Genomic DNA, 57,671 nt, shown 5'->3' with positions numbered 1-57,671 from the left:
ACGCAGGGCGTGGTCGAACTCGACGACCGGCGTGAACGACTCCCGTACGACGTCGAGGTCGACGCCGTGCGCGTCGGCGTACTCGCGGGCCGCCTGCTGGATCCCGGTGACGACGGTGTCGAGGGTCTGCTGGTCGGCGGCACGGGAGTCGAGCCAGCCGCGCACCAGGGAGGGGATGGCGTTGACGCCGTTGGGCTCGACGGCGATCTTGCCGAAGGTGGCGACGGCGCCCGCGAGCCGGGCCTCGCGACGGGCGGCGAGGACGGTCTCGGCGTACGACAGCATGGGGTCCCGCCGGTCGGCGAGCCGGGTGGTGCCGGCGTGGTTGGCCTCGCCGCGGAAGTCGAACCGCCACCGCCCGTGCGGCCAGATGGCACTGGCGATGCCCACCCGGTCGCCGGACAGGTCGAGGGCGCGGCCCTGTTCGACGTGCAGCTCGACGAAGGCACCGATACGGGCGAGCCGCTCGGGGTCGGGCCCGATGGCGTCGGGGTCGTACCCGGCGGCCGCCATGGCCTGCGGCAGCGTGATCCCGTCGCCGTCGGTCAGCCGGTGCGCCTGCTCGGCGGTGAGCTGCCCGGCGGCGAGCCGGGAGCCGACGCAGGCGAGCCCGAAGCGGGCGCCCTCCTCGTCGCCGAAGTTGACGATGCCGAGGGGCTTGCTGAAACGCGCGTCGCGGCCGCGCAGTTCGTCGAGCGCGGCGAACGACGACACGACCCCGAGGGGCCCGTCGAAGGCCCCGCCGTCGGGCACGGAGTCCAGGTGCGACCCCGTGACGACGGCGTCCCCCTGGGCGGGATCCCCGAGCCAGGCCCACTGGTTGCCGTTGCGGTCGACCTCGTAAGCGAGTCCGCGTGCCTCGGCCTGCGCCCGGAACCAGTCCCGGCACTCGCCGTCGGCACCGGTCCAGGCGAAGCGGCGGTAGCCGCCGGAGGCGGAGCTGCGGCCGATCGGCAGCAGCTCGCGCCACATCGCGTGGAAGGAAGCGCCACCCGGGCCCGGCCCCGGCAAGGACGGGCCACCCGGTGGCGAAGCCTCAACCCCCACCGGACGGTTGCCGTGCCCGCCGTCGTACTGGGTCACGCTTCCCCACCCTCACGCATCGGCACCCGCACGCCCCGCTCCGACGCCACCGACTCCGCGATGTCGTAGCCCGCGTCCACGTGCCGGATGACGCCCATCCCGGGGTCGTTGGTCAGCACCCGCCGGATCTTCTCCCCGGCCAGCGCCGTGCCGTCGGCCACCGTCACCTGACCGGCGTGGATGGACCGCCCCATGCCGACGCCGCCGCCGTGGTGGATGGACACCCAGGAGGCGCCCGAGGCCACGTTCACCATGGCGTTCAGCAGCGGCCAGTCGGCGATCGCGTCGGAGCCGTCGAGCATGGCCTCGGTCTCCCGGTAGGGGGAGGCCACGGAGCCGCAGTCGAGGTGGTCGCGCCCGATGACGATCGGCGCGGCCAGCTCGCCGCTCGCGACCATGTCGTTGAAGCGCTCACCGGCCTTGTCGCGCTCGCCGTATCCGAGCCAGCAGATCCGGGCGGGCAGCCCCTGGAAGTGCACCCTCTCCCCGGCCAGGCGGATCCAGCGGGCGAGGGACTCGTTCTCGGGGAACAGGTCGAGGATGGCCCGGTCCGTCCTGGCGATGTCGGCGGGGTCGCCGGACAGGGCCGCCCAGCGGAAGGGGCCCTTGCCCTCGCAGAACAGGGGGCGGATGTAGGCGGGGACGAAGCCCGGGAAGGCGAACGCCCGGTCGTATCCGGCGAGTTGTGCCTCACCGCGGATGGAGTTGCCGTAGTCGAACACCTCGGCGCCGGCGTCCATGAAGCCCACCATCGCCTCGACATGCCGGGCCATCGACTCACGGGCCCGCGTGGTGAAGCCCGCCGGGTCCTTCGCCGCGTACGACGCCATCTCGTCGAAGTCGACGCCGAGCGGCAGGTACGACAGCGGGTCGTGCGCCGACGTCTGGTCGGTGACGATGTCGATCGGAGCGCCCATGGCCAGCAGCTGCGGCACCAGCTCCGCCGCGTTGCCCAGCACGCCGATGGACAGCGGGCGGCGCGCGTCCCGCGCCTCGACGGCCAGCTGGAGGGCGTGGTCGAGGGAGTCGGCCCGCACGTCCAGGTAGCGGTGCTCGATACGGCGGTCGATGGCCCGAGGGTCGCAGTCGACGCAGATCGCCACGCCGTCGTTCATGGTCACGGCGAGCGGCTGGGCGCCGCCCATCCCGCCGAGCCCGGCCGTCAGGGTGATCGTCCCGGCCAGCGAACCGCCGAACTTCTTCGCGGCGACGGCGGCGAAGGTCTCGTAGGTGCCCTGGAGGATGCCCTGGGTGCCGATGTAGATCCAGGAACCGGCGGTCATCTGCCCGTACATGGTCAGGCCGAGGGCCTCCAGGCGGCGGAACTCCTCCCAGTTGGCCCAGTCGCCGACCAGGTTGGAGTTGGCGATGAGCACCCGCGGCGCCCACTCGTGGGTCTGCATCACGCCGACCGGGCGGCCGGACTGGACGAGCATCGTCTCGTCCTGCTTCAGCCCCTTCAGCGTGCGCACCATCGCGTCGAAGGACCGCCAGTCCCGCGCCGCCTTGCCCGTGCCGCCGTAGACGACGAGCTTGTCGGGGTGCTCGGCGACCTCGGGGTCGAGGTTGTTCTGCAGCATCCGCAGGGCAGCCTCCTGCTGCCAGCCCAGGGCGCTCGGTTCCGTTCCGCGCGGCGCTCGGACGGGGCGGGGTCCTGACATGGTCTGCCTCCTGGTGACTGCTCTCGCGGAGCTCCCGGCGGGATGTTGCTGCGGTGTTGCTGCGTGTTGCTACGGCTATTCACATCCTGGCGAGATGAATAGAGCTAGTCAATAGCGAGGTGCCCCGACACGGCCCCGACGGGAGTGTTTGGCTGGATGTATGGACTCAGGCATCAATGTCGGGCATCGACAGGACGGGGGACGACGTGCACGACGTTCATGAAGGCCGGACGGGCGGAGACAAGCGGTCGGTGCGGCGCGACGAGGCGGTGCGGGCCGCCGTGGAGCAGGGGCTGCTGGGGCCGGACGCCCCCATCGCCGGCCTGCTCGACGTCACCGGCATCCGGGAGTCGGCGGCGGAGCTGCGCGCGGCGTTCGACGCGGTGGTGGCACCCGGCACGCCCGTGCTGCACGCCTTCGCGGTGAAGGCGACGCCGCTGGTCCCGGTGCTGCGGCTGCTGCGCGACGAGGGCATCGGCGCCGAGGTGGCGAGCCCGGGCGAGCTGGCGCTGGCCCGGGCGGCCGGGGTGGCGCCGGAGCGGACGGTGCTGGACTCGCCCGCGAAGACACCGGCGGAGCTGCGGGAGGCGCTGGCGCTGGGGATCGCCGTCAACGCGGACAACCCGCAGGAGCTGGCGCGCATCGACGCCCTCATGCTCCCCCACAGCCCGAAAGGCGTGGGAGGTACCCCCATGGCACCGAGTCGCTCCCCCCTCGGGCTCCGGGTGAATCCGCAGGTCGGCGGCGGCTCCATCGAGGCGCTGTCCACCGCCACGGAGACCTCGAAGTTCGGGGTGGCGCTGCGGGACGAGGGGGCGCGTGAGTGGGTGGTACGGGCGTACGCCGAGCGCCCCTGGCTGACGCGGCTGCACGCGCACACCGGGTCGCAAGGCATCCCGCTGTCGCGCATGGCCGAGGGTGTGGCGGCGACGTACGCGCTGGCGGAGGAGATCAACCGGCGGATCGGGCGGCCGCAGGTCGACACGATCGACATCGGCGGCGGGCTGCCGGTGAACTTCGCGTCGGAGGCGACGACACCGACGTACGCGCAGTACGCGCGGATGCTGAAGGAGGCGGTGCCGGGGCTGTTCGACGGGCGGTACGGGCTGGTGACCGAGTTCGGGCGGTCGCTGCTGGCCAAGCACGGGACGGTGGTGGCGCGGGTGGAGTACGCCAAGAGCGCGGGCGGGCGGCCGGTGGCGGTGACGCACGCGGGCGTGCAGGTGGCGACGCGGACGGTGTACGCGCCGGGGTCGTGGCCGCTGCGGATCGCCGCGTACGACGGCAAGGGGCGGCCGAAGGAGGGACCGGCGGTGGTGCAGGACGTGGCGGGACCGGCGTGCTTCGCGGGCGACCTGCTGGCCGAAGGGCGCGAACTGCCGCTGCTGGAGCAGGGGGACTACGCGGCGGCGCTGGACACGGGCGCGTACTACTTCGCCCACCACTACGCGTACAACTCCCTCGCCCGGCCCGGGATCTACGGCTTCGCCCCGGACGGTGCGGGCGGCGTGACCTTCGCGACCGTACGGACCGTCCAGACGCTCGACGAGATCGTGGCCGAGTCGGGCGGGGCGCACGCGGGCACGCTCACCACGCTCCCCGAGGGGTGATCAACTCCCGTGAAACGAGCGTCAGTTGACCCACCCTAGCCACTCGACGCATGTTCCACTGGAAAATGCCAGAAGGCTCACCTCTCGCACACACGTTGCGTAGTCTCTGGGTCACTCAGCCGAACCCAGGCAGGAGGGGAGTCCGGGGTGCCCGGAATCGACGAGTGCTTACTGGAGGCCATGCGGCTGCCCGGAGCCCGGGGAGCCGCACTGGTCGACTGGACGAGCGGACTGGCCCTGGGCACCGTCGGCGAGCCACCGGGCGGCGACCACGAGGCGGCGGCCGCCGAGGCCGCGGAACTGGCCCGGCTGGCCGCCGAGCAACGGGCGTTCGCACCGGGGGACGCCGAGGCGGAGGACGCCGATCCGCCGGTCGAGGACCTGATCCTCAGCAACCGGGACAGCTATCACGTCCTGCGGTTCGTGCGGACCTCGTTCGACAGCAGCGTCTTCCTGCACCTGTGGCTGGCCCGGGCGGACGGCAACCTCGCGCTGGCCCGGATCCGGCTGGGCGAGATGGCCGGACGGCTGGTACTGGGATGACCGTGGTCGGCACCACCCCGCCGCCCGGACTGCCGGTACGGGACAAGGCGGCCCGGCACCGGACCGGCGGCGTCTCCCCGATGCTGACCCGCCTCGCCGCCGAGCGCGCCACCGGCGTCCTGGTCCGCGCGACCGGCACCCTGTACCTCGCCGAGGGCCGGGTGGCACACGCCGAGAGCCCCCTCGCCCCCGGCCTCGGCGTGCTCCTCACGGCGCACGGCACCCTCGACGCCCGGGCCTGGCAGGACGCCGTCGACCGGGCCGGCGAGCCGGGCACCGCCGACCGCCTGCTCCTCGACGGCGGCCGACTCGCGCCGGGCGCACTGGAGTTGTGCCACCTCAGCGCGCTGTACGACGCCGCGTACTTCGCGCTCGCGCCCAGCAGCACCCCGGGCCGCTTCCGGTACGGCACCACGCACTGGCTCGGTTCCGTGCACCCGGTCCCGGTCGGCGCCGTCGAACACGAGACGCTCCGCCGACGGGCCCTGCTGCACCGCATCTGGCCGGACCCGGCGACCGACAGCGCACCCCTGGAACGCCTCGACACCGCCGCAGCCCCGGCGGTCGCGCCCCGGCAGAGCGCGGTGCTGGCCCGCGTGGACGGCCTGCGCACGGCGACCGACATCGCCCGCGCCCTGGGCAGACCGGCCTTCCACACCCTGGTGGCCATACGCCGCCTGGCGGCCGCGGGCCTGGTGGCACCCCGCACACCGCATCCGGGCACGGACGGCTCCTGGCCCGAGCACCCGGACCCGGGCCCCGGCGCCCCCGCGACTCCGGCCCGCCTCCCGCCCGTCGGCCCCCGCGCCGCCCAACACCCCGACATCGCGCTGCTGAAGAGGGTCAGGGATGCGCTGGAGGCCCTTTGACCGGCAGCAACCGCGACAGCCCGCACCGCAGCCCGCGCCGAGACAGCCGACGCCGCCGAAGCCCACGCCGCCACCACCGGCACCACGACAACCGACGCCACCCCACGCCACACCGCCACCGCCGGTACCACGACAGCCCACGCCACCCCACCCCACACCGCCCCCACCCAAGCCCCGACACCCGCCTCGACCACCCGCCGAGAGGAGAGCCCTGATGGCGGTGGAATCCCCGATCCTCGACGAACTGCACCGGCTGAGAGCCCGCGTCCCCCAGCTGACCGGCGCCCTCGCCGCCGGCGTGGACGGTCTGGTGATCGCCCACGACACCCCCGGCGTCGAGCCGGAGGGCCTCGCCGCGCTCACCGCCGCAGCGCTCGGCGTCGCGGTGCGGGTCACGGACGCGACCGGCCGGGGCGACCTGCGCGAACTACTGGTCCGCGGCGTCCGCGGCTATGTGGCGACGTACGCCGCGGGCCGCACCGCCGTACTGACGCTGCTCGCCGAGGACCGCGTCAACGTCGGTCGGCTCCACCTGGAGGGCCGCCGCACCGGCGCCCGCATCGGCGAGCTGGTCGACCACCTGACCCCGGTCCCACCCACCGTCCCCCCGCAGCCCGCGGCGGCCCCCACCCGCCAGCGGCAGCCCGTCCGCCGAACCCCCCGCACCCCCACGAACACACCCACCACCACGGAACGTTGAGAGGAACCCGACCACCATGGCCAACACCGAGACCGCCCTCAAAGAAGCCCTCGCCTCCATCGAAGGCGCCACCGGAGTCGCCCTCGTCGACTACACCAGCGGTATGGCCCTGGGCACGATGGGCGGCAGCAAGAGCTTCGACCTCAACGTCGCCGCCGCCGGCAACACCGACGTGGTCCGCGCCAAGATGCGCACGATGGAGCACCTCGGGCTCAAGGGCGGGATCGAGGACATCCTGATCACGCTGTCGGACCAGTACCACCTGATCCGCCTGCTCAGCGGCCGCGGCGGCAACGGGCTGTTCCTCTATCTCGTCCTGGACGCCAAGCGCGCCAACCTCGCGATGGCCCGGCATCAGCTGCGCCGGATCGAGGAAGAGCTCGAAGTCTGACAGCCCGAGGTCAGACCAGCGCGGCGGCGCGGCGGCGGGAACCGCCCGGCGCCGCGTCGCCCGCCGCGATGCCGGTACTGCGGAAGGCCTTCACGGCCTTGCCGGCCGGACGGCCCCCGCCCCGGCTCAGCCAGTCGACGCGCACCCACAGCAGCGCCTCGTCGGCCCGCTCGCGCCGCCCGAGCCACGCCGCCTTCAGCCACAGCCCCGCACCGCACCCGGCGAGCAGCATGCCGCCCGCGGCAGGGGCGGCGAAGGCGCTGCCCAGCGCGGCGAGGAAGGGGAGCAGCAGCCACCAGCGATGCCCGCGCCGCCAGTTGCGTACGGTCACCGCGCGGTCCTGGAGCACGTCCTGCTTGGCGGCGCGGGCGGCGCCGCGGGCGAGGGCGGCGTACCGTCCGCGGCGCGCGTACGCCACGAGGGCCGCCGCCAGGATGAACAGCACGGCCCCGGCCATGACGCCGATCCGGCGCCCCGTCAGTCCCGGCACCAGCACGCCGGTGCCGGCCGCGACCACGCCCAGCCACCACAGTGGTGCGGCCCCGGCCCGTACGACGCAGGCCACCCGAGCCAGCCCCTGTCCTCCGCGCGTCACGTTCAGCCTCCCGTCTCATGGGTCCAACGTTGCCTCAGTCGTGAGACTCAAGTCTTGGAACACTCACGCTAGCGAGGCAAGGTGAGACGAGTCTGAGAAGGCACCGGCGGCCCGCTCACTCCACGAACAGCCCCCGTGCCGCCGCCCGCGCGTCGAACTCCTCCAGCCGCGCCTGCGCCTCCGGCAGGTCGTCGCACATCGCCTCCAGCAGCACCCGCCCCAGCAGCATCGGCGCGCACGCCGTGTCGAAGGCGAGCCCGGTGCCGACGGCGGCGGGCAGCAGCAGGTCGGACGCCTTGGCGACCGGCGCGAAGGCGGAGTCGGCGACGGTCACCACCGTCAGCCCGGCCTCCTTGGCGTAGGCCAGGGTGTCGACGACCTCGCGGGGATGGCGGGGCAGCGCGAAGCACAGCAGCGCCGAGGCGCCCGCCCGTACGGCGCCGTCGATCCGGTCGTGGATCATCGTGCCGCCCTCGTTGAGCAGCCGTACGTCCGGATGGACCTTGGCGGCGAAGTAGGCGAAGCCGTACGCCTGGGAGGCCGCCGCCCGCAGGCCCAGCACCGGCAGCGGGCGGGAGGCGGCCAGCAGCCGGCCGGCCTCCTGCACGGGCCGGGGATCGGCGAGCAGTTCGGCGAGGTGCTTGAGGTTCTCGATCTCGGCCTCGACGGCCTGCTGGTACTCGTTGTACGAGGCCGTGTCCGACGGCTGCTCGACGGGCGCCACCTCGCGCAGGTGCCTGCGCAGGGCGGGGTAGCCGTCGAAGCCGAGGGCGACCGCGAAGCGGGTGACGGACGGCTGGCTGACCCCGGCCAGTTCGGCCAGCTCGACGCTGGACAGGAACGGCACGTCGGCGGCCCGCCGGACCATGCTGTGCGCGATGCGCCGCTGGGTCGGTGTGAGCCGGTGCCCCTCGAAGAGCGCCTGCAGCCGCGCCGCAGGGCTGTCCGGCGCACCCGCGTTGGTGTCCGCGCTCATGACGTGCTCCCCCTCCAGATGTCCGTGAACCGGTCGAGCAGCCCGGCCGCCACCGTGACGTCGTGCGTGAGCGGCCGGTCGGCCGGGTCCGCGTCCAGCACCGACTCGGCCAGCTCCAGCGCCCGGCCCGTCGGCAGGTCCGGTTCGGGCCGTAGGTCGCGCTGGCGCAACGCCCGTACGGCGGCGACGAGTTCGCAGCCGACGACGAGACGGTACGCGCCGCACGCGCGCAGCGTCTGACGTGCGGCGAGCGAGGCGAAGCTGGCCTGTTCCTCGACGCCTCGGGAGAGTACAGCGTGGCCGAGCGACGCGGGGGCGGAGAAGGCCCGCAGATCGCCGAGCGCGGCACCGGCGGCGTACTCCAGGATCATCACCCCGGAGGAGGCGGGCTCGTGGTCGGCGAGGAAGGGGCGCAGGCGGGTGAAGGCGGGCTCGTTCAGCGTCGACAGCCGGGACGTCGACAGCCTGGCCACCTGCGTTATGGCGAGCCTGAAGTGGTCCAGGGCGAGGGCGAGCTGGGCCTGGTAGAAGCCGCCGTGGTGGTAGGCGGCCATGTCCTCGGGGGAGATCAGCGGGTTCTCGGCGGCCGCGTTGATCTCGACGGTGAGGACGTCGTCCAGGGCGTCGGCGGCGTCGTGCGCGGGGCCGTGGATCTGGGGCAGGCAGCGGAAGCCGTACGGGTCCTGGATCCGGCCAAGCGGCGGGTGCGGCCGGTCGGTGGCGCCGATCAGCCGCCGCATCCGGCGGGCGACGTCGGCAGTGCCCCGGTGCGGGCGGGCGGCGTGCACGGGGGCGGCGTACGCCTCGTGCGAGCCGTCGACGGCCAGCAGGGACAGCGCGGCGACGACCTGGGTGGCGGCGAGCAGCCCGCGCAGTTCGTGCAGGGCGAGCGCGGACTGGCCGAGGGTGAGGGCGTTGCTGCTGATCAGGGCCAGCGCGTCGTTGTTGTCCAGCGGCTGCGCCTCGGGCGCGCCCGCTCCCCGCCACGGATGCTCCCCGGCCAGCGCCAGCCCGACCTGCGCCAGCGCGGCGATGTCCCCGGTGCCGACCGACCCGAACTCGTTCACCACCGGGTACGCCCCGCTCTCCAGCGCCTCGCACAGCGCGGTGACGACGGACGGCCTGAGCCCGGCGCCGCCCGCGAGCAGCTGGTTGGCGCGGACGGCGAGCATCGCCCGGACCTGCCGCGCGGGCAGTTCCTCGCCGATGGCACCGGCGTGACTGCGCAGCAGCCGCAGCCCGTGCGCGGCGGCGCCCTCGGTGGGCACGGGCTCGTTCCGGTTGGCGCCGACGCCGGTGGAGCGGCCGTACACGCGTCCGGTCGCGGCGATCATGCGGGCGGCGTCCCAGGACTCCTCCGCGCGCTTCATCGCCTCGGTCCCCGGCACCGGCCGCGCGTGGCCGTCGGCGAGCCGGACGACGTCCGCGACGCCCATTCCGCGCCCGTCCAGGACCACCAGGGCCGCCGCGGCACCCTCCAGGGCGTCCACGATCCGAGACGACATCACGCACCTGACCATTGACAACTTATTCAGACACCAAGAACTCTGCATGATGTTATACAGATCGGGCAAGGGACTTGATTCGGCGGGCCTGACAGCCACCGGCTGACCCGCCGCCGAAACGGGGGCTAACCCCAGTGCGGCAGGCCCTCGCGCTCCCTACCGTGAATCTCATGAGCGGAATGGACGCGCGGGACTCCGAGCTGAAGAAGGAACTCAACGCCACCCTGCAGGCGCGCAGGGAACTGGGCGAGGAGTACGAGTCCGCGCTGGTCGACTCGTTCCTGCAGAAGGTCGACCAGCGCATTGACGGGGCCGTGGAGCGGCGGCTGCGGCGGCAGTTGGCCGAGCAGCAGATGGCGGTGGCGCGGGATTCGCGGTCGTCGAAGCCGACGGACTCCTGGGGTGAGCGCTTCGGCTTCGGCATCGTCTCGCTGGTCCTGGCGGTGCCGCTCTCCGCGATCGGCGGCGGCGTGGCCGACCTGCCCGGCCTGCTGGTCGCCTGGGCCGGCATCGTCGGCGTCAACGCCTTCCAGGCGGCCCGCGTCAACCCCGGACTGTTCGGCAGGCGCCGCACGTCGCATCAGGACAGCGACTGGGAGGACTGACCGTCCGAGCTCGTCCAGGATCACGCCGCCGAAGTCAGTCCTACTATGCTCTCCAGGCTGAATACTGGGGGGCCGGTGGCAGAACGAGCAGCAACAGCGGGCATGTTGCGGTTCCTGGTGCTGCGGGCCCGGGGGTATCGCGCGCTCCTCGCCGCCGCGCTGCTGACTGTTCTGCTGACCACGGCCGTACTGGCCGCGCTCACCGCGTACGCGGGCGCGACAGGCGATGCGGCGCTGCGGCGGTCGCTCGCCGAGCAACGCACCGCTGCCGAGGCCGCGCTGGTGGTCAAGGCCGACGTGCCGGCCGGCGAACGGCAGGCGGCTGACGACGCCGTGCGGGCGGGAGCCCGCGCCACCTTCGCCGGGCTGCCCGTGCGGGTGCGCAGCCTGCTGCGGTCCGGCCCCTACGCCCTGCCGCTCGCCCTGCGGCCGGCCTCCGAGCGGAACGGGAACCCGGACCTCACACACTTCGCCGCCCTGGACCGCACACAGGTGCGGACCGTCGCCGGGCGGCTGCCGCGTACGGCGGTGGCCGCCGGGTACACCGAGGCCGCGCTGCCGCAGAGCGCCGCCCAGCGGCTCGGGCTGGCGCCCGGCGCCCGGCTGACCGTCACCGACCGTCTGGACGGCCCGGCGGTGCGTGTGCTGATCACCGGCGTGTACCGGCCGGCCGATGCCGGGGCACCCTACTGGCAGTTGGACGACCTGGGTGGCCGCGGGGTGAAGGCGTCCGGCTTCACGACGTACGGTCCACTGCTCACCACTCCGGGCGTGCTGACGTCGGGCCGGGTGAGCGTCGGCCCTTCGGGCTGGCTGGCGTCGGCCGACTACTCCTCGCTGACCACGGAGCGGATCGGCGCGCTGCGCGAGGCCGCCCGCACGGGGAGTGCGGAGCTGCGCGAGCGGCCCGCGCTCAGCGGTACGACCGTCGCGGCCACTTCGTTGCCCGAGGTCCTGGACCGTGTCGAACGCTCCCTGCTCGTCACCCGCGCCACCGTGCTGATCGTCGCCGTTCAGCTCGCTCTGCTCGCGGCCTGCGCCCTGTTGCTCGTGTCGCGGTTGCTCAGTTCGGAACGCGTGGCCGAGACGCGGTTGCTGCGGGCGCGCGGTGCCACCCGGGCGCGGCTGGCGGGTCTGGCCGCGCTGGAGGCCCTGCTGATTTCCGCGCCCGCGGTAGTGGGCGCGCCGCTGTTGTCCGGGCCGCTGACGCGGCTGCTGGCCGGGCAGGGTGCCCTGGGCCGGGCGGGCGTGCGCGTCCACGTGCCGGCCGGCGGTCGGCTCGACGTGTGGCTGGTCGCCGCGGGCGTGGCCGTGCTGTGTGCGCTGGCGGTGGCCGTCCCGGCGCTGCGGGCGTCCTTCGAGGACACCGTCGGGCGCCGGGCAGGCGCGCTGCCCGCACCGCTGCGCGCCGGGGCGGATCTCGGGCTGCTCGCCGTGGCGGGCGTCGCCTTCTGGCAGCTCGGCAGCCGGCGCTCCGGCGCCGTCACCGCCGACCGCGAGGGCGTTCTCGGTGTCGACCCGCTGCTGGTGGTGGCGCCCGCTCTCGTACTGCTCGCCGGAACGGTCCTGGTGCTGCGGCTGCTGCCCTTGGTGGCACGTGTCGCCGAGCGTCATCTGACGGAGGGGCGCGGGCTGACCGCGGCCATGGCCGGTTGGCAGTTCAGCCGCCGTCCGATGCGCGGCGCGGGCCCGGTGCTGCTCCTGGTCATCTCCGCGGCGTTGGGTGTGCTGGCGATCGGGCAGAGCGCGTCCTGGCACCGTTCCCAGGACGACCAGGCCGATTTCCGGGCGGGAGCCGCGGTGCGCGTCCTCGGCGCCGGGAGCGGCGACCTGGGCCGCACCGACGCCTACGCGGACCTTCCGCACATCGATGCCGTCGCCCCCGCTGCCCGTACCACCGTGTCGCTCTCCGGCGGCCGTACCGCGACCGTTGTGGCCCTGAACACGACGGACGCGGCCGGGACGGTGCTGATGCGGCGTGACCTGACGGATCGTCCGCTGCTCGCCGGGCTCGCGCCGCGCGGAGAACCCGCGGGCATCGCCGTGCCCGCGGGCACGGTCCGGCTCACGCTGACCGCTGCCCTGCACAGCGCGGCACCCGGGGCGGGCGCGGACGTCACGCTCACGGTGCGGGACGGTCACGGAACCGCCTACGAGATACCGTCCGGCCGCCTTGCCGCCGACGGCCGCCCGCACCCGCTGACCCCGGATCTCGGCGGCGCCCGGGGCCCGTTGGCCCTCACCGGGCTCGAACTGCGTTCGACGCAACCGACCGGCCGCGCCGACCAGCAGCGCCTGGTCCTCGGCACGCTCACGGCCAGGGCGGCCGACGGCGGCGTTCGGCAATTGACGTTGCCGACGACGTGGGCGACGGCGGCCGAGGCCGATGCGGCCGCCCCCTCCCCCGACGGCAGCACCGAACCGACCCGACCCCGGATCACATCGACGGCGCCCGTCACCATGACGTACAGCACCGGCTACCTGCCACGAGAGAGCACATCGCCGGCCTCCCCGCTGGTGGTCCGGCTGGATGTCGCACAGCCTGCGGCACCCGAGATCGTCGCGGTCGCCACCGACCGGTTCCTCACCGCCTCGGGCGCCCGCGACGGGCAGCGTGTCGACGTGGCGTTCGACGGCCGGACCGTGCCCGTACGCATCGTCCGCACCGCGCGCGGCCTGCCCACCACGGAAGCCACCGCACAGGACGGTGGGGCCCTGCTGGTCGATCTGCGGTCCGTCAACCGGGTGCTCCAGGCCCGCTACGGCACCAGCCTGCACCCCACCGAGTGGTGGCTGCGCACCTCCGCGCCCGGCGCCGCCGCGAAAGCCGTGCGTGCCCTGCCCGATGTCGATCCCGGGCAGGTGGTGGTGCGCGACGAGACGGCGGCGCAGCTCAGAGACGACCCCTTCGGGGCGGCCCCCGAGGCCGCACTGGTCGCAGCGGCCGGGGTGACGGTGCTCTTCGCCTCGCTCGGCTTCGCGGTGAGCGCGGCAGGGGCGATGCGGGCCCGGGACAGCGAGTTCGCCGTGCTGCGCGCCCTGGGCGCACCGCGCCGTCGGCTGGCCCGGCTGATCGCCGTCGAGCACGGCGTGCTGCTGGCCCTGGCGCTGCTGGTCGGCACTGCCCTGGGCGCTGTGCTGACCCATGCGCTGGTCCCCCTCGTCGTCCTGACCGGGCAGGCCACCCGCCCGCTCCCGCCCGTGCTGGTCGAACTCCCGCTCCCCCGTCTGGCCGCCCTGCTGGCGGCCCTCGCCGCGGGCCCCGTCCTGGTGACCGCGGCCCTGGCACTGCGGCGGGCGAAGCCGGTCGTGACGCTCAGGGACGAGGTGGACGAGTGACTGCGCAGCCGGTGTCCGGGCAGGACGAGGGGCCGAGCGCGGCGCGGCCGCACGGACGGGCCGAGTTGTTCCCGGCCGGGTTGCGGACCCGGCTGCGGGCCTTTCCCACTGCGGCCGTCGCCCTCGCGCTGCTGGTGGCCGTGACCGCCGCTCTGGCCGCCGCATACCCGCGTGCCGTCGACCGGTACGGGGACGCGGGCCTGCGCCGGGCGGTCGAGCAGGCCGCTCCCGACCGGACGACTGTGCAGCTGCAGGCCCCGCCGCCCTGGACCGACACGATGAGGGAGGCGGAGGCTGCCCTGCGCACCGGTCCGCTGGCCGCGGCGCAGGCCAAGGTTCTCGCCGCTGCCAAGGCGCCGCTGGTTCCCGACCCCGCGCAGTCGTCGTACGGCGTGCGGACGGCCGTCGGCCTGGAGGCGGCCGACACCTGGCTTCCCCGGCCCAGCGGGATGCCCGCCCAAGTGGTGCTCGCCGCTCAGCAGGACCTGGCCTCCCACTCCCGGCTCACCGCGGGCCGGCTGCCCCGCACCACAGGCAAGCCGGTGACCGCGGCGACCGCGGAGGTCGAGGCCGCCGTCACCGCGGACACCGCCCGCACGCTGCGCATCCGAGTGGGCTCGGTGATCCACGTGCCCGGCTCGGCCCGCGCCCCGCTCGGCATCCGGGTCACCGGGATCGTCACCCCGCGCTCCCCCTCGGGCGCCTACTGGTCAACGCTGCCGGTGCTGCGCACCCCCGCGCTGAGCCGCCTGCCCGGCAGCGCGCCGACGGACGTCTACTGGCTCGGGGGCCTGCTCCTCGCTCCCGATGCCGGCCCCGTCCTCCTGGGCACCCCCGGCCGCCCCTACCGGTACTGGCAGGTGGCCCCCGACGTCGACGCCCTGCGCGGGCACGGTCTCGACCGTATGGCGTCCGCCGTCGCCGCCCTGGAGTCGGGCCCGGGAGTACAGCACCTGCGGACGGTCGTCGATCCGCGTCTGGAGGCCCAGACGGACCTCGACGACGTCCTCACAGGCCATGCCGGGCTACGGTCGGGGATCGAGCCGCTGCTCCTCATCGCCGCCGTCGGGACCGGCACCCTCGCCGTGATCGTCCTGGCCATGGCCGGCGGCCTGGCAGCCGACCGCCGGCGCGCGGAACTGACCCTGCTGCGTGCCCGGGGCGCCTCACTGCCCGGCCTCGCCGCCGGGCTGCTGGCGGAAACGGCGGTGGTGGCCGTGCCGGCCGGCGCCCTGGGGCTGACCGCCGCGCTGCTCGCCCTGCCCGGTGCCCGCACCGCGCCCGCCGTCGCCGCCGCCCTCGCCGTCACCTTGTTCGCCTGCGTCGCGCTCCCGCTGCGCGCCCTGGTGGCGCACCGCGCGGTACGGATGCACGACGGCCGGGAGGACCTCACCTCCGCCCGGCCCTCGCGGCGCCGTACGGTGGCGGAACTCACCGTGCTGGTGATCGCGCTGGGGGCGGTCGCCGCACTGCGCCGGCAGGGCTCTGGCAGCACCGGGCTGGTGGCCGCCGCTCCGGTTCTGACGGGCGTGGTCGCGGCTCTGCTGCTGGTGCGCCTCCACCCACTGCCGCTGCGTGCGCTGGGCCGTTCGGTCGCCCGGATGCGCGGCGTGGTGATTCCGCTGTCGCTGGCCCGTGCGGGTCGCGCCTCCGGCTTCGCCGTGCTGCCGCTGCTCGCCCTGCTGAGCGCCCTGACCACGGCCGCGTTCGGCGGCTCGGTCCTGGCGGGTGTCACGGCAGCCCGCGACCAGGCCGCGCTGCTCGCCGTCGGCGCCGACGGCCGCGTCGAGACCGCCACCGGCGCGCTCCCCCAGGGCCTGCCCGAGCGCATCCGCCGACTGCCCGGCGTACACGACACGACGGAGGCGAGCCTCACCCGCGAGGCGAAGCCGCAACAGGGCGGTCAGCCGGTACCGCTGGCCGGTGTGGACCCCGGCGCCTATGCGCACCTGTCGCAGCGCACGGGACTGGGCCCGTTCGACGCGGCGCGCCTGCGGCACGGGGACACCGGCGCGACGGGCGGCGTCGCCGGCCCCCTGCCCGCGCTGGCCTCACCGCGCGTCGCCGAGGAGTACGGCACCGGCCCCTATTCCGTCCTGCTCGCGGACGGCACCGCTGTCACCGTCCGGATCGTCCTGGTCAGGGAGCGCACCCCGGCCGTGATCGGCGACGACTTCCTGGTCGTGGACCGTTCCGCACTCCCCCGCGGCGCGGCTCGTACGACGACCCTGCTGCTGACCGGTGACGCCCTGAACGGCCGGGCGCTGCGCACGGCGGCGGAAGGGGCGGCGGCGACCGTCCGGCTGCGCACCGAGGAACGCGCGCGGCACGTCGACTCACCGCTGCAGTCCGGTGCGGAGCGCCTGTACGGTGCCGCGGTCGCCGCGGGCGCCGGCTACGCCGTACTCGCCCTCCTGCTGACCGTGCTGCGCGCCGCGCCCGAACGCAGCGCCCTGCTCGCCCGGCTGCGCACGATGGGCATGAGCCGGGCGCAGGGTCGTCGGCTGCTGATCCTCGAAGCCCTTCCGCAAGCGTTCCTGGCCGCGGCGGGCGGCATGCTGACCGGCTGGGCCGGCATCCATCTGCTGTCGCCCGGCATCGACCTCACGGCCATCGCCCTGGCCTCCCCGTCCGCCCTCGAAGGGGCCGAGCTGCGCAGCGATCCGCTCTCCCTGGCGATTCCGGCGCTCACCGTGCTGATGCTGGCCATCGGTGTGCCCGCCGGGCAGGCCTGGTGGACCAGCCGGCGTGGCTCGGTCCGCGAACTGAGGCTGGGTGACAACTAGCCGATGAGCAGAACCGCGAGACGCGTCCCCCTCCGGCACCGGCCCGTGTCCCTCCTTCCGCCCAGGAGCAGCCGATGACCAGCGATCCGACCTTCGACGAACTCGCCGACCGTGCCCTCGCCGCGCGCAACGCCGCCGCATACGGCCACGATGCCCTGATCACCTGCGACCGGCTGGTGCGGATCTTCTCCGCCGACGGCGTGGAGGTCCAGGCGCTGCAAGGCCTCGATCTCCTGGTCAACAAGGGAGAACTCATGGCCCTGGTCGGCGCCTCCGGCAGCGGCAAATCCACCCTCATGAACATCCTGGCCGGACTCGACAAACCCACCGCCGGCGCGGCCCGCGTCGCCGGCCACGACCTGCTCGCCATGTCCGCCAGGGAACGCCTCGCCTACCGTCGCGAAACCGTCGGCTTCGTCTGGCAGCAGACCTCCCGCAACCTCCTGCCCTACCTCACCGCCGCACAGAACGTCGCCCTCCCCATGCAGCTCGCGCGCAGCCGGGGCCGGCGCCGCACCCGGGCCGACCGCGCCATGGAACTCCTCGACCTGCTGGACGTCGCCGAATGCCGCGACCGCCGTCCGCACCAGATGTCCGGCGGCCAGCAGCAGCGCGTCGCCCTCGCGGTCGCCCTCGCCAACCGTCCCGCGGTCCTGCTCGCCGACGAGCCCACCGGCGAACTCGACTCCCGCACCGCCGAACAGGTCTTCGCGGCCTTCCGCACCGCCAACGAAGCGCTGGGAACCACCATCGTGGTCGTCACCCACGATCAGTCCGTCGCCGGTGAGGTCCGCCGCACGGTCGCCATCCGGGACGGCCGCACGTCCACGGAAGTCCTGCGCCACAGCGAAGTCGACTCCGCCACCGGCCGGGAAACCCTGGTCGCCCGCGAATACGCCATGCTCGACCGGGCCGGCCGCCTCCAGCTCCCCGCCGAGTACACCCGGGCCCTGGACATGCGCGACCGCGTCGCCCTGGAACTGGAACCCGACCACATCGCCGTCCGCCCGGACAAGGCGCAGACCGGCCGTCAGGATCCTGAAGGCGACTAGGCGTTGTCCGCCGTCCGCTCGCTCCAGGACTCGGTGATCTCGCCGTCCTTCAACTCCAGCACCCGATCGGCGAGGTCCAGAAGGGTCGGGTCGTGGGTGGCCACGAGAGCCGTGATCCGTTCGCTGCGGACGACCGCGCGCAGCAGTTCCATCACGGAGTGCCCGGTCTCCGCGTCCAACTGGCCGGTCGGCTCGTCGGCGATGAGAATCGAGGGGCTGTTGGCCAAGGCGCGGGCAATGGCGACGCGCTGGCGCTGGCCGCCCGACAACTCCCCCGGGCGCTGCGCGGCATGGTCGGCGAGCCCCACCAGGGACAGCAGCAGTTCGACGCGCTCCCGCCGCTCGCGCGGGTCGGCCCTGCGCAACCGCAGCGGCACGCCCACGTTTTCGGCAGCCGTGAGGATGGGGATGAGCCCGAAAGACTGGAAGACGAAGCCGATACGCTCCCGGCGCAGCGCGAGGAGGGCGTCCTCTCCCTGATCCCGCAGGTCCAGTCCGTCGACGGTGACGCGTCCGCTGTCCGGCTCGTCCAGGCCGCCGACGATGTTGAGCAGGGTGGTCTTGCCCGAGCCCGAGCGTCCCTTCAGGGCGACGAGTTCTCCCCGAGGGACTTCGAAAGAGACGCCACGCAGAGCATGAACGGCGCCGGCGCCACGGCCGTACGACTTGTGCACGTCCGCCACCCGCAGCATGGCTCCAGTCGCCGCCTGCTCCATCGCACCCCTCGTACGCTCCCGTGATTCCCCGGCGAGCCAGTATCTCCACCGGCTCCGCGGGCGACAACGCGGATCCCGTACGTCAGTGGTGTGTGCGCGGGGACCGCCGCACCCCCGTTGCCGGGGGGCGGGACGACGGCGGTCCCCGCGAGGGACGCGGCCCGGGTCAGGCCGGGCTTGCGCGTCCGTGGCGTCCATGGAGGTCCGGGAGCCGCTCCGGAGGTCCTTGGCGCCGTACGGGCCGGCCCGGGCGGGGAGCCGCTCCCGCCCTGCCGACATCCACTAATGTGCCGGACCCGTGTTAAGCGGGTGCTGCGCGGACGTGACGCACTCGTACCACTTCCGAGAAGACCAACAAACGCACACGTCACCGCAAGTTCGCCGCCATCGTGGGCCGTTCACCGCCGGTTTCCCGCTACTTCGCGTTCTTGGCCAGGAAGGCCAGCAGGTCCTGCCGGCTGACCACACCGGTCGGCTTGCCCTCCACGAGGACGATCGCCGCGTCCGCCGTACCGAGCACGGACATCAGGTCCCCGACCGGCTCGCCGGAGCCGACCTGCGGCAGCGGCGCCGACATGTGCTTCTCCAGCGGGTCGTCGAGCGAGGCGCTCTTGGTGAACAGCGCGTCCAGCAGCTCCCGTTCGACGACCGAGCCCACGACCTCGGCGGCCATCACGTCCGGGTGCCCGGCGCCCGGCTTGACGATCGGCATCTGCGAGACGCCGTACTCGCGCAGCACGTCGATGGCCTGACCGACCGTCTCGTCCGGGTGCATGTGGACCAGGGACGGCATGGCGCCGCCCTCCTTGTCGTTGAGCACATCACTGACGCGGGCGCTCGGACCGGCGTCCTCCAGGAAGCCGTAGTCGGCCATCCACTCGTCGTTGAAGATCTTGCTCAGATACCCGCGCCCGCTGTCCGGCAGCAGGACGACCACCACATCGTCCTCGCCGAGCCGCTCCGCGACCCGCAGCGCGGCGACCACGGCCATGCCGCAGGAGCCGCCCACCAGCAGGCCCTCCTCCCTGGCGAGGCGCCGGGTCATCTGGAAGGAGTCCTTGTCGGACACGGCGACGATCTCGTCGGCGACGGTACGGTCGTACGCCGTCGGCCAGAAGTCCTCACCGACGCCCTCGACGAGGTACGGCCGCCCGGACCCGCCCGAGTACACGGAGCCCTCGGGGTCGGCGCCGATGACCTTGACCCGGCCGTCGCTGACCTCCTTCAGGTACCGCCCGGTCCCGGAGATGGTGCCGCCGGTGCCGACGCCGGCGACGAAGTGGGTGATCTTCCCCTCCGTCTGCTCCCACAGCTCGGGGCCGGTCGAGTGGTAGTGGGACAGCGGGTTGTTGGGGTTGGAGTACTGGTCCGGCTTCCAGGCGCCCGGCGTCTCGCGGACGAGCCGGTCGGAGACGTTGTAGTACGAGTCCGGGTGCTCGGGCGCGACAGCCGTGGGACAGACGACGACCTCGGCGCCGTACGCCCGCAGCACATTGATCTTGTCCGTGGACACCTTGTCCGGGCACACGAAGATGCACTTGTACCCCTTCTGCTGCGCCACGATCGCCAGCCCCACCCCGGTGTTGCCGCTGGTCGGCTCCACGATCGTGCCGCCGGGCTTGAGCGCGCCGCTCTCCTCCGCCGCCTCGATCATCCGCAGCGCGATGCGGTCCTTCACGGAACCGCCGGGGTTGAAGTACTCGACCTTGGCCAGGACGGTCGCCCGGATGCCCTTGGTCACGTTGTTGAGCCTCACCAGCGGGGTGTTGCCGACGAGACTGATCATCGAGTCGTGGAACTGCACCGTTGTCTCCGGATGCTGCAGAAGTGGTCGTTGGTAGTAGCGCCAGCCTATGGCCTGTCACCGGCGTTCACTCGCCGTTGAGATTGGCGGGGGCTCGCTTCGGGGCAAGGAGTGGATGTACGGGTGCGAGGAGGTGTCGGCGACGCATGACCAGGATGTCGAGGGCGAGGGTGGCCCGGCGCATCGCAGCCGGTGCGGCGTACGGCGGTGGTGGCATCGGCCTGGCCGGTGCGGCGGTCGTCGGCCTGGTGCTGGCCGAGGTGCAGCTGGCCCGCCGCCAGGTGGGCAACGGCGCGACGCCGTACGTGCCGAACACGAGCGGGCGGTACGGACGGACGTACGACACCCCGGGCGTCCCGCCCCTGAGGTTCACCATGCTCGGCGACTCCACCGCCGCCGGCCAGGGCGTCCACCGGGCCGGCCAGACCCCGGGCGCGCTGCTCGCCTCGGGCCTCGCGGCGGTCGCGGAACGCCCCGTCGACCTGCGCAACGTCGCCGTCCCCGGCGCCATGTCCGACGACCTGGACCGCCAGGTGTCGCTGGCCCTCGGGGACCCGGACCGGACCCCCGACATCTGCGTGATCATGATCGGCGCCAACGACGTCACCAACCGCATCCCGCCGACCCGCTCGGTACGGCATCTGTCGGCGGCGGTACGGCGACTGCGCACCGCAGGCGCCGAGGTGGTCGTCGGCACCTGTCCCGACCTGGGCACGATCGAGCCGGTGCAGCAGCCGTTGCGCTGGCTGGCCAGACGGGCCTCCCGCCAGTTGGCGGCCGCCCAGACGATCGGAGTCGTCGAGCAGGGCGGCCGCACCGTGTCGCTGGGCGACCTGCTGGGCCCCGAGTTCGCCGCGAACCCGCGTGAGCTGTTCGGCCCGGACAACTACCACCCCTCCGCCGAGGGCTACGCCACCGCCGCGATGGCCGTCCTGCCCACGGTCTGCGCCGCCCTGGGCCTGTGGCCGGCGGAGGAGGAACGCCCCGACGTCACCCGCCGCGAGGGCTTCCTGCCGGTGGCCCGGGCCGCGGCCGAGGCGGCCTCGGAGGCCGGTACGGAGGTCACGGCGGCGATGCCGACGGGGCCGCGCGGGCCGTGGGCCCTGCTGAAGCGCAGGCGCAGGCGGCGGGTGACGGAGGCGGAGCCGTCACCGCAGCCGTCGTAGCGCAGGCAGCCACGACAGAAAAGCAAGCGCTTAGAAAATTGCGTCCTGAGTCACACCACGACACCCGTGACCTCGCCCATACGGACGGGTAACTTCCCAACCAGCCCTGCCCGTCCCCGTAAGCCAATGGAGCCGTGATGCCCGAAGCCGTGATCGTCTCTGCCGCCCGCTCCCCCATCGGCCGCGCCTTCAAGGGCTCCCTCAAGGACCTGCGCCCCGACGACCTCACCGCCACGATCATCCAGGCCGCCCTCGCCAAGGTCCCCGGGCTGGACCCGAAGGACATCGACGACCTGATGCTCGGCTGCGGCCTGCCCGGCGGCGAGCAGGGCCACAACCTGGGCCGGATCGTCGCCGTACAGATGGGCATGGACCACCTGCCGGGCTGCACGATCACCCGCTACTGCTCCTCCTCCCTCCAGACCTCCCGGATGGCCCTGCACGCCATCAAGGCCGGTGAGGGCGATGTCTTCATCTCCGCGGGCGTGGAGATGGTCTCCCGCTCGCAGTACGGCACCTCCGACCAGGCCGACACCCACAACCCGCTCTTCGCCGACGCCGAGGCCCGTACGGCCGCCGTCGCCGCGTCCGAGGGCACCTCCTGGCACGACCCGCGCGAGGACGGCCTGCTGCCCGACCCGTACATCGCCATGGGCCAGACGGCCGAGAACCTGGCCCGCTCCTGGGGCGTGACCCGCGAGGAGATGGACGAGTTCGGCGTCCGCTCGCAGAACCTCGCCGAGGAAGCCATCAAGAAGGGCTTCTGGGAGCGCGAGATCACCCCGGTGACCCTCCCCGACGGCACGGTCATCAGCAAGGACGACGGCCCCCGCCCCGGCGTCACCATGGAGGGCGTCGCGGGCCTGAAGCCGGTCTTCCGCCCCGACGGCCTGGTCACCGCCGGCAACTGCTGCCCCCTCAACGACGGCGCCGCGGCCCTGATCATCATGTCGGACACCAAGGCCCGCGAGCTGGGCCTGACCCCGCTGGCCCGGATCGTCTCCACCGGCGTCTCCGGCCTGTCCCCCGAGATCATGGGCTACGGCCCCGTCGAGGCCTCGAAGCAGGCCCTGGCGCGCGCCGGTCTGACCATCGACGACATCGACCTGGTCGAGATCAACGAGGCGTTCGCCGCCCAGGTGATCCCCTCTTACCGCGACCTGAACATCCCGCTGGAGAAGCTGAACGTCAACGGCGGCGCCATCGCCGTCGGCCACCCCTTCGGCATGACCGGCGCCCGGATCACCGGCACGCTCATCAACTCCCTGCAGTGGCACGACAAGCAGTTCGGCCTGGAGACGATGTGCGTCGGCGGCGGCCAGGGCATGGCGATGGTCATCGAACGCCTCAGCTGAACCTCTGGGTGTCCGGACCGGCACCCACCGTCACCCGTCGGCCCGGACCCCGCAACCACCGGGGTTCTGGGCCGTTTTGTGACCCAATCTCCCCCAGGATGTGACCTATCTCCCTCGGAACAGAGATCACTGCAGGTCAGCACAGCACCGCCGCAAACACCAGACGCAATTTCCTGTCCGTTTCGTGACGTTACGCACTGACAGCTGCTCAGTTCACCCCTCAAGCTGATGTAGGAAGTCGGGGGTCGACTTTGAACCGGGAGTACGTCAGTGAGCCCCATGCCGATCGCCTTGCTGGTCACCACGGCCGCCACGGGCGCCGTGGGCGTCGCCGTCCTGCGCACCCTCCTGCAGCTGCGCCGCCAGGTCGCGGCCCTGCACACCGAGCTCGCCGAGGGCCGCGCCGCCGCACGCCGCCTGCTGCCCGCCGCGCGCACCGCGGCCGACGCGGAGGAGATACGCGCGGCCGTGGCGGAGGCGCTGGCCGAGGAGCGGGAGCGGGAGCTGGCCGAGGCGCGCGCCTTCTGGGCAGCCCAGGAGGCACGTGACGTCTCCGACGCGCCCTCGCTGCTGGGGGGCCTGGCCGACAACGACCTCTTCCTCCCCCGGCAGGCCGATTTCGCGGGCCTGGAGCCGCTGGAGCCGGTGAGCGAGCCCGGCGCCGAGCCGGACGAGTTCGCCGGAGACTCCCCCGAACTGGCCGCGGCCCGCCGCCGCCACCCCTCCCACCCCGACTTCACACCGACGTCGTCACCGACCGCCAACGACCACGAACGCACGGTGTCCATCCTGGAGGAGCTGGCCGCGTCCCGCGTCGAGCTCACCGACGTCCGCCCCGGCCCCCTGGGCACTCTCGACGTCTATGTCTTCGCCGACGGTACGACCCTCTGCATGACCCCCGGCCACCGCGAAACCGCCGAACGCCTCGCCGCGGCCCTCCGCTCCGGCGAGACCCCGGTCCTCCTGGGCGGCTCGGGCATCTCGGGCGCGTACACGCTGACGTTCACGTGCGGCGAGGAGACGGTGTACATCCTGGCGGACAGGGTGATCGCGTCCTTCTAGGACGCCGAGCACGGCGACGCGCTTTCAGGGGCGCGCGGCTGTATCGATATGCGGCTCCGCCACGTGGGCGCGAACAACCCGCCACGCACCCGCACCGCACCCGCGACCCGCGACCCGCGACCCGCGACCCGCGACCCGCGACCCGCGACCCGCGACCCGCGACCAAACCGTCACACCCCCGCCCGCTTCTGCGCCTCCACCACCACCCGGACGGCCTCCTCCACCTCGGCCTCACTCGTCAACACGACGGCCAGATCGCGCCCCGCGACACTGATCTGATCCGCCGCCGCGAACATCCCCGCATCCGGCATCACCCGAGGCTCACTCCCCGGCTCCTCCACCGACTGCGCCCACCGGGCCAGCTCCCTGGCCAGCGCCAATGCCTCAGCGGCAGCGCCCCGCTGCAACCGACTCTGCGGCGCCGCCCTCAACCGATCCGCAAATTGATCAACCGCACTGATCAGACGCGTCGTATCAACCACGCCGGCAGGCTACCCGCACTGTTGCCAACAGACGAACGCTCAGGCACCGTGACCTGAAGGACCGGCTTACACCCGATTGCACCCGGAGGCGCCGATGTCCCAAGTCTTCTCCGAGGAGACCCATCGCAATCTGCTCGCCCGAATCCCCCACTGCACCGGTCGTGAAGTCTCCGACTGGCTGCGCACCGTCGAAGAAGGCCCCGCTCTCCGCTTCGAGGAGAAGGTCAGCTGGCTGCGTCACGAGTACGACCTCGCGTACGGCCACGCCAAGGCGATCATCCACGAGTACGACCTGAGGAGGGCCGCGCGCAAACTGCTCTGAGCGCCCACCCCCGCGAAAAGGGGCCCCGGGCGAAACCCGGGGCCCCTTGAGGCATCTTCACGCGTCGGCGTTCAGCCGCGCAGCGCCTTGATCGTCACCGCTAATCGTCACCGCTGAAGATGGCGACCAGCCGCAGCATCTCGATGTAGATCCACACCAGCGTCATGGTCAGACCGAACGCGGCCAGCCAGGACTCCTCGCGCGGCGCACCGTAGGCGATGCCGTCCTCGATCTGCTTGAAGTCGAGGGTCAGGAAGAACGCGCCGAGCACGATCGCGATGATGCCGACGATCGCACCGAGCGGGCCCATGCTGCGCAGTCCGCCGTCCTCGGCGACACCGAAGGCGACCAGCAGCAGGTTGACGGCCATGACCAGGATGAAGGCGATGGCGATCGCCATACCGATCCGGGCGTAGCGCGCGGTGACGCGGATCCAGCCGGCCTTGTAGATCAGCAGCGTGGCGCCCGAGACCGCCATCGTGCCGAGCACCGCCTGAAAGGGCGCGCCGGACCAGCGGCTGTTGAACATCTCGCTGAACACGCCGAGGAACACGCCCTCGAACGCGGCGTAGGACAGGATCAGCGCGGGCGAGGCCTTGCGCTTGAACGACTGGACCATCGCCAGGACGAAGGCGATGAGCGCGGCGCCGATCGCCAGGCCGAAGCTGCTGGACGACACCGGCAGCAGGGCCCAGGCGAGGACGGCACCGACGACGACCGTACCGAGCGTCATCGCCGAGCGCATGACGACGTCGTCCATCGTCATCCGGCCGGTGCCGGCGGGTGCCTGCGGCGGGGCGCCGTACTGCAGGTCCTGCTGCGCGTACGGGTTCTGGGCGTAGGGGTTCTGCGCGTAGGGGTTGCCGGCGCCGGGCTGGGCATACGGGTTGCCCTGTGTGCCTACAGCGGCGCCCCCGGCCTGCGGCGCGGTGTTGAAGCCCGCGTAGCCGTTGTCGCGGCTGAACCCCCGTCGCGAGAAGACCGGGTTGCTACTCCTCATTTCACTCCTCCATGGCCACCCTGCGTGGCTCTGGCCCAAGAGTAATGGACAGGCAAAGGAATCACCCTAGTGCTTGGGGAGGATCTTTCCCCCCTGCTGCTGCGCAACACGCTAGCCGGGTGCGTGATTCCCGCCAGCGGAGGGGGTCATTCCTGATGAACTCGGTACAGGGCCGGAACCGGCCGGTGATCAAGCCGCGCGGCCGGGGCAGTGGTCGGTGCGGCGGTCAGTGCAGTGGGAAGCCGGTGTATGCCTCGGCGAGGTCGGTCTCCACGGCGCGGGAGGTCGCGATCCGTTCCAGCCGCGCGAGTTGGAGCCGGTCCTCGAAGGGAGTGGCGTCCGGGGCCCGGTGCAGCAGGGTCGTCATGTCGTACGAGAACCGCTCGGCCTGCCAGACGCGGCGCAGGCAGGTCTCCGAATAGGTGTCGAGAAGTTCGGCCGATCCGGTCTCCTGGCGGTGCGTCAGGGCCCGCGCGAAGGTGACGACGTCGCCGACGGCCAGGTTGAGGCCCTTGGCCCCGGTCGGGGGCACGATGTGAGCGGCGTCACCGGCGAGGAAGAGCCGCCCGTGCCGCATCGGCTCGTGCACGAAGGACCGCATGGGCGTGACCGACTTCTGGGTGATCGGCCCGCGCCGCAGCCGCCATCCGTCGGCGGTCTCGAACCGCCGCTCCAGCTCCGTCCAGATCCCGTCGTCGTCCCACTCCTCGGCGTCCGTGCCGTCCGGTACCTGGAGGTAGAGGCGGGACACGGACGTCGACCGCATGGACAGCAGGGCGAAGCCGCGGTCGTGGCGGGCGTAGACCAGTTCGTCGTGGGAGGGCGGTACGTCGGCGAGGATGCCGAGCCACCCGAACGGGTACGTCCGTTCGTACACCCGGGACAGCGAGGCGGGCACCGCCTTGCGGGCGACGCCCCAGAAACCGTCGCATCCGACAACGTACTCGCACTCCAGTACGTCCTCGCTCCCCGCGTGCCGGAAACGCACGCGCGGCCGCTCGCTCTGCGCGTCCTCGACCGCGAGCGCCTCCGCCTCGAACAGCAGCGGGCCGCCCTCCTTCAGTTGCAGGGCGATGAGGTCCTTGCACACCTCCGTCTGGGCGTACACCATCACGGAGCGGCCGCCGGTCAGGGCGGGGAAGTCGACGCGGTGGCGGCGTCGGTCGAAGCGCAGTTCGATGCCGTCGTGCCGCAGCCCCTCCCGGTCCATCCGCTCCCCGGCTCCGGCCGCGCGCAGCACGTCCACCGTCCCCTGCTCCAGGATCCCCGCCCGCTGCCGCCGTTCGACGTAGGCCCGGTCGTGGCTCTCCAGGACGACCGAGTCGATCCCGGCGTTGTGCAGCAACCGGGCGAGCAGCAGGCCGGCCGGGCCGGCTCCGATGATGCCGACGGTGGTACGCATCGGGCGTTCCCTTCGCCTGTTGACGGGGTGGTGTTCGCAGTGGTGTTCGCAATGTGTTCGCAGAGTGAAATTACTTTCACTACCTGGGTGTGAGTCTCCGCTCCCATCCGCCGAGTGTCAACGGGTCTGCGGGGGTGAAGTCCGCAATCTCTTGTGCGGTTGGACTGTCGGCTGACGTGTCGTCATCGCAGCGTTGACACGTGGCGTCATGCAGTGTCGTGGAACTTTCAGCCCGATGCCGCCTCCATGACGCTGAGCTTGTGGGCGGAGTGCAGCGCGGCGAGGAAGGCGGCCAGGTAGAGGGCCGCGGCGAGGACGGCCAGTTGCCACCACGGGACGCTCAGGACGAAGCCGGAGATCCGCGAGGCGAGGACCACGCTCGGCACTACGGCGATCACCAGGCCGAGTACGGTGCTCACCGCGATGAGGGCGCCGTGCTGGCAGAGCAGGACGTGGCGCGCCCAGCGCGGGGGGATGCCGACGGCGATCAGACGGGCCACGTATCGGCGCAGAATGCGGGTCTGGCTGCGGGTGGCGGCCAGGACGGCGAAGAGCGCCAGGACCACCAGGCCCACGGCGGTGGCCAGCAGTGCCGCGGGGGGTACGGGATCGTCCGGTTTCACGTGGATCAGGACGGCGCCGGCGTCCATGCCTGCGTTGATGACGGCCTGTTGCAGGGCATGGGCCCGGTCGGCGGAGACGCCGGTGACCATGAGCGGGCCGTCGGTCTGGATCGGGAGCCGGAGCGCGTCGGCGGTGGAGCGCAGCATGATGCCGCCGGAGCCGGTCCGCCACGCGGCCGGATCGGGGTCGGCCGTGGTCGTGGGCACTTCCGCCGTGCGGCCCAGGACATGGTCGCCCTCGCGGACGACGAGACGGGCGGGCGCGTTCGTGCCGTTGGGAGCGTCGACGGCGTCCGCCCAGAGGAGCAGGCCGCCGTCGCGCAGTACCGAGGTCTGGGTGCCGTTGAGCCGGAGGTCGAGCAGCTTTTCGATCTGCTCGGGAGTGTCCGCCGCGAGCAGGCTGCCGTCGTCGCCCTCCCGGCTCGCCATCCGTGGTTTGTCGGCGTCGCCGTCCCTGAGGTAGCGCACCTTCGTGCGGGGCAGACCGTCGAGCGCGCGGGACGCGTCGACCGTGCGCAGCAGGGCCTCACTCGGCGGGAAGGTGTCGCTCTCGGTGCCGGCCAGCAGGACCTGCCCGGGCAGGACGGCGGGATACGACTGCTTCTCGGCGGTGCGGATCAGGGTGTCGAGGAGGGTGAGATAGCCCAGTGAGGCGCCGAACAGGACCGTGAGGACGGCCAGGGCGGCGCAGGCCCTGCGTCGGTCGGCGGCCAGCTGGCGGCGTATCAGGCGGCGGCGCGGCCCGCCCTCCGGGAGCACCCGCAGTACGGCGCCGAAGACCTCGGGGACAACCAGCAGCACCGCGGCGATCACCATGCCGGTCAGGACCATGGCCTGGGCGGGCGAGTCGACCCGGGTGGCGTACACGACCACGGCACACCACGCGGCGACGGTCAGCAGGTGCCGGGCATCGCGGACCAGGCGGGTGGCACGAGAGGACGCGGCGGATGCGGTGGACGCGACGGATGCGGTGGACTCGTCCGTGGCGGCGGCCCCGCTCTCGTGTTGCGGCCCTGCGGTTACCTCCCGCCGAGCGCGGGCGAGCGACGCTCCGGCGGCCAGGCTGGTCAGCAGGACCACCACGAGCAGGCGCAGCGCGGGCGTGGCGAGGTCGTCGAGCGGGCCCGCGGGGCGCTCGCGCAGATGGGAGACGAGTTGGCGGGCGCCGATGCCCACGACGGTACCGGCCAGTGCTCCGCAGGCCGCCGCGCCCAGTGACCATGCCAGGGCGGCCAGGGCCGGGGCCGCGGCGGCCGTCCTGCGGGAGACACCGACGGACACCAGGGAGGCCGTGGTGCGCCGGAAGCGGCGGTCGTTCAGCCCGAACACCAGCAGGACCGCGGCCGCGGGCACCAGGAGCGAGGGAACGGTGTAACCGGCCGGAGTCTTTTCGATCCACGTCTTCTGAGGGTGCCGCGAGAGATCGTCCCGGGTGGTGAAGGTGGCGGAAACGGCGTCCCGTCCGATGTCCGTGCTGTCCCCGGCGCTGCCCTGGGCGTCCTCACCCTGGCCCGCTGCCCAGGTGCGCGCCGCCGCGGTGAACGCGTCGAGGACCGCCTCCGGCTGTTCCCCGGACCACATCAGGTCCATCTGGGCGGTCAGCACCGGGAACCCGTCGCTCAGGGTGGGGTCCAGGTCGGCCCAGGTGCCCCGTCCGAACAGCAGGTTCGTCGTGTCGGCGGTCCGGTCGTCGACGGTGCCGACGACCTTGAGCCGTACGTCGCCCAGCACGGTGAGCGTCTCGCCCACCGGGGTCCGCACGTCCTCGGGCTCGGTCACGGCCACCTCGCCGGGGCGGCTCGGCCACCGTCCCGACAGCAGCTCGTATCGCTCGGGGTACGGGCGGGCGAGCCAGTCGGTCTCCAGGGCAGTCACGTTGCGGGCCGGCGTGGTGTTCAGCTGTACGTCGGTGGCGCTGAGCACGATCTCGGCGTCCTTGACGCCGGTCTCGCGCGCCCTGGCCTCCAGGTCGGCGACGAACGTGTCGTCCCCGGGCAGCAGGGCCACCCCGCTGCCGTAGCCGACCTTCGCGCCGAAGCGGCCCAGGTCGCGGTCGGCGACCTGTTCGCCCGACAGCGACAGCGTCCGCAGGGTGACGAACATCGCCATCACCAGCAGAGCGGCGACGAACACGATCGCCACCGAGCGGGCCTGCGCCCGCGAGCGTCCCAGCCGCCGGGCGAGTCGGAGGGCCAGGCGGAGCTGACCCGCGTACGTCATACGGCTCGGCTCCGGTGGCGCCGGTGCCGTACTCGTCTTCTCCGTGGCGTTCTCCCTGGCGTTCACGAGCGGGATTCCAGGCGGCCGTCGATGACCTCGTAGACGGTGTCGGCGAAGTCGCGGCAGCGCGGGTCGTGCGAGCAGACCACGGCCAGTACGCCGTCGTCGCACAGCTTGCGGATCAGTTCGAACAACTCCTGTGTCGCGACCGAGTCCAGCGCACCGGTCGGCTCGTCCGCGAGGAGGACGGCGCGCTGACCGGTGAGCGCCCGTGCCACACCCACCCGTTGCCGCTGGCCGCCGGAGAGCTGCCACGGCAGCCGCTCCGCCAGATCGGCGAGGCCCACGCGGGACAGTTGCTCCAGCGCCTGCTCACGGGCCTCGGCGACGGGGACGCCGCGTGCCTCCAGGGGCAGCGCGACGTTTTCGACGGCGGTGAACTCCTCGATCAGATTGTGCTCCTGGAACACGACCCCGACGGTGCGCAGCCGCAACTCCGCGCGCTGCGCCTCGTCGGCCGTGCCCACGTCGACGCCGCCGACCCGGATCTCGCCGGAGTCGGCGAGATCCAGGCCGGCCAGCAGGTTCAGCAGGGTCGACTTGCCGGAGCCGCTGGCGCCGTACACGCACACGAACTCCCCCGCCCGGGCGGTGAAGTCCACGTCTCGCGCGGCCCATACGGTCTCGGCCGCGGAACGGTACGCCTTGCACACCCCGCTCGTCCGGACGAGCGGGGCAAGTGATGTGCCAGCGGCGGTGGTCAACTCAGCATCCGTTCGTCGTGCGCCAGGAGGAGATCTCGTCGCTGTTCCACGGGGCGACGTCGGTGTCGGTGTCGTTGCGGTGCATGGTCTGCCGGTCGCCGGAGCCGTTGGAGTGCTCGGCAACTCGGCTCGCACACGACCGTCTGGATGTCACCCGCCATCGGGCTCTCCGCGTCCAGCCGGTCACACGGAGCAGTTCGACGGCTCGGGCACGGTGCAGCGGTTGGTGCCCGGAACCGGACTCGAACCGGTACGCCCGCGAGGGGCAGCGAGGTTTAAGCTCGCCGTGTCTGCATTCCACCATCCGGGCAGGCCATGGGCTCCGCGTCGAGGTTCCGAGCCTATCGGGATACATCCCCCGAACAGCGGAAGGGCGGACCGATGTTGTCTTATTTTATTGACGTCTGAGGGTGCATCAGCACCCGGTACGAGCCGTCCGCACTTGCCAATAGCCTTACCGGTGAGGGCCGGCCGCGCATGCGGAATGACGGAATTTCACCGTCCGAACACCGCCCGAACGAGGGGGCTCCACCTGTTCTCGACAGGTGCCCCCATCCGGGCATCCCGTAGGGCCCGCCCGTCATCCCCAGGTATGACACGGGCCTCCGCGGTCCGACCGCAGTCTGCCCCCGGAACCGGAACAGCGACTGACTACACGGCGCCGTACGGCCGAGACGATGGAGCACGTCCCAAGCAGCACCGTCGTCCCGACAGGAGAGCCTCCCCGTGACCACCACACCCGTCGCCGGCCGGACCACCACCGTGGCCGCGCGCGCCACGGATCTGTCGAAGATCTACGGACAGGGCGAGACCCAGGTGGTCGCCCTGGACCGGGTCTCCGTCGAGTTCCGGCAGGCCGAGTTCACCGCGATCATGGGCCCCTCCGGTTCCGGCAAGTCCACCCTGATGCACTGCGTCGCAGGCCTCGACACCTTCTCCTCCGGCTCGGTGCGCATCGGCGACACCGAGCTGGGCTCCCTGAAGGACAAGCAGCTCACCAAGTTGCGCCGCGACAAGATCGGGTTCATCTTCCAGGCGTTCAACCTGCTGCCGACGCTGACCGCCCTGGAGAACATCACCCTTCCGATGGACATCGCCGGCCGCAAGCCGGACAAGCAGTGGCTGGACACCGTGATCCAGATGGTGGGTCTGAGGGACCGGCTCAGCCACCGCCCGTCCCAGCTCTCCGGCGGCCAGCAGCAGCGCGTCGCCGTCGCCCGCGCCCTGGCCTCCCGCCCCGACATCATCTTCGGCGACGAGCCGACCGGAAACCTCGACTCCCGCTCCGGTGCCGAGGTGCTGGGCTTCCTGCGCAACTCCGTGCGCGAGCTGGGCCAGACGGTGGTCATGGTGACCCACGACCCGGTGGCGGCGGCGTACGCCGACCGGGTCGTCTTCCTCGCCGACGGCCGGATCGTGGACGAGGTGTACGGGCCGACCGCGGACTCGGTCCTCGACCGGATGAAGCGTTTCGACGCCAAGGGCCGCACCAGCTGACGCCCCCTCACCCGCAGATCCAGGACTGAGACTTCCATGTTCCGCACCGCCCTGCGCAACGTACTCGCGCACAAGGCCCGGCTCCTGATGACCGTACTCGCCGTGATGCTCGGCGTGGCCTTCGTGTCGGGGACGCTGGTCTTCACCAACACCATCTCGGACGCCCTCCAGAAGAGCTCCGCCAAGGGCTTCGGCCACGTCGACGTGGCCGTGACGACCGAGGGCCGCCAGGACACCGGCGACACCCTCGGCAAGGCCCCCGAACTGACCCGGGCGCTGCTCGACGAAGCCGCGAAGGTGCCGGGGGCCGCCGACGCCATCGGGGTCGTGACCGGTTTCACCGCCATGGCCGACAAGGACGGCAAGCTGCTCGGCAACGGCTTCCAGTCGCAGGGCGGGAACTACTGGGGCGACAAGGACCCCCGCTACCCGCTGGTCAGGGGTACGGCCCCGCAGGGCCCCGACGAGATCCTCGTCGACTCCGCGACCGCCAAGCGCGCCGGGTACGAGGTCGGCGACACCGTCCGGCTGTCCATCGACGGCCCGGTCCTCACCCCGAAGATCACCGGCATCTTCACCACCGACGACGGCAACGTCGCCGCCGGCGGCAGCCTCACCCTCTTCGACACCGCCACCGCACAGCGGCTGTTCGGCAAGGCGGGCACCTACGACCAGATCGACGTGACCGCGAAGGCGGGCGTCAGCCAGACCGCGCTCAAGGCGGAGCTGGACAAGGCGCTGCCCGAGGACGTCGTCGAGACCACCACCGCCCAGGAGCTCGCCGACGACCAGGCGGAGATGATCGCCTCGTCGATGAGCGGGCTGAAGCAGGGCCTGCTGGTCTTCGCCGGTATCGCGCTGTTCGTCGGGACGTTCATCATCGCCAACACCTTCACCATGCTGGTCGCCCAGCGCACCAAGGAGCTGGCGCTGATGCGCGCGGTCGGCGCCTCGCGCAGGCAGGTCACCCGTTCCGTGCTGATCGAGGCGTTCGTGGTCGGCGCGGTCGCCGCGGTGACCGGTCTGATCGCCGGCGTCGGCATCGGCGCCGGGCTGCGCTCCCTGATGGGCGCGCTCGACGCCACCGTGCCCGACGGGCCGCTGGTGATCTCCCCGGGCACGATCGGCGCCGCCCTCGCGGTCGGCATCCTCGTCACCATGCTGGCTGCCTGGCTGCCCGGCCGCCGGGCGGCGAAGATCCCCCCGGTGGCGGCGATGAGCAGCGTGCACGCGCAGGCGACCGTGAAGTCGCTGGTGCTGCGCAACACCATCGGCGCCCTGTTCTCCGCCGCCGGCGTCGCGGTGATCCTCGCGGCGACGACGATGGACGGTTCGGACGGCCAGGCCCCGATGGGCCTCGGCGCGGTACTGCTGATCATCGGTGTGTTCGTCCTGACCCCGCTGCTGTCCCGCCCGCTGATCGCGGCGGCAGCCCCGGTGCTGCGGATCTTCGGGGTGTCGGGCAAGCTCGCCCGCCAGAACTCGGTCCGCAACCCGCGCCGTACGGCCGCCACCGCCTCGGCCCTGATGATCGGCCTCACCCTGATCACCGGTATGACGGTGATGGCGGGCAGCCTGCAGAAGTCGATCGACAAGATGGCCTCGGCCGCGATCCGTGCCGACTACGTCGTCTCGATGGCGAACGGCAACTTCCTCTCCCCGGACGTCGACAAGAAGCTGCAGCAGACCGAGGGCGTCACCGCCACCAGCCCGCTGCGCAACGCGCCCGCGCGCATCGGCGGCGAGACCGAGTACGTCACCGGTGTCACCGGCTCCGCGATCGGTCAGCTGACCGACCTCAAGGTCGACAGCGGCACCTTCGAGGTGGGCGGCACGGATGTCGTCGTCGACGCGGAGACCGCGACGTCGCACGGCTGGAAGGCCGGCTCGACGTTCGGCGCCTCGTTCGAGGACGGCAAGAAGCAGCAGTTCACCGTCGCCGGGGTCTACGAGGGCAACGACATGATCCGCGGCATCATGCTCGACAACGCGACCCTCACGCCGCACCTGTCCGACCCGACCGACATGCGGGTCATGGTCAAGACCTCCGACGGCGCGTCGGACGCCACGAAGGACCGGCTGGAGAAGGCCCTCGGCGCCAACCCGGGCATCAAGGTCCAGGACAGGAAGGACATCTCCAACGAGATCGCGTCGATGTTCACGCTGATGCTGAACATGCTGTACGGCCTGCTCGCCATGGCGGTGATCGTCGCGGTCCTCGGTGTCATCAACACCCTGGCCATGTCGGTCTTCGAACGCTCGCAGGAGATCGGCATGCTCCGCGCGATCGGCCTGGACCGCAAGGGCATCAAGCGGATGGTCCGTCTGGAGTCCCTGGTCATCTCCCTGTTCGGCGGCGTGCTTGGCATCGGCCTGGGCGGGTTCTTCGGCTGGGCGGCCGGTGAGCTGCTGGCCACGAAGACGCCGACGTACGAACTGGTCCTGCCCTGGGCCCGGATGGCGGTCTTCCTGCTGCTGGCGGCGACGGTGGGCGTGCTCGCCGCCCTGTGGCCGGCCCGCCGGGCGGCGCGCCTGAACATGCTCACGGCGATCAAGTCGGAGTAGTTCATCAGGGCGTACGACGATCAGGGCCCCGCTTCCTTCGGGAGGCGGGGCCTTCGGTCGTTCAGGCGGTCCAGGTGCGCGAGCGCAGCGGCATTCCGGAGGCGCCGGAGTCGGGGGTCCGGACGGCCAGGACCTGGTTGACGCCGATGCGGTTGCGCTCGAAGGACAGCGCCGAGGCGGCCATGTACAGCCGCCAGACGCGGGCGCGGCCGGGGCTGGTCAGCTTGACCGCGCGGGCCCAGTCGGCCTCCAGGTTGGCGACCCAGCGGCGCAGGGTGAGGGCGTAGTGCTCGCGGATCGACTCCACGTCGCGCACCTCGAACCCGGCGCGTTCCAGCTGGGTGACGGTGATGCCGATGGGCTGCAGCTCGCCGTCGGGGAAGACGTAGGAGTCGATGAACTCGTCGACGTTGTAGGCCGACTCGTCCCGCTGCGGCCGCCGCGCGATCTGGTGGTTGAGCAGCCGCCCGCCGGGGGCGAGCAGGGCGTACAGATCCTGGGCGTACTGCAGGTACTGCTCGGCGCCGACGTGTTCGGCCATGCCGATGGAGGAGATGGCGTCGTAGGGCCCGTCGCGGACGTCCCGGTAGTCCTGCACCCGGATCTCGACCCGGTCGGTCAGGCCCTCGTCGGCGACGCGCTTGCGGGCGTACGCCGCCTGCTCCTGGGACAGCGTGATGCCGACGACGCTCGCGCCGTGCTCGCGGGCGGCGTGGATGGCCATGGAGCCCCAGCCGCAGCCGACGTCGAGGAGGCGCTGACCGGGGGTCAGGGCGAGTTTGCCGCAGATGAGTTCGAGCTTGTCGCGCTGGGCGGTCTCCAGGGTGCTGTCCGGGGTGGGCCAGTAGGCGCAGGAGTACACCATGGACGGCCCGAGGACGATCTCGTAGAAGTCGTTGCCCACGTCGTAGTGGTGGCTGATGGCGCGTTTGTCGCTGTGCTTGGTGTGCAGGTGACGGCGGGGCCTGCGCACCTCCTCGCGGGGCGGTGCGGGCGGCAGTCCGGGGCCGGCGAGCCGTACCAGGCCCCGGACGGCGGCGCGTACCTCGGGGTCGCGCAGGGCCTCGGCGAGGCCGCGGGCGTCCTCACCGCGCTCCCAGATCAGGCCGGCGAGCAGATCGAGGGCGGCGTACAGATCGCCCTCGACATCGACGTCCCCGGCGACCCAGGCGCGGGCCAGGCCCAGTTCGCCGGGTTTCCACAGCAGTCGGCGCAGGGCGCGCCGGTTGCGTACGACGAGGACCGGCGCGTCCGCCGGACCCGCCTGCGAACCGTCCCAGGCGCGGATACGCACCGGGAGCGGAGTTCCCACCAGCTGCTCGAGCAGCCCCTTCAGCCGCGACGCGGCGTCAGCCATGGCGCACACCTCCGTGACAACGATCCGACACCACGTAAACACCTGCGGGGCCCGGCCGCAGTCCCCTGTTCGCGTTACGTCTGGGCAAAACCCTCGTCAGGAGCGGTGGTCAGAGTTCGTCGAGTGCATCCAGGGTGATGTCGATGTCGATGTCGTAGGGCACGCCGAGCTTGAGCTCTTCACGATGCGTACCGGTCAGGGCGTACGTCTTGGACACAGGGTCGAGTTCGTAAGTGCGCACCACAGGGTGCTTGTTCGTGCCGCTGGTCTCGACCAGCCAGAAGTGCGGGATGCCCGCGGCGGCGTACTTGTGGGGCTTGGTGTCGCGGTCACGTGCCTCGGAGTCCGGGGAGACGACCTCGACCGCGAGCTGGACGTCGGCGGCCTTGAAGCGGGTCTGCTCCCTGCTGGTGACGGCCTCGGACCGAACGACGGAGATGTCGGGCTCGGGGCCGTTGCGGCGGTCCAGGACGATGGTCATCTCTCGGACGACCTTCATGTCCTTGGGGACCGTGCGGCGCAGACCGGCCACGAGCAGGTCGATCATCGTGCTGTGGAAATACCGCTGCGGACTCACGAATACCAGGCTCCCGTCGATCAGCTCGGTGTGCGGCGGGAGATCGGGCAACGTGAACAGGTCGTCCACGGTGTATCCGTCCCGGGGCGGCACCGGCCAGCGGCAGCCGGGCTCGGCGGTCGGCTCGGCGATGGGCTCGGCGGTCATGATTCCTCCCATGGGCGGGATTCTCGGCCTGCTCATCCACGGTAGCCGCGGGGATGGGTGATCGTCATCACAAAGAGTGATGTCGGGACTCCTCGGAGTCCTCGGGCTTCTCAGGCCCCTCGGGAGCCACCAGCTGCTCGAGCAGCCCCTTCAGCCGCGACGCGGCGTCAGCCATGGCGCACACCTCCACGGTCTCGGCATCGCGGTCCGTGTCAGGTCGAGGGCATGGTGCGGGACGCCACGACGTGGGTCAAGTCCCGAGTTTCCCTGTCACGGAAGGCCGTGGCATGACGGGCTTCGGGCGGCGGGCCGTAATGGACATATCCGCTTTCCCTACTTCATTCGGATGTGAACGGCCATGACTCGTCTTTCCCGCTTCCAGCGCCTCGCCCTGCTCACCGCTTCGACCACGGTGATCACCGGAGGTGCCCTCCTGCCGAGCACCGCGTTCGCCGCCCCGGCACCAGATACCACGAGCGTCGCCGTGGCTGAGGCGCGATGGGTGGAGACCAAGGACGCTCCGAGCGGCATCACCGCCCAGCTTCCCGAGAAAACCGAGGCCGAGAGGGTGCCTGGAGGTCGTACGTACATAGCGACGACCGACTCAACGGTCGTCCAGTTCTCGGTCACGGAAGCGCCCGGTATCAGTCAGAACGATCTCAAGATCATTCTCAAGGGCTACCTGATGGGCTACAACGAGACCGTGAAGTCCTCCGATGAGAAACTCACCAGTTCCAACGTCCGCAAGGGCACCACGGCCGACGGCCATCACACCCTCCATGCGGACGTCAGGTCCCCTGACGGCACCGTCGGCCACGTCGACTTGATCCTCGTGGACGATTACATGATCCAGACCGCGACGATCGGCATCGACGAAGAGCCGGACACCGTGAAATCGGACCACGAGAAGCTCGTCGACAGCATCCAGCTGCCCGCCGACAAGCGCGGCCAGGCCACCTGACCGCCAAAGCCTCGGAGCGCACACACGCCGAAGGGGCCGCCCGCACCACGGATGGCGGGCGGCCCCTTCCGGGGTGCTCAGGAGTGACCGGCGGTCAGGAGGCCTTCGCCTTCTCCCCGGTCTTGCTCGCGGCAGCGACCGGTGCCGGCTTCGCCGCCTCGTAGAACTCCTCGCGCGGAGACTCCAGGGCGCCGAGCGCGACGACCTCGCGCTTGAGGAACATGCCGAGCGTCCAGTCGGCGAAGACGCGGATCTTGCGGTTCCAGGTCGGCATCGCCATGCCGTGGTAGCCGCGGTGCATGTACCAGGCCAGGCGCCCGCGCAGCTTGATCTTCATCTTGCCCATGACGATCATCGCCACGCCCTTGTGCAGGCCGAGACCCGCCACCGCGCCCTTGTTGGCGTGGCTGTACTCCTTCTGCGGGAAGCCCCGCATCCCGGAGACCACGTTGTCGCCGAGCACCTTGGCCTGGCGCAGCGCGTGCTGGGCGTTCGGCGGGCACCAGGCGTTCTCCACGCCGGCCTTGCGGGCGGCGAGGTCGGGCACCTGGGCGTTGTCGCCCGCGGCCCAGATGTAGTCCGTGCCCTTGACCTGGAGCGTCGGCTCGCAGTCGATGTGACCGCGCGGGCCGAGCGGGAGGCCGTAGCGGGCCAGCGCCGGGTTCGGCTTGACGCCCGCCGTCCAGACCACGGTGTTGGCGTCGACCTCGAGGCCGTTCTTCAGCACCACGTGACCGTCGACGCAGGAGTCCATGGAGGTGGAGAGGTAGACCTCCACGCCCCGGCTCTCCAGGTGCTCCTTGCCGTACGTGCCGAGCTTGGGCCCGACCTCGGGAAGGATCTTGTCGGCGGCGTCGACGAGGATGAAGCGCATGTCCTCGCGGGACACGTTGGTGTAGTACTTGGCCGCGTCCCGGGCCATGTCCTCGACCTCACCGATGGTCTCCGCACCGGCGAAGCCTCCGCCGACGAAGACGAAGGTGAGCGCCTTGCGGCGGATCTCCTCGTCGGTCGTGGAGTCGGCCTTGTCGAGCTGCTCGAGGACGTGGTTGCGCAGGCCGATGGCCTCCTCGATGCCCTTCATGCCGATGCCCTGCTCGGCGAGGCCGGGGATCGGGAAGGTGCGGGAGACCGCGCCGAGCGCTACGACGAGGTAGTCGAAGGGAAGCTCGTACGCCTCGCCGACCAGCGGGGCGATGGTGGCGACCTTGCGGTCCTGGTCGATGGTGGTGACCCGGCCGGTGAGCACCTCCGCCTTGGGCAGCACGCGTCGCAGCGGGACGACGACGTGGCGCGGGGAGATGTTGCCGGCGGCGGTTTCGGGGAGGAAGGGCTGGTAGGTCATGTACGACCGGGGGTCGACGACCGTGACGGTCGCCTCGCCGTAGCGCATCTTCTTCAGGATGCGCCGAGCCGCGTACAGGCCTACGTACCCACCGCCTACTACGAGGATCCTGGGACGCTCCGTGGTGCTCATGCCATCGAGTATCCACCCGCCCTGGAGGGGTAGCTCGTGCGCCCCTTCACAAGCTTCCCCACGCCCTCTGCTACACTGCGCGGCCCGCGTGACCGAGATCATGGCGGCCGAGGGGAACCATCGTGTAGGGCCGACCGTTGTCAAGGCCGCGTGAGCTGCCTCTCTGGGGTTCTGAGCCCTCTGTGAGCGGGCCGAAACCCCGCTCCGGCGGGGAGACCCAGGAGCACCCTTACACCAGCCATCTGAACATGTTCAAGTGCGCGTTCACCCCTCGGAAGGGTCAACGGGCACCCATCCGTGGTCCGACGGGGCCGAATTCCTTGTGAAGAACTTCACGAACTTTCTTCGGCGGGCGTCTCCGAGGGGCCGCCGAGAGGGCCGGAAGGCCCCCTCGGACGCGCTCATACGCCGGCCGACCTGCTCAGCCGATGGCTACTGACCAGTAGAAACGGCGTCCTCCGCCACCTTGAACGCGATGCCGTCCAGGATGTCGTGCTCGCTCACCACGACCTCCCCGGCGCCGATCCGTTCCATGATCGAGAGCAGCACCAGCGCTCCCGCCGCGATGACGTCGACTCGCCCCGGATGCATGGAGGGTACGGCCGCACGCTCGGCGTGGGTGGAGTGCAGAAGCCAGTCGGTGATCTCGCGGACCCGGTCCAGGGTGACCCGGGAGTGGTGGATGCGGGTCGAGTCGTACTCGGGCAGGTCCTGGGCGATCGCCGACACCGTGGTGACCGAACCGGCGAGCCCCACCAGCGTCTTCGCCTCCCGCAGCGGCACCGTCCGCTCGGCGAGGTCGAGGGCCGCCTCGATGTCGGCCCGCATCGCCGCGATCTGCTCCTCGGAGGGCGGGTCGGAGACGACGCCGTCGCGGACCAGGTGACGCTCGGTCATCCGCACGCAGCCGACGTCCACGGAGCGCGCCGCGCGGACGTGCTCCTCGCCGACGACGAACTCGGTCGACCCGCCGCCGATGTCCACCACGAGGTAGGGCTTGGGCAGGTGATCGTGCTCCGCCAGCTCCTTCGTCGCGCCCGTGAAGGAGAACTCGGCCTCCTGGTCCCCGGTGACGACCTCGGGCTCGACACCCAGGATGTCCATGACCCCGCGCACGAACTCGTCCCGGTTCTCGGCGTCCCGGGAGGCGGACGTGGCGACGAAGCGGAGCCGCTCGGCGCCGTGCTCCTTGATGATCGCCGCATAGTCGCGGCAGGCGGCGAAGGTGCGCTCCAGCGCCTCGGGGGCGAGCCGGCCCGTACGGTCGACGCCCTGGCCGAGGCGCACGATGGTCATACGGCGGTCCAGATCGACGAGTTCCCCGGTGGCCGGGTCGGCATCGGCGACGAGGAGCCGGATGGAGTTCGTACCGCAGTCGATGGCGGCCACACGGGTCACTGGTCGTCCTCCTCGTTCGCCCCGGAGTCCGCCACGGACACACACGGCCCCTTGCGCCACCACTCCGGCAGCATGGCCAGGGCCTCGTCGCCGAGCGGGTTCACGCCCGGCCCGGCCGCCAGGGAGTGGGCGACCAGCACGTGCAGGCACTTCACCCGGTCCGGCATGCCGCCAGCGCTCGGAAAGCCCTTCAGCTCCTCGATCTCGTCCCGGCGCCGGATGTAGTCCTCGTGCGCGGCGCGGTACGCGGCGGCGAGCTCCGGGTCGGTCTCCAGCCGGGCCGTCATCTCCTTCATCACGCCCTCGGCCTCCAGTGTGCCGATGGCGGACGAGGCCCGCGGGCACGTCAGGTAGTACAGCGTCGGGAAGGGAGTGCCGTCGGGCAGCCGCGGGGCGGTCTCCACGACGTCCGGCTGCCCGCACGGGCACCGGTGCGCGATCGCGCGCAGTCCGCGCGGCGGCCGCCCGAGCTGCTGCTTGAAGGCCTCGACGTCCGCGTCGGTGGGCTCGGTGCGCGGGGTGGGCGGCGGGGGCGTTTGCATGACGTTCTTTCTCTTGTGGTCACTGGTCGGAGGCGTCCGACTTGTCGACGCCGTCCCAGACGTTCGTGTACCAGGGGCGGTCGGCCACACCCAGGTCGGTGCGCGACTGCTTGACCGCGTCCGGGTCGATCATGATGTAGCCGGTCTCGTCGGGCATGACGTAGTGCAGCCGCTCACGGATCTGCTGCTCCGCGTACGCGTCGTCCTGCCAACGTGCCTTGAGATCGCGCAGTTCCTCGACCCGCTGCCGGGCCTGTTCCTTCTGCCGCTGCAGGTCGGCGATCTCGGCGCGCTGGGCGACGTACTGCCTTATCGGGTAGGCGAGGGCGACGACCAGGGAACAGACGACGAGGGCGAGCAGGGCGGCGCGGCCGGTGAGCCGGGAGCGGCGGGCCTGGCGGCGGGTCTGCGAACGGTAGACGCGGGCCGCCGTCTGCTCGCCGAGCAGACGGATCCTGGTCGCGGTGGAGAAACGGTCCCGGTCTCTCACGGCCATCTGGCTTCCGCCTCCCGTCCACGCGCGTACGTCCCCGCACACGGTACGGGACCGGGTACGGGGACGTACGTACGACGCTGCCTACTGGTGTCAGCCAGGGTGTCGGCCGGGTGTCAGCTGTCAGCCCTTGAAGCGGGGGAACGCGCTGCGGCCGGCGTACACCGCGGCGTCGTCGAGGATCTCCTCGATGCGCAGCAGCTGGTTGTACTTGGCGACGCGCTCGGAGCGGGCCGGGGCGCCGGTCTTGATCTGGCCGCAGTTGGTGGCGACGGCGAGGTCGGCGATCGTGACGTCCTCGGTCTCGCCGGAGCGGTGGGACATCATGCACTTGAAGCCGTTGCGCTGGGCCAGCTCGACGGCGTCCAGCGTCTCGGTCAGCGAGCCGATCTGGTTGACCTTGACCAGCAGGGCGTTGGCCGCGCCCTCCTCGATGCCGCGGGCGAGGCGCTCGGGGTTGGTGACGAACAGGTCGTCGCCGACGAGCTGGACCTTGTCACCGAGCTTGGCGGTGATGGTCTTCCAGCCCTCCCAGTCGTCCTCGAACAGCGGGTCCTCGATGGAGACCAGCGGGTACGCCTCGACCAGCTCGGCGTAGTACTCGGTCATCTCGGTGGCCGAGCGCTCCTTGCCCTCGAAGACGTAGACGCCGTCCTTGTAGAACTCGGACGCGGCCACGTCGAGCGCGAGGGCGATCTGCTCGCCGGGGGTGTAGCCGGCCTCCTTGATGGCCTCGAGGATGAGGTCGAGGGCGGCGCGGTTGGAGTCCAGGTTCGGGGCGAAGCCGCCCTCGTCGCCGAGGCCGGTGGCCAGGCCCTTGCTCTTCAGGACCTTCTTCAGGGTGTGGTAGACCTCGGCGCCCCAGCGCAGGGCCTCGGAGAAGGACTCCGCGCCGATCGGGGCGATCATGAACTCCTGGATGTCCACGTTGGAGTCGGCGTGCGAGCCGCCGTTCAGGATGTTCATCATCGGCACCGGCAGCAGGTGCGCGTTGGGGCCGCCCAGGTAGCGGAAGAGGGGGAGGTCGCTGGCCTCGGAGGCGGCGTGCGCGACGGCGAGCGAGACGCCGAGGATGGCGTTGGCGCCGAGGGAGCCCTTGTTGTCGGTGGCGTCCAGGTCGAACATCGCCTGGTCGATCAGGCGCTGCTCGGTGGCGTCGTAGCCGACCAGCTCCGGCCCGATCTGCTCGATGACGGCCAGGACGGCCTTCTCGACGCCCTTGCCGAGGTAACGGTTGGGGTCGCCGTCGCGGAGTTCGATGGCCTCGAAGGCGCCCGTGGAGGCGCCGGACGGGACGGCGGCACGACCCGTGCTGCCGTCGTCGAGGCCGACCTCGACCTCGACCGTGGGGTTGCCTCGGGAGTCCAGGATTTCCCGGGCTACGACGACGTCGATGGACGGCACGAGCATCTCCTTCGTGGATGTGACGCGGTTGAGCAGGACCGCAGCGGCTCTGCGAGACGAGCCTAACCGGCTCCGTGCGATCGGCCAGCCGGTCGCCCACCCCGTGGACGGAACCGAGAGTAAATTGTTTCCGAACGGAACAAAGACGCCGGTGCGTAACGGTGACACAAAAAGCCCCGCCCCGGTGCGTACGGGGGAACACGCACCGGGGCGGGAAGCCCGTGGGGAACGGGGGAGGAACCCTCACGGGGGTCAGCCCCTCGGACCGTAGCTGGACCCGTGTTACTTCAGGTGCAGCTGCTGGCCCGGGTAGATGAGGTCGGCGTCCTCGACGATGTCCTTGTTCAGCTCGAACAGCTTCTCCCAGCCGCCCTTGACGTCGTGCTCGGCGGCGATGGTGCTGAGCGAGTCGCCCTCGACGACCTTGTACTCGCCGTCGCCCTTCTTGACCTTGCCGCCGGTCGGGGTGGTGACCGTCTCCTTCGCGGCCGGACGCTCCTGCGAGCGGGAGGCCGACTGCTGCTCGGTCGCACGCGTGCTGGTCTCGGTGCTCTGCTGGGTGCTCTCCTGCTTGGTGCTCTGCGAGGAGCCGCTGCCGGCGGAGCCGCCGCCGGTGTAGGTGGCGTTCGACAGGCCCTTGCCGCAGTGCGGCCAGGCGCCCTTGCCCTGACCCGCGAGCACCTTCTCGGCGATCTGTATCTGCTGCGCCTTGGTGGCCCGGTCGGCCGTGGCGGCGTACTGCGTACCGCCGTACGCGGCCCAGGTCGAGGCGGAGAACTGCAGGCCGCCGTAGTAGCCGTTGCCGGTGTTGATGGACCAGTTGCCGCCGGACTCGCACTGGGCGACCGCGTCCCACTCGGAGGCGGTGGCGGCGGAGGCGTTGCCGGCCGCCATCAGCGGGGCGGCGACGGCGGCGGCGCCGGTGACGCCGACGGCGGCGATGGCGCGAGCGGTCTTGGACGGACGACGGTGCTTGCCCTTGCCGGAAAACAGCATGGTTGGATCCCCTCACCGACGCCTGCGAGGTGAGCTGTCGGGTTCGGGCCGGTTGAGTTGCCCGGCCACACCTCCGTCGGAGGCGTGGCTTCACCCCAAGCCGGTTCCGGCGCTGAGTCGCCTCAACTGCCGGGCCCGGCACTTACCTTGGGTCCCCCGCTCCTGCCTACGGCGCTTGACGCGACGACTGTTCCCGGGCAGCCGCTGGCAGGATTCGGCGTTGCGGCAACCGGGGCTCGTGTTGGCGAGCGGTCATGACCGTAGACACGCGATCGGCGGAATTTCAAAGACGATCAGGGCTTCTGAGACTCATCCCACACTTTCGCCAAACCGGACATTCGGCTCGAAGTGTGACGTGAACTCCCGCTGTTCGTGGGCCGTTTCCCGCACCTACTCGCCGGCCGACTCGACGCCGACATCCAGCGTCTGACCGGGGAGGATGAGGTCCGGGTCGGCGCCGAGGGAGTCCTTGTTCTCGGCGTAGAGGGTGGACCATCCGCCCTGCACACCAAGGGAGTCGGCGATCCCCGAGAGGCTGTCGCCCTCCCGGACGGTGTATGAACCGTCGCCTGCCGCACGGGTGGTGGCACCACTGCGCGAGGCGTGCCGCCCGGAGGATTCGACGGTACGACCGCCCGCCGCATCCTCGTTCGCGCTGCCCCCGCGGTGCTTGCCGATGCCGAGGAGAGCGCCCGTGTCGGTGAGGTTCGAGGTGCTTGGCGTGCTCGATGACACGTCAGGAGACGAGGAGAATGGGAGGGATTCGCCCGATTCGGGGGATTGGCTGAACCCGGGGAATGTGGGGGATGCGGGGGATGCGGGGGATCCGCTGGACTCGGACCCGGAGGAGGGGGTGGAGGCGCCGGAAGGGGTGGAGGGGGTGGAGGAGGTGGAGCCGGAGGACGGGGTGGATTCGGCCGATTCGGCCGATTCAGCGGATTCGGTGGGATTGATCGAATTCGTGGGTGCATCAGATCCGTTGGGCCCATTGGAACTGTTGGAGCCATTGGACCCGTTGGCCCCACTTGAGCCGTCGGGACTGCCGGTGCCACCGGAGTAGGAGCCACCGGGCGAGTTGGACAATCCAAGCGAGTTGGACAGAATGCCTGAAACGTCGGATCTCGTATCCAACGGAGTGCTCGACGCGTCACCGGCCACACCCGTGTCGACCCGGGCCGACGCGGAGTCCGTGTCGAGCCCCACGAGCGGACCGCAGGTCGCCCACGCGCCGACACCCTGGTCCGCGAGGACCTTCTCGGCGACGGCGATCTGCTGCGAACGGCTGGCCCGGTCCGCGCTCGCGGCGTAGGTGAGGCCGCCGTACTTCTCCCAGTCCGCCTGGGAGAGTTGGAGCCCGCCGTAGTACCCGTTACCCGTGTCGGCACTCCAGGAGCCACCGGTCTCGCACTCCGCGACCCGGTCCCAGGTCGTCCCGCTGGCCGCGCTCGCGCCGGTGGCGCCGAGGAGGGGAATGGCGATGGCTGAGCCGGTCACACCGGCGGCGACGACGAGAGCGGGTGCCTGGCGGGGGCGACGGTGACGACCGTTCCCGGAGAGCATGCGGGGGCCTTTCGCGAGACAGCAAGGACCTGCGGGGCGCCGATGGTGGGGTGCCGCGCTGATGGGTGAACGTATCGGCAGACGATCACTTGTCACAAGTTAATGCCGCGCAGATCACGTGAAGATCACAGAATTGAACGCGTGTCATGTTTGCGCTGGTGACTTGCGCTTGCGTCCCGCCGCTTGTGCCCCCCGGCGTGCCCCGCTTGTGCCCCGCGTGTGTGCCGGTCGGCTACGGCACGGGGGTGAACTCCACCGGCAACGTCCGCAGCCCCCGCATGATGAGCCCGCCGCGCCACCGCAGTTCGCCCGGATCCACCGCGAGTCGCAGGTCCGGCAGGCGGGTGAGGAGGGTGGCGAGCGCGGTCTGGCCCTCCAGGCGGGCGAGGGGCGCGCCGAGGCAGTAGTGGATGCCATGGCCGTAGCCGAGGTGCTGGTTGTCACGGCGGGCGAGGTCGAGGGTGTCCGGGTCCGCGAACCGCTCCGGATCCCGGTCGGCGGCGGCGAGTACGACGAGGACGGGATCGCCGGGTGCGATGTCCTGGCCGCCGATGGTGAGCGGCTGCGTGGCGAACCGCCAGGTGGCGAGCTCTACGGGGCCGTCGTAGCGGAGGAGTTCCTCGACGCCGGTTGCGAGCAGGGCGCGTTCGCCCCGGGCGAGGGACTGCTGGAGGCGGGTGCGTTGCCCGGGGTGGGTGAGGAGGGCATAGGTGCCGTTGCCGATGAGATTCACGGTGGTCTCGAAACCGGCGAACAGCAGGATGAAGGCCATGGCCGCCGCCTCGTTCTCGGTGAGGTGCTCGCCGTGGTCCGAGGCGCGGATGAGGCCGGAGATGAGGTCCTCGCCCGGGGTGGGTTCGGCGGGGAGCGCTTCGCGCTTGCGATGGATCAGCTCGGAGAGGTAGCCGCGCATCATCTTCACCGACCGCGCGACCCCGCCCCGCGGGCCCCCGCCGTGCCGGATCATCATGCCCGCCCAGTCCCGGAAGTCGTCCTGGTCCTCGCGGGGGACGCCGAGCATGTCGCAGATGGCGTAGATGGGGAGCGGGAAGGCGAACTCGTGGATGAGGTCGGCGGAGCCGTTGCGCGCGAACCGGCCGATGAGGTCGTCGGTGAGCTCCTGCACGCGCGGCGCGAACTCGGCGACACGGCGCGGTGTGAACGCCTTCGACACGAGCCGCCGCAGCCGGGTGTGGTCCGGCGGATCGATGTTGAGCAGATGCGTCATCAACTCGGCCTTGCGCTCACCGGGGATCCCTGTCTTCCCCTTGGCGTGCGCGGGCTCGTCGTGGTGCGCGGGATTCTTCGACAGCCGCTGGTCGGCGAGGGCCTGCTTGGCGTCGGTGTATCGGGTGACCAGCCAGGCCTCCACCCCGCTGGGCAGCTTCGTCCTGTGCACGGGGGCGTGCTCGCGGAGCCAGGCGTAGGCGGGGTAGGGGTCGGTGGCGAACTCCCAGGTGAAGAGCTCGGGCGCCGGGGTGGGGTTGGGCGTGGGCGCCGGGGTGGGCTTGGCCGTGGGTGTGGGCGTGGGCCTGGGTGTGGGCGTGGGCCTGGGTGTGGGCGTGTCGGGGTGGTGCTGGTCGGTCACTCCTTGACGGTATCCGGAGGGGTGGGGGGATCGCCGGGCGTGGGTCGCGCCGCAATGCACGCTCAGTTGACCGGCTGGCAGGTCGCTCCTCAGGTCTTCCTGGCCGCCTCCGTCTCCATGATCGTGTCCCGATAGGCCCGGGCCGCCGCCCGCAGTGCCGCCTCCGGGTCCACGCCCTCCGCCTCGGCGCGTATCGCCAGCGTCAGCAGCTCGTACCCCATGCCCTCGCCCGTCGGCAGTGGCACGTCCAGTCCCGCCGTGCGCACGCGGGACGCCAGCTTCGCCGCGAGGGCCAGGCCGGGCTGGTGCAGCGGGATGCCCTCGGTCACCGAGGTCCGCTGCTTCTCCTGGGCCTTCGTGCGCAGCCAGTGTTCCTTGACCTCCTCGGGGGTGGAGGCGGTCTCCTCGCCGAAGACATGCGGGTGGCGGTGGATGAGCTTGGCGACGATGGTGGCCGCGACGTCGTCGATGGAGAAGGGGGCGTCCGGGTCCTCCTGGGCTATCCGGGCGTGGAAGACGACCTGGAGGAGGACGTCGCCCAGTTCCTCGCGGAGTTCGTCGCGGTCGCCGTCCTCGATCGCCTCGACGAGTTCGTAGGCCTCCTCGATGCCGTACTTCGCCAGGCCCTGGTGGGTCTGCCGGGACGACCACGGGCATTCGGCGCGGATGCGGTCCATGACCTGGATGAGGTCGAGCAGGCGGGCGCCGGGCAGGTCGTAGGAGGCGGGGAGCAGCTCCAGCTCCGGCATACGGAACCGCCCGCTGCCGGCGAGCCGCGCCAGGCCGTCCGTCAGGACCGGCTCGCCCTCACCGGTGGCGACGACGACCACCGTCCGTCCGCCCGCGCACACCTCGACCAGCTCCTCGGCGGTCGGCGAGGCCTCCTCCACCGATATCCCCGCCTCCCGCAGATACGGCAGCTGCGGATGCGCCCCGTCCGCGCACAGCACCCGGTCTGCGGCGTGCAGCGCCTGCCACGCGGGCCAGGAGAGCAGGCCGGGGGCGACGCGGTGGCTGGTGGTGAGCAGGACGATACGGCCGGGGTCGGGGTGGGTGGTCCCACCCCGAGCGGCGTCAGGAGCGCTGTCGAAGCTGGTTGCGTTCACGATCCGAACGTAACCCACACCGCCGACAAGCCCGTGAGTTATCCACAGGCGTGGGTGCGATCATCGGATGAACGTAGCGCGCTATGCCGTTTGCTCACCCTGCCCCGCCGTGACTTCTCGCACCCACGGCGTCTTCGCGTCCATGCGGCTGCTCTTCTGGACGTCCCAGCTGCCGTACCGCGGGTTGAGGTCGACGTTCAGCTTCTGGGAGGCGTCGGAGAGGGCCTTCCAGAAGGCCGGCTGGCTGGTGTCGGTGCCGAGCTTCGCGGCGAGCTTCTGGGCCTCCAGCTGGAGGCGGAGGTTCTCCTCCAGACGCTGCGGAGCCACGCCGTACTGCTGCAACCAGGTCGTCTCCAGCGCCTTCGCGCCGCCGACCTGCTCCTGAAGCCCGTCCCGCATCTCCTGGACCTCCTTGCGGCTGACGGAGATGCCCGCGTCCTGGGCGGCGCGGTGCAGCACCCGGTCGAGGACCATGCCGTGCAGGGTGTCACGGGTCAGGCTGCCGGTCTTGGCGATCACCTGCGCGTACTGCGTCTCGTCGTCCACCGCCGCCCGCTGCGCCGCGCGCACCTCGTTGACCCGGGTTTCCAGCTGCGCAACGGTGATCCGCTGACCGCCGACGACGGCCGCCGCGCCCGGATGCGCGTCGTTTCCGCAGGCGGTCAGGGCGGGGGCCGCGGCGATCGCGGCGGACAGGAGGAGCGCGGTGCGGCGACGGCGGTGCAAAGGAAGCCTCCCGAGGAGATTGCAATAACAGGTGCGGCGCGGAGCGCCTCCACCAGGGGTGGTGGTCGGGCGACGGGCGGGCGCACAAAGTCTTGCGATGATCGATGGTAGGCAGCAGCCCAGCTTTGGCCAACCCATTCGACCAACGATTCACCTGGACTTCGGGCACCGCCGCGCCACCTGGCCGCAGGGGGACTACCCGCGCACCTGTCCCAACCACTGCAACGTCCGCCGCACCTCCACCGCCAGCGGATGCCCCGACCCGTTCAGCCGTTCGACGTCGTGCAGCAGTCGCACCAGCGTGTCGTGCGCGGCGGCACGGTCGCCGAGGGAGAGCAGGAGGTGCCCCATGCGGCGGCGGACCTCGTGGGCGAGCTCGGGGTCGCCGGAGACGTACTGGTTCTCGTAGTACGGCAGCAGCGTCCGGTACGCCGCCAGCGCCGACGCCGGTTCGCCGAGCTGCTCCAGGCACTGGGCGGCCTCGTAGCGGAACCGCAGGGCCTGCGGGTCAGCCTGGCCGGCCTCGGCGGCGCGTTCGTCGGCGAGGCGGCGCAGCTCGGGGAGCGCGCGCCGGTACTGGCCGTCGTCCATGAGTGTGGCGGCGTACTGCTTGCGCAGTGTGCGCACCACCGGGGAGTGCTCGCCGTGCTGCTCGGCCGCGGTCGGCAGGATCGCGCCGAGGATGTCGACGGCCTGGGTGATACGGCCCTCCCCGAGGAGGCGCTTGACCTCGTCGACGGCGCTCGCGACGTCCGGTTTCCCGGCGACCGGCGCCACGGGGGCGGGCTGGGGCGCGGGCGTGCGCGCGCGATCCGGCCACGGGGCGTGCGGGCGCAGGAAGGGGCGCGTGGGGTCGAGGGGTGCACCGCTGGGGGTCCCGCGCGCGGGCAGCAGCAGCGCCAGGTCCTCGTACACCTCCTGCGCGGAGCCCGGCCGGTGCTGGGGGTCCTTGGCGAGCAGCCGCAGGACCAGGGCTTCGAGCGCCTCGGGAACCTCGGGGCGGATCCGGCGCACGGGCAGCGGGGGCTCGTACAGGTGCCGGTGCAGCACTCCGAGCGCCGTGGAGCCCACGAACGGCACCTCGCCACTGAGGAGTTCGTGCATCAGTACGCCGAGCGCGTACAGGTCCGTGTACGGGCCGACCGCGCCGCCCATCGCCTGCTCGGGCGCCATGTACGCGGGCGAGCCGATCGGCGAGCCGGTGTGCGTCAGGCGCGTGGTGTCGGTGTCCATGACCGAGGCCACGCCGAGGTCGAGGACCGTGACCGTGCCGTCCTGCTTCACCATCACGTTGCGCGGCTTGAGGTCGCGGTGCACGATCGGCACGGCGTGCACGGCGCTCAGTACGGCGCACAGTTGCGCGGCGACCGCTACCGCCCACTGCCATGGGTACGGGTCGTGCTCGGCGAGATGGTCGGAGAGGTCGGCGCCGTCGACGTACTGCATGACGAGGAACAGTTCCTCGCCCTCGCTGCCCGCGTCGTGCACGGTCACCAGCCCCGGGTGGTCGACCTGCGCGGTCACCCGGCACTCGCGCACGAAGCGCCGCCGCAGTTCGTCGGCCTCCTGCCCGGCCACCTTGTCGGGGCGCAGCAACTTCACCGCCACGCGCCGGTCCAGCCGCTGGTCGTACGCCGTCCAGACCTGGCCCATGCCGCCCTGCCCGATGAGCGTGGCCAGTTCGTAGCGGCCGGCGACGACACGTCCTGTCGCCACGGTCACCTTCCGCCCTCGTGTTCGCCGTCGCGCTGACCGCCCTGTTTACGCAGGTAGTCGCTGAGCTCGTCCAGTTCGGCCCGCACCTGGTCGATACGCGCGGGCACGGGGCGCTGCGGGGGCGGTGTGGGTATCGGGGGGCGCGCGGAGGTGGGCCGGGGTGTCGGGGGCGGGGTGTGCGGGACCGCCGCGCCTTGCGGGAGCGGGGGCTGGGGGGCGTGCGGGGGTCTGTGAGGTGTGTGCGTGGTGGGCGGGGTGTGGGGTGTGTGCGGCGCGGCCGTCCCCGTGGTGTACGGCGTCGGCGGCTGCGGGTAGCCGTACGCCGGGGTCGGCCCCGGCGCGTACCCGGTGCCGTAACGGAGCTGGTGGAAGTGGCGTACCTCCGCGGCGAGGTAGTACGCGATCACCGCCACCAGCGTGCCCAGCAGCAGCGTGAGGCCGGTCCAGCCGCCCGCGGTGTGGATCTGCTCGCCGGATTCCGTACCGAGCAGCACGATGGCGAGGATGTCGATGGCCAGCACGGCCACGAACAGGCCCCAGTCCAGCGACCTGCGCGTGACGATGGCCAGGCGCAGCAGCATCGTCCAGGTCAGGAACCCGAGGCTGAGGATGGAGATCACCACGAACACCACACGCATGAGCACCAGCCACGCCGTCCGGGGCGGCTGCTTCACCGGCTGCGGGTAGCCGTGGCCATGCATGACTGCTCCTGGTGCCTGAAGTGCGCGTACCGAGTCGACCGGCGTCGGGCAACGCCAGTCGTGTGATGGTCGCTTCGAGCGTATAGGCCGACACCGACAACCGGTCCCGGGTTGTACCGAACCGTTGTCACACTGATCGGTTCGTACGATCTCGTGCCGTGCAGCGGCGGCGTGGGTGGCGTCGGCGGTGTGGTTACTCGGGCGCGACCGTGCCGTCCGTCAGGCCGTCGTACATCCCGCGCACGAGTTGCTCCCCGAGCCGGCTCGCATGCCTGAGCGCCCGCTCGAACCCGTCCACGGCGCGGAACCGGGCGCCGTAGCGCCGCTGTTCGTCGAGCGCGAGCCGGGGCAGTTGCAGGCGGCGCACGTCGAGGCGGGTGGCCGTGGAGGCGTAACTGCTGGCCTGGCGGTTGTTGGCGGTGCCGCGCAGGAACCCGGCGAGGAACCATGGATCGAGCGCCGTGGGATCGGGGCGCAGCAGGACGAGGTTGCGCCCCAGGGCGGCGCCGGCCGTCGCCTCGTCGATGACGCGCGCCACCGCGCCACCACCGAGCACCGGCACGACGACGTCCCCGGCCTCCGTCAGCACGGCCTCCTCGTCGCTCTCGGGAAGCGTCCCGGAGGGTGCGGTTCCGGCGAGGACGTCGTGGTCGGTGAGCACGGGCACGCGCGCGTGGCCGCCGTTTCCACCGGTACGCAACACCAGCGCGCCCCCGCGCGCGAGTTCGCCGACGGTGGTGAGCGGCCAGCGCGCGGGCGGTGCGGTGTGCGCGGGCGGCGGGGTGAGGTCGGAGGTCAGCCGGAGGGTCTCGCCGAGGCACTCGCGCACTGCCGTGAGCTGCTCGGCACCGTCGGCCGCGGTGGGCGGCGGCAGGTGCCGGGCCGGGGCGAAGTCGACGTCGTCGTCCAGGAGTTCGATGACCGGCACGGAACGCGCCAGCCCCGGCCGCTCCGCGAGCGCGCCCGCCCCGTCGAAGTCCCGCCAGGCGTCGAGCACGGCGTCACGCACGGCCCGCCAGTCGGGCCCGCCACGCCCCTCGGTCGCGAACTGCCCCGCGTCGGCCAGCAACACCTCCGGCTGCGCGAGCGCCTTCTCGGGCCTGCGCAGCACCCACAGCTGGAGGGGGATGTTGTACGGCGGTGCCGCCCCGACCGGCAACGCGATGACGGCGCGCAGGGCGCCGCGCCGCAGCAGATCGGCGCGGATGCGGCGGCCGGAGCGGCGGGATGCCGCGGCGGGCGGCATGAGCAGCACGGCGGTGCCGCTGTCCCTCAGCCGGGCGAGCGCATGCTGCACCCAGGCCAGCTCGGACTCGGTACGCGCGGGGAAGCCGTACTCCCACCGGGGGTCGTACGCCAGTTCGTCATGCCCCCAGTTGCGCTCGTTGAACGGCGGATGACACAGGACGGCGTCGGCGCGCAGCTCGGGGTGGGCGTCGGCGCGCAGGGTGTCGCCCACGGCACCGCGGACTGTGGCCCGACCGTGCAGCGCGAGCCGGAGCGCGGTGAGCGCGGCGAGCTCGGGGGCGCTGTCCTGGGCGTACAGCTCCTGGTCGGGGGCGGTGGCGACGGCGCGGAGCAGGGCGCCGGTGCCGCAGGCGGGGTCGAGGACGGTGCGGGCGGGGCCGACGAGGTCGGCCATGAGGCGGGCGAGGTCGGTGGGGGTGAGCGTGTACTGGCGGGGGTTGGCGTCGAGGTGCCGGCCGAGCAGGAACTCGAAGGTCTGACGGGCGCCCAGCTCGGCGGCGAGTTCGGCGGTGCCGCGGAGGAGAGGGGCGGAGGGGAGGAGGGCGGGGCCGTTGGGGGTGTGAACGGCGGGGGGTGTGTTCACAGGGATCGTGGCGCTCACGCCGGGTGCTGTGGCGGCGCTGGGCGTGTTGTGAACGGGTGCCGTGTGGTTCGCGTGAGACGCGGTGTTCACATCAGCTTGGGTGTCGGCGCCGGGTGTGGCGTGAACAGGGGGATCACCGTTCACAGTGGCACCGGCGCTCACGCCGGCCGACCGCGCCGCGCCACCGTGAACCCGTCGCCCACCGAACCGAGGCACGATCACCTGCTCCAGCGCCCCCGGCAACATCGCCGCCAGCCGCTCGTCGGAACCGGCGCTCACTTCCAGCCACACCGTGGGCCGGTCATGGATGAGCAGCAGCACACAACCGGCGTGCGTGAGCGCGACGACCGGGCCTTCGGGGTGGCCTGCGATGTGCTGCCAGACCCGTTCGCGCAGCGGGACTTCGGCGAGTTTGCCCTGGCGTCGCAGCCAGGCCTCGACTTCGGCGAGGGCGAAGGAGGGGCTGGTCTCGGTACCGCCGACCGGCGTGGGGAAGTCGGCGTGGCGGCGCCGCCAGTTGCTCACGGCGGCCCGGCCGACGCCGGCGAGCCGGGCGATTCCGGCGGCGGTCACCTCTGTCGTGTTGTCCTGCACCCGCCCGACTCCCCTCGTCCGGTGCTCACCCGGTGCTCATCCGGTGTGTGACGCCGAGCATAGCGGTGCTGCGGGAGATCCGCGCGTTCACGCCGTGTATAGATACCGCTCCGTGAATCGTGTTGACTCGGTTCACAGGCTCTGCTCTCATTGACCTCGCGAACGGGCCGACCGCCGGACCGGCGGCAGTCACCACGCACATCGGGAGGGGTACAGCCATGGGCATGACAGGGAAGCTAACGCTCGGTGCGGTCGTAGGCGTCGTCGTCATCGGTGCCGTCTCGGCGAACGCCGGTAACGGCAACGGCGGCGACTCCGGCAGCGGCAAGGGCGGCTCTCCGGCGTCCGCGCAGCGCAAGCCCGCCGGCGAGCAGGGCTCGGGAGCCGGGGAGGCCGCCGAGAAGAAGGCCTCGTTCGCGGGGGACGGCGACTTCCAGGTCGGTACCGACGTCAAGCCCGGCACGTACCGCACCACCGGGAACACCGACGGCATGTGCTACTGGGAGCGGGCCAAGGACGCCTCCGGCGAGATGGACTCGCTGCTGGCCAACGGCAACGTCAGCGGCACCGGTTACGTCACCGTCAAGGCGAGCGACAAGATCTTCAAGTCCAGCGGCTGCTCGGACTGGGAGGCCGTGGACCCGAAGGAGAAGGGTTCGCCCGCGACCGAGATGGCCGGCGACGGCGGCATGTTCGAAGTCGGCGCCGACATCGCTCCCGGCACCTACAAGTCCGTCGGCAACGCGGACGACATGTGCTACTGGGAGCGCGTCAAAGACGCCGAGCACTCCACGGACTCGATCATCGCGAACAACAACGTGAACGGCACGGCCGTCGTCACGATCAGGGCTTCGGACGCGTACTTCATGACGTCCGGCTGCCAGGACTGGAAGAAGACCGGCTGAGCCTGGTCGGGCAGAGGCGCGGGGGCGCAGCAGGTCGGGTGCTCCGCGCACCCGGCATGCCGATCACTCCGCCTGTGTCCCGACAGCACACCCGGCAATGCGGACCACTCCGCCTGTGCCCTGACAGCACACCCGGCAATGCGGGCCACTCCGTCTGTGCCCTGACAGCACACCCGGCATGCGGACCACTCCGCGTGTGCCTGACGGAACACCCGGTAGGTCGACAGGTCGACCACCCCGCGCGCCCCGCGTCCCCACGCACCGCCACCTCTCCGCAACACCCACCACCAGCGCGTCTGACCACGCGTCCCCTCATCACCGCCAAGGAACTCTCATGCGCCGTACCACCCTTGCCGCCCTCTGCCTCGCCGCCACCACCGCTGTCGGCCTCACCGGCTGTCTGCCCGGCCAGGACAAGGCGGACAGCAAGCCGGAACCGTTCGCCGGGCTGACCGGCGGTGAGATCGCCGATCGGGCCGTCGACGCCACGACCGCTGCCTCGTCGCTGCGCGTGACCGGTGACGTCCCCGACGACGAGGCCGGCGGCACGGTCCACCTGGACATGGCCCTGAACAAGCGGAACGAGTGCGCCGGCACCATGCGCCTGGATGACGGCAAGGCCGATCTGATCAAGACGGGCGACACCATCTACATGCGGTACGACGAGGCGTTCCTGCGCGCCCAGAGCAAGGGCGAGGCAGAGGCGGAGGTCGACGCGATGGTGGACATGCTGGCCGGGAAGTGGACGAAGACGTCCGCCACGGGTGAGGACGCCACGGACATCGCGAGCTTCTGCGACCTGGACACGATGCTCGGCGGCGCCGCGGACGTGAACTCGGACGCGACCCGCGGAAAGACCACCACCGTCGACGGCACACCGGCGATCATGCTGCAGGAGAAGGACGGCAAGGAGCGGTACACGGTGTACGTCGCCACCGAGGGCAAGCCCTATCTGCTGCGCGTCGACAGCACGTCGGCCGGCGACCGGAGCACCCTCACGTTCAGCGACTACGACGAGCCGGTCCCGGCGCAGAAGCCCTCCGGCGAGATCCTGGACCTCGACGAGCTGGGCTGAGCCAACCGCCCGATCCCAGCCCTGCGGCGATCCGAGGCCGCCCACCCTGGCCCGACTGGGCTCAAATAGCGTGCTGCATCCACACGTTGGGCTCGACATACACCGCGTACCCGCGCTCCGGTTCGCACCGCACCGGTGCCAGTGCCCCGGGTACCTCGATGTCGCCCGCCGTATCGAAGGGCAGCCCGGTCCAGCGGCGCCAGTCCTCCAGCGGGGCGGCCACCGTCATCGACGCCGGTGCCACGGAGTGGAGCGTGGCACCGGCCCGGGCGTGCACACGCAGCCAGGGGTCGTGCGGGAGCCCGTCGGGGCGCACCCGGCGGGCGTACTCCTCCATCGGCGTACGGGGTTCGAGGTGCTTGGCGCTGGGGCGGACGGGGGCGACGACCTCGCGGAAGCCGAGGGCGCGGGCGTTGTCGCGCATCGACGCGAGCATCCGGCCCGACAGGCCGAGGCCCTGGGCGTGCGGCGCCACGACGATCGAGACGGCGCTGACCGTGTCGGGGCGGACTCCACGGCGCAGGTCGGAGAACGCCCACACCAGCACCTCGTCCCAGCCCCGGCCGGGCAGTTCGCCGCGACCGTCGACGGCGAGCGCGAACGGAACGCTGTGCGCGTGCGCGACGACCTCACCGTGCTCGTCCTGGGCGAACTGCACGTACTGCGGCAGTTCGGCGGCGATCCGCGGGTAATGGCGCTGCCCACGGGGTCGTTGACGACGAACTCGGGCCAACTGTCGGCCATATCAAGCACTTGGTCGACCATGTCAGGCCGCTCGGCGAGGCTCGATATCTTCAGCTCCATACGTCAACGCTAAGCGGCGGTCCTGCCCCGACGGAACGGATTTTCCCCCCGGGCACGCCCCCTGCCCCGCCTCAGTCCGCGTGGAAGCGGGGCGGCGCCTGCGTGGGGTTGCCGCCGGTGGGCAGCCGTTGGCCGGGGCAGTCGGAAAGGACCCTCGTCATCGCGGACTTCTCGGCGGACGTCACCCACAGCCCGTACTTCTTCTTCACGGCGACCTGCGCGGCGACGTACATGCAGCGGTACGACCGGTTGGGTGGCAGCCAGGTCGCGGTGTCGCCGTCGCCCTTGGCGCGGTTGGTGCTCGCGTCGACGGCGATGAGGTTGAGGGGGTCGTTGGCGAAGGCTATGCGCTTGCTGGGGTCCCACTGCTGGGCGCCCTTCTGCCAGGCGTCGGAGAGGGCGACCACGTGATCGATGTCCACTTGGCTGCGGCCGCGCATGAAGGTGACGTCCTTGCCGGTGTAGGGGTCGGGGTCCAACGTCCCGGAAGCCACCTTGCAGCTGCCGTCGCTGAACTCCACGTCATCGAGGTCCCGTTTGAGTATGTCGTCGCGGGTGTCACAGCTGTTTGAGTCGGTGTCCGCCCAGGGTGAGCCGAATCGGTCCCGGTCGTATCCCGTCTTGGGCGCACGTCCCTTCACGGGCAGTGACTCCGCGGCCGCGAGGGCCGCGCTCCCACCGGTCGTCCCCTCCGGTCCACCGGTGCCGGTGGTCTGCTCCGTGCAGCCGGCCACGGCGAACAGCGCTGCAGCCGCAGCGGCGGCCACGGCCCCGCCCCTCAGACGCATCACGGTGCGCCCCTCCCCTTGCCTTGCTTGTTCCGCCGCCCGTCCCGCCCGTGCACGGGCGGGTAGTGCCTGGTGCCACGGTAGCGGCCGAGAGGTCCAGACCATAGCGGTCTCAACACGGCATGCCTCGCATCTGCGGCGTATCGTCGGTTCTGAGTCACCTCCGGAAGGAGCTCTGGATGGGCATCTTCGACAGGTTCAAGAACAAGGCGGCGCAGGACAGGGCCCGGAA

General features: G+C 71.7%; 48 protein-coding genes, 1 tRNA gene, 1 pseudogene and 1 riboswitch (2 of these 51 only partly in view). Of the genes and pseudogenes, 19 read left to right on the top strand and 31 right to left on the bottom strand.

Going from position 1 to position 57,671, the window contains the following annotated elements:
• A protein-coding gene (locus tag HJD23_RS25420) for an allantoate amidohydrolase (protein ID WP_171111408.1) crosses the window boundary here: on the bottom strand, window positions 1-972 show its 5' portion. 231 nt of this gene lie to the left of the window's left edge; only the first 972 of its 1,203 coding nucleotides appear in the window; it begins with the start codon at window positions 970-972; its stop codon lies off the left edge, out of view.
• Window positions 973-1,079: 107 nt separating this feature from the next.
• Window positions 1,080-2,744, bottom strand: a complete 1,665-nt coding sequence (gene hutU, locus HJD23_RS25415; RefSeq protein ID WP_171108399.1) for a urocanate hydratase — start codon at window positions 2,742-2,744, stop codon at window positions 1,080-1,082.
• A gap of 176 nt (window positions 2,745-2,920) precedes the next feature.
• Here hutU and HJD23_RS25410 point away from each other — a divergent pair, with 176 nt between their 5' ends.
• From HJD23_RS25410 to HJD23_RS25390, 5 genes are all read left to right on the top strand, one after another.
• Entirely contained in the window at window positions 2,921-4,354 is a 1,434-nt protein-coding gene (locus HJD23_RS25410; RefSeq protein WP_171108397.1) for a diaminopimelate decarboxylase, read from the top strand.
• A 147-nt stretch (window positions 4,355-4,501) separates the two neighbouring features.
• Complete coding sequence (locus HJD23_RS25405; RefSeq protein WP_141311409.1) at window positions 4,502-4,897, top strand: hypothetical protein; 396 nt, start codon at window positions 4,502-4,504, stop codon at window positions 4,895-4,897.
• Window positions 4,894-5,766: a transcriptional regulator gene (locus tag HJD23_RS25400; RefSeq protein WP_171108395.1), complete on the top strand. Its 873-nt coding sequence runs from the start codon at window positions 4,894-4,896 to the stop codon at window positions 5,764-5,766. Before HJD23_RS25405 ends, HJD23_RS25400 begins: the two co-directional genes overlap by 4 nt.
• 214 nt (window positions 5,767-5,980) lie before the next feature.
• Window positions 5,981-6,466, top strand: coding sequence for a roadblock/LC7 domain-containing protein (locus HJD23_RS25395; protein WP_171108392.1), 486 nt, complete (start codon window positions 5,981-5,983; stop codon window positions 6,464-6,466).
• Between the two features lie 16 nt (window positions 6,467-6,482).
• Window positions 6,483-6,857 (top strand): hypothetical protein, encoded by a 375-nt coding sequence (locus tag HJD23_RS25390; protein WP_171108390.1) that lies wholly within the window; start codon window positions 6,483-6,485, stop codon window positions 6,855-6,857.
• A 10-nt stretch (window positions 6,858-6,867) separates the two neighbouring features.
• On the opposite strand, the gene HJD23_RS25385 is transcribed toward HJD23_RS25390, so the two are convergent.
• From HJD23_RS25385 to HJD23_RS25375, 3 genes are all read right to left on the bottom strand, one after another.
• Window positions 6,868-7,452 carry a hypothetical protein gene (locus tag HJD23_RS25385; RefSeq protein WP_171108388.1) on the bottom strand — a complete coding sequence of 195 codons (585 nt, stop codon included), beginning with the start codon at window positions 7,450-7,452 and terminating at the stop codon, window positions 6,868-6,870.
• Between the two features lie 115 nt (window positions 7,453-7,567).
• Window positions 7,568-8,428, bottom strand: coding sequence for a MurR/RpiR family transcriptional regulator (locus HJD23_RS25380; protein ID WP_171108387.1), 861 nt, complete (start codon window positions 8,426-8,428; stop codon window positions 7,568-7,570).
• Window positions 8,425-9,933: an aromatic amino acid ammonia-lyase gene (locus HJD23_RS25375; protein WP_171108385.1), complete on the bottom strand. Its 1,509-nt coding sequence runs from the start codon at window positions 9,931-9,933 to the stop codon at window positions 8,425-8,427. Before HJD23_RS25375 ends, HJD23_RS25380 begins: the two co-directional genes overlap by 4 nt.
• Before the next feature lie 179 nt (window positions 9,934-10,112).
• Here HJD23_RS25375 and HJD23_RS25370 point away from each other — a divergent pair, with 179 nt between their 5' ends.
• The 4 genes from HJD23_RS25370 (at window position 10,113) to HJD23_RS25355 (ending at window position 17,715) form a co-directional block, all read left to right on the top strand.
• Window positions 10,113-10,538, top strand: coding sequence for a hypothetical protein (locus HJD23_RS25370; RefSeq protein WP_171111406.1), 426 nt, complete (start codon window positions 10,113-10,115; stop codon window positions 10,536-10,538).
• A 102-nt stretch (window positions 10,539-10,640) separates the two neighbouring features.
• Window positions 10,641-13,877: an FtsX-like permease family protein gene (locus tag HJD23_RS25365; protein ID WP_171111402.1), complete on the top strand. Its 3,237-nt coding sequence runs from the start codon at window positions 10,641-10,643 to the stop codon at window positions 13,875-13,877.
• Between the two features lie 65 nt (window positions 13,878-13,942).
• Entirely contained in the window at window positions 13,943-16,663 is a 2,721-nt protein-coding gene (locus tag HJD23_RS25360; protein ID WP_171111404.1) for an ABC transporter permease, read from the top strand.
• Between the two features lie 74 nt (window positions 16,664-16,737).
• The gene (locus HJD23_RS25355) at window positions 16,738-17,715 is read left to right on the top strand and encodes an ABC transporter ATP-binding protein (RefSeq protein WP_171108383.1); all 978 of its coding nucleotides are present in this window, start codon (window positions 16,738-16,740) and stop codon (window positions 17,713-17,715) included.
• Here the strand turns inward: HJD23_RS25355 and HJD23_RS25350 are convergent.
• A complete protein-coding gene (locus HJD23_RS25350; protein ID WP_171108381.1) occupies window positions 17,712-18,431 on the bottom strand; it encodes an ABC transporter ATP-binding protein in 720 nt (239 codons plus the stop codon). The genes HJD23_RS25355 and HJD23_RS25350 overlap by 4 nt on opposite strands.
• Window positions 18,432-18,846: 415 nt before the next feature.
• Window positions 18,847-20,235: a cystathionine beta-synthase gene (locus HJD23_RS25345; protein WP_171108379.1), complete on the bottom strand. Its 1,389-nt coding sequence runs from the start codon at window positions 20,233-20,235 to the stop codon at window positions 18,847-18,849.
• A 146-nt stretch (window positions 20,236-20,381) separates the two neighbouring features.
• Between HJD23_RS25345 and HJD23_RS25340 the strand changes: the two genes are divergently transcribed.
• The 3 genes from HJD23_RS25340 to HJD23_RS25330 all read left to right on the top strand — a co-directional run bounded on the left by HJD23_RS25340 (window position 20,382) and on the right by HJD23_RS25330 (window position 23,818).
• Window positions 20,382-21,401, top strand: coding sequence for an SGNH/GDSL hydrolase family protein (locus HJD23_RS25340; protein WP_171108377.1), 1,020 nt, complete (start codon window positions 20,382-20,384; stop codon window positions 21,399-21,401).
• Between the two features lie 137 nt (window positions 21,402-21,538).
• On the top strand, window positions 21,539-22,756 hold the full coding sequence (locus tag HJD23_RS25335) for an acetyl-CoA C-acetyltransferase (RefSeq protein ID WP_171108374.1): 1,218 nt from the start codon (window positions 21,539-21,541) through the stop codon (window positions 22,754-22,756).
• A 279-nt stretch (window positions 22,757-23,035) separates the two neighbouring features.
• The gene (locus HJD23_RS25330) at window positions 23,036-23,818 is read left to right on the top strand and encodes a hypothetical protein (RefSeq protein WP_171108373.1); all 783 of its coding nucleotides are present in this window, start codon (window positions 23,036-23,038) and stop codon (window positions 23,816-23,818) included.
• Between the two features lie 170 nt (window positions 23,819-23,988).
• Here the strand turns inward: HJD23_RS25330 and HJD23_RS25325 are convergent, their stop codons facing one another.
• Window positions 23,989-24,300 (bottom strand): hypothetical protein, encoded by a 312-nt coding sequence (locus HJD23_RS25325; RefSeq protein WP_171108369.1) that lies wholly within the window; start codon window positions 24,298-24,300, stop codon window positions 23,989-23,991.
• Window positions 24,301-24,394: 94 nt separating this feature from the next.
• Between HJD23_RS25325 and HJD23_RS25320 the strand changes: the two genes are divergently transcribed.
• The gene (locus HJD23_RS25320; protein ID WP_141311429.1) at window positions 24,395-24,622 is read left to right on the top strand and encodes a DUF4287 domain-containing protein; all 228 of its coding nucleotides are present in this window, start codon (window positions 24,395-24,397) and stop codon (window positions 24,620-24,622) included.
• Window positions 24,623-24,722: 100 nt separating this feature from the next.
• Here HJD23_RS25320 and HJD23_RS25315 read toward each other — a convergent pair whose 3' ends face one another.
• From HJD23_RS25315 to HJD23_RS25290, 6 genes are all read right to left on the bottom strand, one after another.
• Window positions 24,723-25,622 carry a Bax inhibitor-1/YccA family protein gene (locus HJD23_RS25315; protein ID WP_171108366.1) on the bottom strand — a complete coding sequence of 300 codons (900 nt, stop codon included), beginning with the start codon at window positions 25,620-25,622 and terminating at the stop codon, window positions 24,723-24,725.
• Between the two features lie 226 nt (window positions 25,623-25,848).
• Window positions 25,849-27,024, bottom strand: a complete 1,176-nt coding sequence (locus tag HJD23_RS25310) for a 4-hydroxybenzoate 3-monooxygenase (RefSeq protein WP_171108363.1) — start codon at window positions 27,022-27,024, stop codon at window positions 25,849-25,851.
• Between the two features lie 227 nt (window positions 27,025-27,251).
• Window positions 27,252-29,933 (bottom strand): hypothetical protein, encoded by a 2,682-nt coding sequence (locus HJD23_RS25305; RefSeq protein WP_171108360.1) that lies wholly within the window; start codon window positions 29,931-29,933, stop codon window positions 27,252-27,254.
• The gene (locus HJD23_RS25300; RefSeq protein WP_197972287.1) at window positions 29,930-30,631 is read right to left on the bottom strand and encodes an ABC transporter ATP-binding protein; all 702 of its coding nucleotides are present in this window, start codon (window positions 30,629-30,631) and stop codon (window positions 29,930-29,932) included. The genes HJD23_RS25305 and HJD23_RS25300 overlap by 4 nt, the downstream gene beginning before the upstream one ends.
• Before the next feature lies 1 nt (window position 30,632).
• On the bottom strand, window positions 30,633-30,785 hold the full coding sequence (locus HJD23_RS25295) for a hypothetical protein (RefSeq protein WP_171108357.1): 153 nt from the start codon (window positions 30,783-30,785) through the stop codon (window positions 30,633-30,635).
• Window positions 30,786-30,855: 70 nt separating this feature from the next.
• Window positions 30,856-30,941 (bottom strand) — tRNA-Leu (locus HJD23_RS25290).
• 416 nt (window positions 30,942-31,357) lie between these two features.
• On the opposite strand from HJD23_RS25290, the gene HJD23_RS25285 reads away from it, so the two are divergent.
• Both HJD23_RS25285 and HJD23_RS25280 read left to right on the top strand, forming a co-directional pair.
• Window positions 31,358-32,128 carry an ABC transporter ATP-binding protein gene (locus tag HJD23_RS25285; RefSeq protein ID WP_141311433.1) on the top strand — a complete coding sequence of 257 codons (771 nt, stop codon included), beginning with the start codon at window positions 31,358-31,360 and terminating at the stop codon, window positions 32,126-32,128.
• A 36-nt stretch (window positions 32,129-32,164) separates the two neighbouring features.
• Entirely contained in the window at window positions 32,165-34,693 is a 2,529-nt protein-coding gene (locus HJD23_RS25280; RefSeq protein WP_171108356.1) for an ABC transporter permease, read from the top strand.
• 61 nt (window positions 34,694-34,754) lie between these two features.
• Here the strand turns inward: HJD23_RS25280 and HJD23_RS25275 are convergent, their stop codons facing one another.
• Window positions 34,755-36,050 carry a cyclopropane-fatty-acyl-phospholipid synthase family protein gene (locus tag HJD23_RS25275; protein WP_171108353.1) on the bottom strand — a complete coding sequence of 432 codons (1,296 nt, stop codon included), beginning with the start codon at window positions 36,048-36,050 and terminating at the stop codon, window positions 34,755-34,757.
• Window positions 36,051-36,159: 109 nt separating this feature from the next.
• Window positions 36,160-36,774, bottom strand: a complete 615-nt coding sequence (locus HJD23_RS25270; RefSeq protein WP_171108349.1) for a Uma2 family endonuclease — start codon at window positions 36,772-36,774, stop codon at window positions 36,160-36,162.
• Between the two features lie 502 nt (window positions 36,775-37,276).
• Between HJD23_RS25270 and HJD23_RS25265 the strand changes: the two genes are divergently transcribed.
• The gene (locus tag HJD23_RS25265) at window positions 37,277-37,735 is read left to right on the top strand and encodes a hypothetical protein (RefSeq protein ID WP_171108347.1); all 459 of its coding nucleotides are present in this window, start codon (window positions 37,277-37,279) and stop codon (window positions 37,733-37,735) included.
• A gap of 94 nt (window positions 37,736-37,829) precedes the next feature.
• On the opposite strand, the gene HJD23_RS25260 is transcribed toward HJD23_RS25265, so the two are convergent.
• The 13 genes from HJD23_RS25260 to HJD23_RS25200 all read right to left on the bottom strand — a co-directional run bounded on the left by HJD23_RS25260 (window position 37,830) and on the right by HJD23_RS25200 (window position 53,867).
• Window positions 37,830-39,212, bottom strand: a complete 1,383-nt coding sequence (locus tag HJD23_RS25260; protein WP_171108345.1) for an NAD(P)/FAD-dependent oxidoreductase — start codon at window positions 39,210-39,212, stop codon at window positions 37,830-37,832.
• Window positions 39,213-39,644: 432 nt separating this feature from the next.
• Window positions 39,645-40,610 (bottom strand): Ppx/GppA phosphatase family protein, encoded by a 966-nt coding sequence (locus tag HJD23_RS25255; protein ID WP_171108342.1) that lies wholly within the window; start codon window positions 40,608-40,610, stop codon window positions 39,645-39,647.
• Window positions 40,607-41,152 (bottom strand): DUF501 domain-containing protein, encoded by a 546-nt coding sequence (locus HJD23_RS25250; RefSeq protein ID WP_171108340.1) that lies wholly within the window; start codon window positions 41,150-41,152, stop codon window positions 40,607-40,609. The genes HJD23_RS25255 and HJD23_RS25250 overlap by 4 nt, the downstream gene beginning before the upstream one ends.
• 19 nt (window positions 41,153-41,171) lie before the next feature.
• Window positions 41,172-41,648, bottom strand: coding sequence for a septum formation initiator family protein (locus HJD23_RS25245; RefSeq protein WP_180685390.1), 477 nt, complete (start codon window positions 41,646-41,648; stop codon window positions 41,172-41,174).
• A 120-nt stretch (window positions 41,649-41,768) separates the two neighbouring features.
• Window positions 41,769-43,049 (bottom strand): phosphopyruvate hydratase, encoded by a 1,281-nt coding sequence (gene eno, locus HJD23_RS25240; protein ID WP_141311441.1) that lies wholly within the window; start codon window positions 43,047-43,049, stop codon window positions 41,769-41,771.
• A gap of 282 nt (window positions 43,050-43,331) precedes the next feature.
• A complete protein-coding gene (locus HJD23_RS25235; RefSeq protein ID WP_171108334.1) occupies window positions 43,332-44,045 on the bottom strand; it encodes a transglycosylase family protein in 714 nt (237 codons plus the stop codon).
• Window positions 44,046-44,049: 4 nt separating this feature from the next.
• Window positions 44,050-44,229, bottom strand: a riboswitch (cyclic di-AMP (ydaO/yuaA leader).
• 206 nt (window positions 44,230-44,435) lie between these two features.
• Window positions 44,436-45,605, bottom strand: a complete 1,170-nt coding sequence (locus HJD23_RS25230) for a transglycosylase family protein (protein ID WP_171108332.1) — start codon at window positions 45,603-45,605, stop codon at window positions 44,436-44,438.
• A 232-nt stretch (window positions 45,606-45,837) separates the two neighbouring features.
• Window positions 45,838-47,193 (bottom strand): cytochrome P450, encoded by a 1,356-nt coding sequence (locus HJD23_RS25225; RefSeq protein WP_240980812.1) that lies wholly within the window; start codon window positions 47,191-47,193, stop codon window positions 45,838-45,840.
• An 89-nt stretch (window positions 47,194-47,282) separates the two neighbouring features.
• Complete coding sequence (locus tag HJD23_RS25220) at window positions 47,283-48,299, bottom strand: nucleoside triphosphate pyrophosphohydrolase (protein WP_277347779.1); 1,017 nt, start codon at window positions 48,297-48,299, stop codon at window positions 47,283-47,285.
• A gap of 81 nt (window positions 48,300-48,380) precedes the next feature.
• Entirely contained in the window at window positions 48,381-49,025 is a 645-nt protein-coding gene (locus HJD23_RS25215; RefSeq protein WP_171108326.1) for a SurA N-terminal domain-containing protein, read from the bottom strand.
• Window positions 49,026-49,220: 195 nt separating this feature from the next.
• Complete coding sequence (locus HJD23_RS25210) at window positions 49,221-50,705, bottom strand: serine/threonine-protein kinase (protein ID WP_197972303.1); 1,485 nt, start codon at window positions 50,703-50,705, stop codon at window positions 49,221-49,223.
• Window positions 50,706-50,743: 38 nt separating this feature from the next.
• Window positions 50,744-51,442, bottom strand: a complete 699-nt coding sequence (locus HJD23_RS25205; protein WP_171108322.1) for a hypothetical protein — start codon at window positions 51,440-51,442, stop codon at window positions 50,744-50,746.
• Between the two features lie 193 nt (window positions 51,443-51,635).
• On the bottom strand, window positions 51,636-53,867 hold the full coding sequence (locus HJD23_RS25200; protein WP_171108319.1) for an N-6 DNA methylase: 2,232 nt from the start codon (window positions 53,865-53,867) through the stop codon (window positions 51,636-51,638).
• Window positions 53,868-54,085: 218 nt separating this feature from the next.
• Here HJD23_RS25200 and HJD23_RS25195 point away from each other — a divergent pair, with 218 nt between their 5' ends.
• Together HJD23_RS25195 and HJD23_RS25190 are read left to right on the top strand one after the other, a co-directional pair.
• Window positions 54,086-54,772 carry a hypothetical protein gene (locus tag HJD23_RS25195; protein WP_171108316.1) on the top strand — a complete coding sequence of 229 codons (687 nt, stop codon included), beginning with the start codon at window positions 54,086-54,088 and terminating at the stop codon, window positions 54,770-54,772.
• Between the two features lie 334 nt (window positions 54,773-55,106).
• Complete coding sequence (locus HJD23_RS25190; protein ID WP_171108314.1) at window positions 55,107-55,847, top strand: hypothetical protein; 741 nt, start codon at window positions 55,107-55,109, stop codon at window positions 55,845-55,847.
• A gap of 61 nt (window positions 55,848-55,908) precedes the next feature.
• On the opposite strand, the pseudogene HJD23_RS25185 reads toward HJD23_RS25190, so the two are convergent.
• Together HJD23_RS25185 and HJD23_RS25180 are read right to left on the bottom strand one after the other, a co-directional pair.
• Window positions 55,909-56,651 (bottom strand): annotated as a pseudogene (locus HJD23_RS25185) (N-acetyltransferase).
• Window positions 56,652-56,722: 71 nt separating this feature from the next.
• On the bottom strand, window positions 56,723-57,442 hold the full coding sequence (locus HJD23_RS25180; RefSeq protein WP_240980811.1) for an HNH endonuclease family protein: 720 nt from the start codon (window positions 57,440-57,442) through the stop codon (window positions 56,723-56,725).
• 176 nt (window positions 57,443-57,618) lie between these two features.
• Between HJD23_RS25180 and HJD23_RS25175 the strand changes: the two genes are divergently transcribed.
• Window positions 57,619-57,671, top strand: partial view of an antitoxin gene (locus tag HJD23_RS25175; protein WP_171108311.1) — the beginning only. It continues 130 nt past the right edge of the window; 53 of the gene's 183 nt are visible here — the first part of the coding sequence; its start codon is at window positions 57,619-57,621; its stop codon lies beyond the right edge, outside the window.

It is taken from the genome of Streptomyces sp. Z423-1 (assembly GCF_013009255.1).
Lineage (GTDB): Bacteria > Actinomycetota > Actinomycetes > Streptomycetales > Streptomycetaceae > Streptomyces > Streptomyces gossypiisoli.
This window is presented reverse-complemented; position numbering and strand designations above follow the sequence as displayed.

Coding starts and splice junctions, on each gene's coding strand:
- hutU (WP_171108399.1), bottom strand. CDS start 2,744: ATGTCAGGACCCCGCCCCGTCCGAGCGCCGCGCGGAACGGAACCGAGC.
- HJD23_RS25410 (WP_171108397.1), top strand. CDS start 2,921: ATGTCGGGCATCGACAGGACGGGGGACGACGTGCACGACGTTCATGAA.
- HJD23_RS25400 (WP_171108395.1), top strand. CDS start 4,894: ATGACCGTGGTCGGCACCACCCCGCCGCCCGGACTGCCGGTACGGGAC.
- HJD23_RS25395 (WP_171108392.1), top strand. CDS start 5,981: ATGGCGGTGGAATCCCCGATCCTCGACGAACTGCACCGGCTGAGAGCC.
- HJD23_RS25390 (WP_171108390.1), top strand. CDS start 6,483: ATGGCCAACACCGAGACCGCCCTCAAAGAAGCCCTCGCCTCCATCGAA.
- HJD23_RS25380 (WP_171108387.1), bottom strand. CDS start 8,428: ATGAGCGCGGACACCAACGCGGGTGCGCCGGACAGCCCTGCGGCGCGG.
- HJD23_RS25375 (WP_171108385.1), bottom strand. CDS start 9,933: ATGTCGTCTCGGATCGTGGACGCCCTGGAGGGTGCCGCGGCGGCCCTG.
- HJD23_RS25370 (WP_171111406.1), top strand. CDS start 10,113: ATGGACGCGCGGGACTCCGAGCTGAAGAAGGAACTCAACGCCACCCTG.
- HJD23_RS25365 (WP_171111402.1), top strand. CDS start 10,641: ATGTTGCGGTTCCTGGTGCTGCGGGCCCGGGGGTATCGCGCGCTCCTC.
- HJD23_RS25355 (WP_171108383.1), top strand. CDS start 16,738: ATGACCAGCGATCCGACCTTCGACGAACTCGCCGACCGTGCCCTCGCC.
- HJD23_RS25350 (WP_171108381.1), bottom strand. CDS start 18,431: ATGGAGCAGGCGGCGACTGGAGCCATGCTGCGGGTGGCGGACGTGCAC.
- HJD23_RS25340 (WP_171108377.1), top strand. CDS start 20,382: ATGACCAGGATGTCGAGGGCGAGGGTGGCCCGGCGCATCGCAGCCGGT.
- HJD23_RS25335 (WP_171108374.1), top strand. CDS start 21,539: ATGCCCGAAGCCGTGATCGTCTCTGCCGCCCGCTCCCCCATCGGCCGC.
- HJD23_RS25330 (WP_171108373.1), top strand. CDS start 23,036: ATGCCGATCGCCTTGCTGGTCACCACGGCCGCCACGGGCGCCGTGGGC.
- HJD23_RS25320 (WP_141311429.1), top strand. CDS start 24,395: ATGTCCCAAGTCTTCTCCGAGGAGACCCATCGCAATCTGCTCGCCCGA.
- HJD23_RS25315 (WP_171108366.1), bottom strand. CDS start 25,622: ATGAGGAGTAGCAACCCGGTCTTCTCGCGACGGGGGTTCAGCCGCGAC.
- HJD23_RS25310 (WP_171108363.1), bottom strand. CDS start 27,024: ATGCGTACCACCGTCGGCATCATCGGAGCCGGCCCGGCCGGCCTGCTG.
- HJD23_RS25280 (WP_171108356.1), top strand. CDS start 32,165: ATGTTCCGCACCGCCCTGCGCAACGTACTCGCGCACAAGGCCCGGCTC.
- HJD23_RS25275 (WP_171108353.1), bottom strand. CDS start 36,050: ATGGCTGACGCCGCGTCGCGGCTGAAGGGGCTGCTCGAGCAGCTGGTG.
- HJD23_RS25270 (WP_171108349.1), bottom strand. CDS start 36,774: ATGACCGCCGAGCCCATCGCCGAGCCGACCGCCGAGCCCGGCTGCCGC.
- HJD23_RS25260 (WP_171108345.1), bottom strand. CDS start 39,212: ATGAGCACCACGGAGCGTCCCAGGATCCTCGTAGTAGGCGGTGGGTAC.
- HJD23_RS25250 (WP_171108340.1), bottom strand. CDS start 41,152: ATGCAAACGCCCCCGCCGCCCACCCCGCGCACCGAGCCCACCGACGCG.
- HJD23_RS25245 (WP_180685390.1), bottom strand. CDS start 41,648: ATGGCCGTGAGAGACCGGGACCGTTTCTCCACCGCGACCAGGATCCGT.
- HJD23_RS25235 (WP_171108334.1), bottom strand. CDS start 44,045: ATGCTGTTTTCCGGCAAGGGCAAGCACCGTCGTCCGTCCAAGACCGCT.
- HJD23_RS25230 (WP_171108332.1), bottom strand. CDS start 45,605: ATGCTCTCCGGGAACGGTCGTCACCGTCGCCCCCGCCAGGCACCCGCT.
- HJD23_RS25205 (WP_171108322.1), bottom strand. CDS start 51,442: ATGCATGGCCACGGCTACCCGCAGCCGGTGAAGCAGCCGCCCCGGACG.
- HJD23_RS25195 (WP_171108316.1), top strand. CDS start 54,086: ATGGGCATGACAGGGAAGCTAACGCTCGGTGCGGTCGTAGGCGTCGTC.
- HJD23_RS25190 (WP_171108314.1), top strand. CDS start 55,107: ATGCGCCGTACCACCCTTGCCGCCCTCTGCCTCGCCGCCACCACCGCT.